Source organism: Gordonia sp. 34D (assembly GCF_056682775.1).
This window is the reverse complement of the sequence record NZ_CM155293.1, coordinates 1851662-1908507: the sequence shown is the minus strand read 5'-3', so window position 1 is coordinate 1908507 and position 56846 is coordinate 1851662. Positions and strand designations below refer to the sequence as shown.

The window sequence follows — 56846 nt, the reverse complement described above, 5'->3', positions numbered from 1 at the left end:
CGTTTGGTTCCAGATCGACGACGCCACCGGCTTCTACGTGACCGTCGAGGAATTCCTCGCCGTCGCACGCTCGCAGATGGCCGTCGCCTAGGCGATTCGCAGTAGCGGAATCGCCGGGCTTACCTGCCAGGGCTAGCAGGGGTTCGGTTCACCGATCTTTACCGCGGACAACACGGCCTCGGCCTCGCCGACGGGACTGCCCGCACTCGGGGTCTGGCTGACCACGATCCAGTTCCGGTCAAGCACTTGGCTGCGGCCCCGACCGGTCGCGTCGTCGCTGCGAGAAAAGAACACCCCGGCATCCTGAATCGCATCCTGGGCCGCCTGGAGGTTCATGCACACGACGTTCGGCATGACCGCCGCCGCGGCCGATACCGGTGGTGCGACTGGCGTCGTTTCCGTGGTCTCCGGGGTATTGGTCGTTTCCCCGGTCTCAGTCGTTTCGGTGGTCGCGGTCGTTTCACCAGTCTCCGGTGCGGTCGTGATCGCCGTCGTGCGAGCGGGACTGGACTCGGCAGTTGAAGACTGCTCGCTTGAGCATCCGGACAGCACGGCCAGTGCTGCGGCTGCGGCGACTATGAGATTGATCGACCGGCGCAAAGGGGACCCCTTTCAATGGGTGGTGCCAACCTAACGCGTGATGCCCGTCGCGCTGGTCCCTGGCGCGGAGAATCACCCGAAGGAGTGAAGCGCGTGTCGGCATTCAGCCTCGAATGCTGGGCCTGAAGCGGTGGCGTCCGGACTAGTGGAACAATAGGTAACCGTGACGGCGATTCGACTGGACGGCAAACTTACCCGCGACGAGATCTTTGTTGATCTCACTGCCCGAGTGGCACGACTCAAAGAGGCTGGCATCACGCCGGGCCTCGGTACCGTGCTGGTGGGCGACGACCCCGGCTCGCGCTCGTACGTGAAGGGCAAGCACTCCGACTGTGCCAAGGTGGGCATTGCGTCGATCCGCAAGGACCTGCCTGCCGATGCGACCACCGAGCAACTCAACGCCGCGATCGACGAACTGAACGCCGACCCCGCCTGCACCGGCTACATCGTGCAGTTGCCGCTGCCGAAGCACCTTGACGAGAACGCGGCACTGGAGCGGATCGCACCCGAGAAGGATGCCGACGGTCTGCACCCCATCAACCTGGGACGCCTGGTCCTCGGCAAGGAAGCAACCTTGCCGTGCACGCCGCGCGGCGTTATCCACCTGCTGCGCCGCTACGACATTCCGATCGACGGCGCACACGTGACTGTCGTCGGACGTGGCGTCACCATTGGGCGTCCGATCGGCCTGATGCTGACACGCCGCAGCGAAAACGCGACCGTCACGTTGTGCCACACCGGCACCCGCGACCTCGCCGCCGAGGTTCGACGCGCTGACATCGTGGTTGGTGCTGCCGGTGTACCGCATCTCATCACGCCCGACATGGTGAAGCCCGGCGCTGCGGTCATCGACGTGGGCGTGAGCCGCACGGATGCTGGCCTGACCGGCGATGTGCACCCGGACGTATGGGAAGTAGCCGGTGCGGTGTCGCCGAACCCGGGCGGCGTTGGCCCCCTGACTCGCGCTTTCCTGCTGGCAAACGTCGTTGAGCGCGCCGAACTCGAACTGGCACAGTCGCAGGGCAACTGATGGTCGAGCATGTCGGCCCCGCACCGGACCGCGACCCGAACTCGTCGACGCCTGTCGATGAGGATCGGGTCGAATCCATCCGCAAAGCTCGGCAGCTCTACGGCGTTTTCGTCAATATCCCGTACTACCTGGTCCTTCTGGTGATCGCTGCTGCGGCCGTCCTCATCCTGATCGATCGGTGGCGGCGCGGGGCGTTTGTGTTTGGCTCGGCGATGCTGCTGGGCGCGGCGTTCCGCGCCTTCCTGCCGGCCCACCGCATCGGCCTATTGCAGATCCGCAGCCGTGCTTTCGACATCAGCGCCATGCTGGCGCTCGGCGCCGTCGTCCTATGGCTAGCAACATCAATCGACTCCCTCGGCACCGCGTAACCCCCCGACCCGCAGCCGTCGTCCGGGGCTGCGCCCCTACCTTCTCGCATGATGCGTCGATTCCCGCACCACGTCAGACGTGGTGCGGGAATCGACGCATCATGCGAGAACGGGCTAGGCGGTTGGCGATTCGACATTAATCGGTACGGTGTCGTCCCAGGGCTGACGATCGACGAGGTCGGAGACGTTGACGTAGCCGTGCTCAAATTCGCCGATCGCGGGATCGATGAGTCGGTATTGCTGGGTTTGATGCTGGATCGGCTGTGCGTCGAGCAAGACGATCCGGACCTCGCCCGGCTCAAACTGGCAGCGGCGCTGCAATGAGGCGATGAGTTGCTCGTTGGAGAGGTGACCGTCACCGAAGTTCCACCCCATCGCCATGGCGCAGATTCGCTCGCCGTCGGTGAGCATGTAGTCGGCCTCGTCGTAGCCGGCCATTGCGCGGTGGGCAAGGGTGAACAGCGCCCGGCCGTGGCTGTTAAATGCGCGGAACGCATAACCCATGTACAACGCAACTTGCGCACCTTCGGGACTGCCGTAAAACCGTTGGAGTTGGGCGGCTGGCATGGCCGCGACGGAGACGATACCCTCCTGGAGTTTCGCGGACGCTGATGGTTTCATGCACCAAAGCGTGGTGTCCCAGTTGCCCGCGTAGTACCGCATACCGGGCAGGAACGAGACCTTTCGCGGCATCAGATTGCCAATCACAATGGTGGCCGCAGACACCGCAAAGAGTAGGACCGGCCACGGTGTCTGGAGGTCGGTGAGTCCGATATCGGAGTGACCGACGAATAGCGTCAGCACGCCAAACATCATGAAGACGTTCCATTCCAACGGCACCCCCATCGGGATCGCCGACAGGATGCCGAAGTGGAAACACAGCATGATGATGGCGGCGATGGCGGTCGGCCAGCCACCGTGGGTGAAAAACAGAACCAGCGGAACAAGGCCCTCGACGGCCGTCGAGAAGTGGGCGATCACGCGGGCTGGACGTCCGGGACGCAGGTCGTCAGGGAAGTCGGCGAAGAACATCCGCTTGAGTCGGGGCGACTTGAGGATCGGGTTGTTCGACATCATCGTCGCAATGACGAAGGGGAAGTGGCGGTTGAGCTTTGAGGTTGCGGCACCCAACCAAATGCACAGAAAGACGAGTTTGGCACCGAGGATCATGTCGGTCCCGACGAACAGGAACGTCACCGTGAGCGCGCCGTACACCTCGCCACGGGCAGCGAGAAAGACCGTCTTATCCCGCAACCCCAACACCGCGAGAAGCACCAGGATAGTGACGACCGACCAGGTGGGTAACCCGCCAACGGTCGAACCGACGGAAGCATCCGGGCCGGTCCCGCCGAGGAACAGCGTGACGACCGTTACCACCAGGAGTGCTGCGTAGAGCAATACGTCGATTGGCGTGCGGGTATCGCCGGCGGTCAGTGGAATCCCCGCCCACGGAGGCTGCCGGATGGTGCCGGGGCGCAGCCAATAGAGAATCGATCCCATCGGCGGGAAGTACCGGTTGTTGAGCGGGCCGAAGCCGCAGCCAAGGCCAATCACTTCGAAGAGCATCGTGAACAGGACGATCTTCTGAAAGACGATGGGCTCGGTATACCAGGACGTAACGTCGAAAAAGCCATCGATGCCCGGCGTCGAGATAACGATGGCCCAACCGATGAGAATGTAGGCGAGGATCTTCACCACATAGAACAGGTGCATCGCCACCGGGGTACCGAAACCCACCTCGGCCCAATGTCGTGCCATCGGTTTGATCTTCTCTGAGCGGGACCCCTGGCTCCAGGTGGGAAAGTCGACTTCAGGGGTGTTTTGCTTCAGGAAGCTCATACATCGAAGCTACAACCAAGCGCTTGTTCGGTTGGCTGCTTTAGGGGGAATCCGTCACGTAATCACGGACCGCACGACTATCGCTGAATGTTGGTGCGCGCCAATTGAACCGTCTCGACGAGCAGGTCGCGGATCGGCTCAAATTCGGTGAGAAATCCGTCGTGACCGGCATCGGAATGCACCACGCGGAGGCCACCGACGACGTTGCCGAGTTCGCGTGCCAATTCCTCTTGCTGATACAGCGGGTACAGGCGATCGGAATCGATACCCCCGACGATCGTCGGAACGGTGCATGCGTTCAGCGCGGCCTGTACGCCGCCGCGATCGCGTCCGACATCGTGGTTGTTCAGCACGTCCGACAATACGACGTAGCTACCGGGGTCGAAGCGCCGTTTGAGCTTGTTTGCCTGGTGCTCCAGGTAGCTGGCGATGGAGTAACGTCCGTCGACGAGCGGGTTCTCATCACCCTGCGGGCGATTCTGGAAACGATCGTCGAGTTCGCGGTCGTTGCGGTAACTCAGGTGCGCGATCCGGCGGGCGATGCCCATGCCTGTGCTTGGTGAGTGGTCGGTGTCGTAGTAGTCGCCGCCCTGCCATGCCGGGTCCATCCGGATCGCTTCGATCTGGGTGGTCTGAGTGCCGATCTGATCGGCACTCGCACGAGCACCCACCGCAAGGACCAGTGACGTGCCGACGCGTCCAGGGTAGGTAACGGCCCATTCCAGTGCTCGTGCGCCACCCATGGAGCCGCCAGCGACGGCGGCGATCTTGGTAATCCCGAGTTGTTCGAACGCAATCGCCTCCGACCGCACGAGGTCGCGGATCGTCAGCCGCGGAAAGCGGGAGCCCCACGCCTTGCCGTCGGGTGCCGTCGAACCGGGGCCGGTGGAGCCGTAGCAGCCGCCAATCGCGTTGGGTGCCAAAACGCACCATTCGTCGGTGTCGATGGCCAGGCCCGGTCCAATGAGGCCATCCCACCAACCAGTCATGGTGAAACGCTCATTGGCCGGACCTGTGACGTGCGAATTTCCGGTCAACGCGTGCAGCGCGACGATGATGTTGTCGCGTGCAGCGTTGGGGGTTCCCCACTTCTGGAAGGTGACGGTGACATCGGCGAGGACAGCACCCGAATCGAGCCGCAGATCGCCGATCGAGACAGCAGTCTGCGTCCCGTCGGGTCCGCTAGCCCAGTTGGGGTCGCTCACCGGCGCTGAAGTCGTCGTGGCCGGGTCGATACCTACCGACACCGAGCTCCCTTCCATGGGCGTATCAATTTCCTCTGCGTTGCCGTCTACTTGACGCCTGCAGCAGCAGTGAAACCGGTTTCGAGGTCGGCCAGAATATCGTCGATGCCTTCGATGCCGACCGCGAGACGCACCAGGCCCGGGGTGACGCCCGCACTGAGCAGCTCGTCTTCCGACAGCTGGCTGTGCGTGGTCGAAGCCGGGTGAATCACGAGGGAGCGCACGTCGCCGATATTGGCCACATGGCTGTGCAGGGACAGACCGTTCACGAACGCCTTGCCAGCTTCGATGCCGCCTTCGATCTCAAAGCCGATGATCGCGCCAGCGCCCTTGGGGAGCAATTCCTGTGCGAGGTCGTAGTACGGCGACGACTTCAGTCCGGCGTAGGAGACCGAGGTGACCTGCGGGTGTGCTTCCAGGAACTCGGCGACCTTCTGCGCATTCGCCACGTGGCGCTCCACGCGCAGACTCAGGGTTTCGATGCCCTGCGCCAACAGGAAGGCATTGAACGGCGAGATCGCTGCACCGGTGTCACGCAGCAATTGCGTGCGTGCCTTCAATGCATATGCCGGGGCGCCGAGGTCGGCGAAGACGACGCCGTTGTAACTGGGGTCGGGAGTGGTGAAGCCGGGGAACAGGTCTTGGCCGTCGCGCTGGACGCGCCAATCGAAGGTGCCGCCGTCGATGATGACGCCGCCGATAGCGGTGCCGTGGCCACCGATGTACTTGGTTGCCGAATGAACGACGATGTCGGCACCGTGGGCAATCGGGTTGAGCAGGTAAGGGGTTGCCACCGTGTTGTCGACGATCAGCGGGAGGCTGGCGTCGTGCGCAACCTTGGCCAAGCCAGCGATGTCGAGGATCTGGTTGTGCGGGTTCGAGATGGTCTCGGCGAAGACGGCGCGCGTGTTGGGCTGGATCGCGGCGCGCCATGATTCGAGATCGTCGGGATCGTCGACGAAGGTGACGTCGATGCCGAACTTCGGCAGCGTGTAGTGGAACAGGTTGAACGTTCCGCCGTACACGCGCGGGCTCGAAACGACGTGGCCGCCATTCTCCACGATGTTCTGAATCGCGTAGGTGGTTGCGGCCATGCCGGACGCCACGAGGAGCGCTGCGACGCCGCCGCCGAGGGCTGCGAGGCGCTGCTCGACGGTGTCTTGCGTCGGATTCATGATGCGGGTGTAGATGTTGCCCGGCTCGGCCAGCGCGAACAGGTTCGCGGCGTGGTCAGTGTCGTCGAAGACGAACGAGGTGGTCTGGTAGATCGGGAGCGCACGAGCCTTGGCGGTCGCGTCAACAACCTGCCCGGCATGCACCTGGGTGGTTTCAAAACTCCAATTAGCGGCGTCAGACATGGACGTCATCACTTTCTTCGGTCGGTAGCCTTCAGGCCCGGTTGTTGGGTCCGACCATCGGACCCGCGCTTGCTGCGGCGACTGGTGTCGCAGCCAGGTCATCACCCGGAGCACCCCACCGCGGTTGGAGGGTTGCCGGTCAGCTAGCCGGGGCTGTGTGCTGACACTCATGACCTGATGCTGAGGATATCGCAAGCGGATCGGGCGATTGAAACGGATGAGTCGTCGTCGGTTAAATCCTGGCTTTCAGCGCCGCTCGGTGCTATGCGAAAAGTGCTTTCACGCCCGTGTTGTCAGGGCTGCGAAGCATGGGCTTCGGATGAACGCAGCGTTAAAACGGTGGCCGGAAAAGTTAATGAAAACCCTGTTGGGTTTCGCCTTGGTGAAATGTTGAGTCAAATCCACGTTCTGGCTGTTAGCCAGCGACTTTCTAACTGCATGATCTATCGGTGACCACAACCTCCCTGACGCTGGCCTTCCCCGCGGCTAACAAAGTCCGACAGTCCCTTCTCGCCTTCGCGGTTCCCCTTGCCACCGCAGCGATAGCCGGTAGCACAGCGATAGCCGGTAGCACCTTGGCGGCCGCGCCCGCTGCGGCTGCTTCCTGCGGTGCCGGCGGTGCCGTGGTGGTTGCCGGAACCAATGCACCCCGAAATTCGCATGGGGTGCCGACCGGTGGCGTCACGGGCGTTGGCGATCGCTACGCGTCGGATGGCTACAAAGTGACCTATGTGGACTACCCGACCTCGCTGTGGCCGCTCGGAATGATTCCGTACGACACCGATGTGGCAATCGGAAAGGCGGCGACGGAGCGTGCAGTCGCGCAATACCAGCGCCAGTGCCCTGGACACCCGGTGGTGATCGCCGGATATTCACAGGGCGCGCGCATTGCTGGCGACGTCCTGTCCGATGTCGGTAATGGTCGGTCGCAGAAAATTCTTAGCCGCGGCGTATCCGGCGAGTTGTACTCCGACCCGCGACGCGACGGCCGCAGCGGCACTCGGGGTGTAGAAAATTCTTTGACCGGGCTGATCCCGGGAATGACGATGTCGGGGCCGCGAGCTGGCGGATTTGGGCATCTGCCGGTGAAACAGGTTTGCAACGAAGGCGACGGAGTGTGCGATGTTTCCAGTCCCTTCGTCGATCCGATCGGCGCACTCGATGGGTTCCTCGGCTATTTCGTCAAGCACGGCTATTACCCGGCCCGCATGCACGCCGACCCCGGCAGCGACAGCCGTTGGGGTGCGATGACCTGCCAGCAGCAAGCGGGAGCCACCCAGGATTGCCTCGTCCACCAGGAACCGTCGGTGGTCATGGTGGCGCAGGACGTGGCGATCAACGCGGCGCGCGGTGTGGTGCAGGATGCAGCGATGCGGCCGCGGGTGCGCGGGCAGGTCGACATTGCACCGCTGGTGCCGGTCGTCTCCGAGATTTATGCCGACCGCGGCGAGCTCGGGTTCATGCCGAACGGTGCTCCCGCGCCGTTGGACCCAGCAGCGTTGAATGAGACCCCAGTGTCCGTCGGCGTCAGTGTGACCGTCGCGGGCATGGTGCAGGTAGATGCCACCCAGCAGTTCGGCGGATCCAACAACCTGACCCTCGGCGCAACCATCGGCTTGGGGATGGACCCCGACAACCGGCCGGGCACTTCGCTGATTCCGTCAATCGAGTTGGCTCGCGTTGAGAACACCGTGTCGATGACCAACCCAGCTGCGCTGCTCGACCCCGCGAACTTGGTGCCGAAGGTTTCGGGCGTGATTCCGGACGTCGTGAATGCGATCGGGCAGGCCGCCGTGCCGACCCCGGCACCCGCAATGCAACCGGCACCTGCCAAGCAACCGGCGATCGCGTCAGCGGCGCTCGCGAAGTAGGAGCGACGCGTCGGTCGGTGGTCGAGATCACCGGCCGACGCGGAATCCTTCTGTTGGGCGAGACTGTTGAACCCCGGGTGACTGTCGACGCGAAAACCGCACCCCGAGGCATCCGCCCGGCACCCAGCATCGGCTGGATTATCGGTGCCCTCGCCCTCGGCGGCTTCGGGATCGGGACCACCGAGTTCGTGGCGATGGGGTTGCTGCCCAATATTGCAACCGACCTTGGCATCACGGAACCGACCGCCGGGCACCTGATTTCCGCCTACGCACTCGGGGTCGTCGTGGGGGCACCGGTAATCGCCGTCCTTGCCGCACGACTATCGCGCCGGACGCTGTTGATCGGCCTCATGGTGGCCTTCACCGCAGGAAATGCCTTGAGTCTGGTGGCGCAGAACTTTCCGATGATGATGGCTGCGCGCTTCATCGCTGGCCTTCCGCACGGAGCCTACTTCGGTGTGGCGTCCCTCGTCGCAGCCCACCTCGCGGGTCCGGGACGACGGGCCCAAGCGGTCGGTCAGGTGATGATGGGCCTATCGGTGGCCAACGTCCTCGGCGTCCCGGCCGCCACATGGCTGGGACAGTCGTTGGGGTGGCGGTCGGCAATTGTGCTGGTCGTCATCATCGGCGTCGTCACCGTGGTTGCCCTGTGGCGTGTTGTGCCCGACCTCAGCGGCATGCGCAGCACCGATCCGCGTACCGAACTGCGGGGCCTGCGGAGTAAGCAAATCTGGTTGACGCTCGCGGTCGGCACCATCGGATTCGGCGGCTTCTTCGCCTTCTACACGTATCTGAACACCGCGCTCACCTCATTGGGCGGACTGTCGGAAGGCGCCGTCCCGATCGCACTCATGCTGTTCGGCGCGGGAATGGTCGCGGGCAATTATGTTGGTGGCCGCCTAGCCGACCGACTCGGCGATCGCGCCATCGCCATCTCCATGATCGGCACTGCGGTTGCGCTGGTTCTGTTTGTCCTTCTCGTTTCCACGGGATGGCCAGCGGTGGTCGTGACGTTCTTCGTTGGGATGTCCGGTTCGACGGCGATCCCCGGGTTGCAGACGCGCCTAATGGATGTGGCGCGCGACGCGCAAACTATCGCCGCAGCGCTCAACCATTCCGCCCTCAACGTCGCCAACGCGATCGGCGCATGGGTCGGTGGCACCGTGATTGCGCAGGGCTTTGGCTACCGCGCACCGTCGTTGGTGGGGGCGCTGCTCGCCATTTGCGGTTTGGTGGTCCTGGGCGCGGCGGTGATATCGGCGCGGCGCAGCGGGTGCACGCCCGTCGACCCCGAAACCCCGGTGGCGATCAGCTGATGACGGTCATCGTGGCAGTCGTTGCCGATCCACGAAACGGATACAGTGATGCCTCGTGACTACTCCTTTCTCTATCGCGACCGTCAACGTCAATGGCATTCGGGCGGCGGTGAAGCACCGCTCCGAGGAAAACCTCGGCATGCTCCCGTGGCTGGAGTCAATGGCACCCGACATCGTGCTGATGCAGGAAGTCCGGGCCACCGACGCCTTGGCGCGTAAAGCCCTTCAGCCTGCACTCGACGCCGGATGGCACCTCGCACACACAGAGTCTGAAGCGAAAGGGCGCGCCGGTGTCGGAATCCTGTCGCGGCAGGAGCCGACCGCGGTCCGGATCGGCTTCGGTAGCGATGAATTCGACGCTGCCGGTAGGTACATCGAAGCCGACTTCGATGTTGAGGGTGAGACGGTAACGGCAGCAAGCCTGTACCTGCCGACCGGAGCTGCGCTCGCCACCGACCCCGCAGCGACCGCGGAGAAAGACCGCGAGAAGTACGACGAAAAGATCCGCTTCCTGGAAGCATTCGGCCTGTACCTCGATAAACTCCTCGGTGCTGGTGGCCAGGCCGTTGTCGCTGGCGACTGGAATATCGCGCCCGACGAGCGGGACATCAAGAACTGGAAGGGCAACCGCAAAAACGCGGGCTTCCTTCCGCACGAACGCGAATGGGTCGCTGGCCTCTTGGAAGCCGGATGGGTCGACCTCGCTCGCGCTCATCACGGCGACGTCGATGGCCCGTACGCCTGGTGGTCGTGGCGAGGCAAGGCTTTCGACAACGACGCGGGCTGGCGTATCGACTACCACCTTGCGACCCCGGCCCTGGCCGCTCGCGCAGAGAAGACGTGGGTCGATCGTGCCGACGCCTACAACCTCCGGTGGTCGGACCACGCCCCGGTGACCGCCCAGTTCCGCTGACCGCCCAGTTCCGCTGACCCGAAGGCCAAACGACCGCCCGCTCTCGATCACGAGGGCGGGCGGTCGTTTTGGGCTGAGATTTGCTACCGGCTGCTTCCGGCACCAGCGAGGGCGCCGCTGACGATGCCTTCGACTACGTCGCTAATGATGTCTTGCGTCGAGCCGGAACTGGAGAGGTCGTCGCCGACACTGCCAATTGCCTCGCCCGGGGTCATGATGCGCGTGAGGTAGCAGGCGGTGAGGTCCGGCAACTTGTTGCTGACGCCGACCGTCCCAACGACCTCGATGCCGCCGCTGGTAACGGGGACGCCGGGGACACTGGCGAGCGGAAGGTCGTAGGTGAACGACGCGGTAACCGGGTTGCCGGAGGTAACCGACCAGCCGCCACTGCCAACCTTCCAGCCTTTACCTGCGGCCTCAACGGCGACGACTTCCTCCTTCAGCCCCTCGAGGAAATGATAGGCACGCACCTTGGCAGTCGGTTTCCCGAAGCCAGCCGGCGGTGTGTCGACAATCGTGTTGACGTACGGGTTGCCGCCGTTAGACGTGCCGACGTCGATCTTGTAGGTGACCTTGGCACCGGCGCCGGCCGTCATGGCTACTGACTTCGAATAGTTGTGGGTAATGCCGAGACCGGCGTCCTTGGTGGCTCTGTTTGCAGAATCACAACCGGCTGCGGTCGCGGTGCCGGCAGTCTGGGGAGCGACGAACGCGAGGCCTCCGCCGAGCAAGGCGGTGGTCGCAACCACTGCGACAGCGCGGGCGACTGGTCGGCGGACGGCAGATCGGGACATTTCGGGAGCACCTCAGCTATCGACGAGAATTCGGTCGGAAAAACGCGGTCGGGGATTGGTCGATCCCGATCGGCGGCGCAGTCCGCCTTCGGACGCACCGCACGCGAAGCTAACACCCAGCAACCTGCCCTTACTATTTGAGACGCCTCCATGTCACAAAAATTGTTCTGGGCACCGTCGCACGACCATCGCGAAGCGCAGACATAGCGATCTGAAACAATTGCAAACATGACCACGCCTGAACCGCGCCGCCGCGTCCTGTCCGGAATTCAGCCGACCAGTGACTCCTTCCACCTCGGGAACTACCTCGGCGCGGTCCGACAGTGGGTTCAGCTTCAAGATGAGTTCGACGCCTTCTATTTCATCCCCGATATGCACGCGATCACGGTGCAGCAGGATCCCAAGGTGTTGCGTGAGCGGACGCGTCGCAGTGTGGCGCAGTTGCTGGCCGTCGGTGTGGACCCCGAGCGCGCAACCATTTACGTGCAGTCGCACGTCCCGGAGATCGCCCAGCTCACATGGGTATTGAACTGCATTACCGGCTTCGGTGAAGCCAGTCGCATGACCCAGTTCAAAGATAAGTCGGCAAAGGGCGGAACGGACGCGGCAGGCGTCGGACTGTTCACCTACCCGATCCTGATGGCCGCCGACATTCTGGCGTTCCAAGTGGACCAGGTGCCGGTTGGTGAGGATCAGCGCCAGCATCTGGAACTGACTCGCGACCTCGCTCAGCGGTTCAACAAGCGCTACGGCAAGGCACTGACCGTGCCCAAGGCGTACATCGTCGAAGAGTTCGCCAAGATCTACGATCTGCAGAACCCGACCGCGAAGATGAGTAAGTCGGCCGACTCCGATTCCGGGCTGATCAACCTCCTCGACGAACCGAAGAGATCAGCTAAAAAGATTCGGTCGGCCGTCACCGACAACGACCGCGTCATCGCCTTCGACCGCGAGAACAAGGCGGGCGTATCTAACCTGCTGACCATCCAGGCCGCCCTCACCGGCCGCGGGATGGCCGAGATCGTCGAATCGTATGAGGGTAAGGGTTACGGTGACCTAAAGGTCGAAACCGCCGACATCCTGACCGAATTCGTGACACCGCTCCGCGGGCGAGTCGACGAAATCCTCGACGACGCAGCCTATTTGGATGGGATCCTGGCGGGCGGTGCCGCCCGAGCGCGAGAGATCGCCGCGGCTACCGTCGCCGACGTGTACGACAAGGTCGGCTTCCTGCTCCCGAAGTCGTAGGCGAAGCGGCGCGGGGAGAAACTGCCATCGGGACGCTGACGGAGGAAGGGGGACAGCATGGACCGCATCAAGGCCTTGATCGCCCGAGTTAAAGATTGGTTCGATGCGCTCGTCGGCCGATGGGGATTCCTCGGGCACATCATGGGCACCGTTGAGCGGTACAACCATCAGCGCGGCAACTCGTACGCGGCGGCGATCAGTTTCATCGGCATCCTGTCACTGGTGCCGATCCTTATGGTCTCGTTCGCGATCGCCGGTTTCGCTCTCGTTTGGTATCCCACCTTGCTCGATGACCTCACCAACCTGATCGTCGAGAACCTGCCGGGAGAGTTTGGCGACCAACTGAAGTCGGTCATCGACTCGGCGATCGACTCGCGTCAAGCCGTTGGTCTGATCGGTCTTGGAACCGCAGTGCTGACCGGTATCGGGTGGATGAGCCTGCTCCGCAATGGGATCACTGAAATGTGGGGCGGCCGCGTCAAACACAACCCGATCCTCGGCAAGCTTTATGACCTGATGATCTTCTTCATCCTTGGAATCTTGTTTATCGTCACGACGGGCATCACCATCATTTCGGCGGGCGGGTTGGGGCCTAAGATTCTGGACTGGCTGGGAATCACCTCGAACGACCTCACCGCGCTACTTCTCCGCGTGGCGTCGATCGTGATCAGCGTGCTGGGAATGTGGCTGCTGTTTATCGTGATTCTCGCTTGGCTACCGCGCAACGACGTCCCAGCCCGGGCCATTCTCTGGTCGGCACTCGCCACGGCGCTGGTTTTTGAGGTACTGAAATCGGTCGCGGGGATCTACCTGCAGTCGATCCTCGGCAGCCCCGCTGGCGCTGCTTTCGGCCCGATCATCGGCATCATGGTGTTCTCGTATCTGGCGGCACGGGTCATCTTGTACGCGGCCGCCTGGAGCGCCGCGGATCCCGCCAACGAGAAGTACCTGTTCGTCGACGAGGTCCCTCCGCCGAAACCGGGGGAGGCGAGGCAGGTCGTCTTGGCACCCGTCTACGAAGTTGAGCCGGAGAATCAGGCCCGCCGCCTCCTGGCCGCGGCTGGCGTCGGTGCCGTCGTCGCCAGCGCCGTCGGCTGGCTTAAACGAGGCAAACGGTAGCGACCAACTAGCGTTGCCTGCGACGAATTGTCGCCAGTACCAGCGCTCCGATCAGGCAGAGAGCTGCGAAGACCGCCAGCCCGACGACCAACCAGGTGCTCCACGCGGTCGCGACGTCGTTGCTGATCGCGAAATCGCGGTCGTCGTCGTAGGGGGAAGCCTGCCTGGACCCCGGGACGGCAAGACTTCCCACGGTGGCGTTCGACGGCGCCGCGAACCCGTACTCAAACATGCGGGCAGCCTGCTCACTGTATGAATTATCGGCCTCGTTGAGCCCATACATCTGCACGATTAGAACATTGCGACCATTGCGCTGCGCCGCACCGACGAAGGTCTTGAGGGCGTCGTCGGTGTAGCCGGTTTTGCCCCCGAGCATGCCGGGCCAATCATCGCGGAGCAGCGGGTTCGACGTGCCCATGGTCCACGCCGGATGGTCGACGTCGCCGGGAACGTCGACCCGCTTGGGATAGCCGGGGAAAGTGTAGGTCTTGAGCGCCATGATGTCGCGGAACGTCTCATTGCCCATCGCCTCGCGGAAGAAGAGCGCGAGATCGAAAGGCGACGTCGACATCCCGGCCGAGTCCAGGCCCGACGGGCTGGCCGCTCGCGTGTCGCGAGCACCCAACTTGGCGGCCGTGGCGTTCATCTTGGCGAGTGTCTCGTCGAGACCGCCAAGCTCGCGGGCGAGGGCATTGGCGCAGTCGTTGCCCGAGACCACCAACAGTCCAGTCAGCAGGTCCCGGACGGTGTACTTGCCACCCGGGCCCATACCGCAGGAGTCGCCTTCCATGGACCAGTCGTTGACGGTCGCTTCCACGGGCGTATCAAGATTTAGTTCGTCAAGGACGACCAATGCGAGAAGCACTTTGATGGTCGACGCCGGTCGATAGCGACCGTGCGGATCCTTCGCGGCGACAACGTTGCCGGTGTCGAGGTCGGCAATCAGCCAACCGGATGAGGTGAGACGCTCCGGCAGGGGGCCGACGGCCGGATCGGCGACGATGCCGCACGCACCGAGTTGGTTGCCACCGAGAGGCGGGTTGGGTACAGCGAGGGGAGTGGGCGTCGTCTCGCCTGCGGCAACAACCTCGGACTCATCAACTGCGGGGGTGGGCACCGACTTGTTGGGGCAATGATCGGTAACCGGAGTGGGGAGCGGTACACCCGTGGTTGAGATACCGGGGTCGGCAATTGCCTGCGGGGCTGAAAGCGTGGTGACTAGGCAGCAGGCGGCGATGACCGCGGCGGCGCGCTTAATGAAAATCGTCCTCATGACGACCGTCACCATACCCGTGCCGACCGCGTCGTCGCACATCCCGCATTCCCCCGCCGACCCGTTCTCGCATGATGCGTCGATTCCCGCACTATGTCAGACGTAGTGCGGGAATCGACGCATCATGCGAGAACGGGAAGCGAAGCGGCCCCCGGAAGAATCCGGGGGCCGCTTCGGGGCTGCAGAATGGTACTGCGGTGGAGGTCTACTCCTAGCGAGCGAACATCAGGGCGCGCTTGACTTCCTGAATCGCCTGCGTCACCTGGATGCCGCGGGGGCATGCGTCGGTGCAGTTGAAGGTGGTGCGGCAGCGCCACACGCCGTCAACGTCGTTGAGGATGTCCATCCGCTCGGAAGCGGCTTCGTCACGGCTGTCGAAAATGAAGCGGTGAGCATTCACAATCGCGGCCGGACCGAAGTACGAACCCTCATTCCAGAACACCGGGCAACTCGTGGTGCAGCACGCACACAGGATGCACTTGGTGGTGTCGTCGAAACGCGCGCGGTCTTCCTGCGACTGCAGGTTCTCGCGAGACGGCTCGTGGTTGGCACCGGTGATCAAGAACGGCTTGATCGCACGGTACGAATCGAAGAAGGGCTCCATGTCGACGATGAGGTCCTTCTCCACCGGGAGACCCTTGATGGGCTCGATGGTGATGGTGATCTCTTTCGATGAATCCTTCGGCAGCAGGTCCTTCATCAGGAGCTTGCACGCGAGTCGGTTGACGCCGTTGATGCGCATCGCGTCCGAACCACACACGCCATGTGCACAGCTGCGGCGGAACGTCAGCGAGCCGTCGAGGTAGCCCTTGGTGTAAAGGAGCAAGCTCAATAGGCGGTCCGACGGGAGCGCGGGCACACGGAAGCTTTCGAAGCCCTGTGCGTCCGGATCTTCCGGGTTGAAGCGGTAGATCTTCAACGTAACCATCGTGGCTTCCGGCGGAACCGGGGGAGCACCGTTGGCGTTGGTTTCGATGGTGGCAGTCATTAGTACTTCCGCTCCTTCGGCTCGTAACGAGTCAGAACGACGGGCTTGGTGTCGAGCTCGATATCCGAGATCAGACCCTTGCCCTTCTTGTAGGCCATGGTGTGGACCAGGTAGTTCTTGTCGTCGCGGTCCGGGTAGTCCTCGCGGGCGTGGCCGCCGCGGGTCTCCTTGCGGTTGAGGGCACCGACGACGGTCACCTCAGCCAGCTCCAACAGGAAGCCCAACTCGATGGCCTCGAGGAGGTCGGAGTTGAAGCGCTTACCCTTGTCCGACACGGTGACGTGGTCGTAGCGCTCCTTGAGAGCGCGGACGTCGACGAGTGCCTTGCTGAGGGTCTCCTCGGTACGGAACACTGCAGCGTTGTCGTTCATGGTCTGCTGCAGTTCGGTACGGATGGTCATGACGTTCTCATGGCCGTGATCGCTCAGCATCTGAGCAACCCAGGCCTGAACCATCGCATCGGGGTTCTCTTCGAGCTCAACAAACTCGCTTGCGTTGGCGTACTCGGCGGCGGCGATACCCGCACGGCGGCCGAAGACGTTGATGTCGAGGAGCGAGTTGGTGCCCAGACGGTTGGCACCGTGCACCGAGACGCAGGCACATTCGCCGGCCGCGAACAGGCCGTGGACAACCTGGTCGTTGTTGGCGAGCACCTGGCCGTTGATGTTGGTCGGGATTCCGCCCATCACGTAGTGGCAGGTGGGGTAGACGGGCACCAGTTCGGTCACCGGGTCCACACCCAAGTAGGTGCGCGAGAATTCCATGATGTCCGGCAACTTGGCCATCAGGGTCTCTTCCGGGATGTGTCGAACATCCAGGTGCACGTAGTCCTTGTTCGGTCCGGCACCGCGGCCTTCGAGGACCTCCAAGACCATCGAGCGGGCGACGATGTCGCGCGGTGCGAGGTCCTTAATGGTCGGCGCGTAACGCTCCATGAAGCGTTCGCCATCCGCGTTACGGAGGATGCCGCCCTCACCTCGAACACCCTCGGTAATGAGGATGCCCAGGCCTGCGAGGCCCGTCGGGTGGAACTGGTGGAACTCCATGTCTTCCAGCGGGAGACCCTTGCGGAAGATGATGCCCATGCCGTCACCGGTAAGGGTGTGCGCGTTGGAGGTCACCTTGTACATGCGGCCGCTGCCGCCGGTGGCGAAGATGATCGACTTCGCGTGGAAGACGTGAATCTCGCCGGTAGCCAGCTCGTAAGCAACGACGCCGTTGGCAACGGGCTCGCCGTTCTCGTCGGTCGTCATGTTGATGTCGAGGGCGTAGAACTCGTTGTAGAACTCGACGTTGTGCTTGACGCAGTTTTGGTACAGCGTCTGCAGAATCATGTGGCCGGTGCGGTCGGCTGCGTAGCAGGCGCGACGAACCGGAGCCTTGCCGTGGTCACGGGTGTGACCGCCGAATCGACGCTGGTCGATCTTGCCTTCCGGCGTGCGGTTGAACGGCAGACCCATCTTCTCCAGATCGAGCACCGCGTCGATGGCTTCTTTGGCCATCAGCTCGGCGGCGTCCTGGTCGACGATGTAGTCGCCACCCTTAACCGTGTCGTAGGTGTGCCATTCCCAGTTGTCCTCTTCGACGTTGGCGAGAGCGGCACACATGCCACCCTGAGCCGCGCCGGTGTGAGAGCGAGTCGGGTAAAGCTTGGTCAGGACTGCGGTACGGGCCCGCGGCGCAGCTTCAATGGCAGCGCGCATGCCGGCGCCGCCGGCGCCGACGATGACCACGTCATAGCGGTGTTCCTGCATTGGTTTCTAATTCTCCTTAGCTTGCGCTGCCGAAGGTGAGGATCGCGTAGGTACCCAGCACGAGGATCAGGATCATCGACAGGGCGAGCAGGGTGTTCAACCAGAAGCGCGTCGAATCCTTGCGGGAGTAGTCGCTGATGATGGTGCGGACGCCGTTACCGCCGTGCAGCTGGGCGAGCCAGAGCATGGTCAGGTCCCAGATCTGCCAGAAAGGCGACTTCCAGCGGTCTGCGACGAACGAAGCGTCGATGCGGTGAACGCCGCTGTCCCACATGAGCATGATGAACATGTGCCCGAAGGTGAGGACGATGAGGGCGAGGCCCGAGAAGCGCATGAACATCCATGCGTTCTTCTCAAAGTTGCCGCGGTTACGCGGGCGAGGTGCGTTCGGCGCGTCCAAGCTGGCGGGACGGTCGTAGGCGGTGCCGAGGGTTTTGACTTCAGACATTGATTCTCAGCTCCCTAAAGTGCGTGCGTGAACAGGAGCTGCAGCATACGAACTGCCGCAGCGATGAACACGATTGCGAAGACGGTGAGGATGGACCACAGCATCTGGCGCTGGTACTTGGCACCCTTCGACCAGAAGTCGATGAGGATGACGCGCAGGCCGTTGAGCGCGTGGTAGAGCACGCAGAAGACGAGGCCGATCTCCATGAGACCGATCAGCGGGGTCTTGTACGTCTCGATGATCTCCGTGTACGTGTTCTCGTTGACGCGGATGACCGCGGTATCGAGAACGTGCACGAAGAGGAAGAAGAAGATGGACACGCCGGTGATGCGATGCAGCACCCACGACCACATGCCCGGGTCACCTCTGTAGAGAGAGCGCTTACGCACCGGTGCCGGTGCAACCTCAGTGGGGGTGCTCATCGCGAACTTACGCCTCCATTGTCGTCGACTGGGGTGGGACCGCAAGCAGACTAAAGGTCGCCGCAAGACCCAATGCATCTGACTTTAAACCTAAGCTGAGTGCTGTCGTAATTTGACCGAACAATGTGACTAAACTCCACTTATTAAATTAGGTGTGCCTAACCTAGGGGTTTTTGTGGAAATGGTGGTTGAAATGAGTGACGGAATCGACTTTGAAGCTCTGCGAGACGCCGCAAAAGCCGTAATGAGCAGGGCATATGCACCATACTCCGGGTTTGCGGTCGGTGCGGCGGGAATCACACGGAGCGGCGATATTGTGGCCGGTACCAATGTGGAGAATGTCTCATACGGTTTAGGCGTCTGCGCAGAGGTCGCAATGGTGTGTTCGGGCATTTCGCTCGGAACATTGCAAGCGCCGCGCGCGCACAGCGCACCGGACCTCGCCGCGGTTTCCGTCTGCGACAGCGCGGGGGCCGTGATCACCCCTTGTGGTCGGTGCAGGCAAGTGCTCCTGGAGTTCGGGGGTGCGGGCTTACTCGTCGACTCGGCTTCCGGGCCGCGCCCGCTTGGCGAACTCCTGCCCGATGCCTTCGGCCCCGACCACTTGGATGTGCGTCGATGACCGAGGCATTTGATCCGGTCGGGGTAATCCTCGCTAAGAAGGACGGCGCGGTACTGCGTCCGCACCAGATACGTCAGATGGTGGCCGGGTACACCGCCGGGAGCGTCGCCCCGGAACAAATGTCGGCGCTCCTGATGGCGATCGTGCTGCGCGGCATGACGCGCGCGGAGATCGCTGAGTGGACCGCCGCGATGATCGACTCCGGTATTCGGATGGATTTCACCGACCTGCGACGCGGCGGCCACAAGCTAGCGACCGCCGACAAACACTCAACAGGTGGCGTCGGGGACAAAATTACCTTGCCGCTGACACCGCTGGTGGCGTCGTACGGCGTGGCGGTGCCGCAACTTTCCGGTCGAGGACTGGGACACACGGGCGGGACCCTGGACAAACTGGAGTCGATTCCGGGGTGGCGCGCCGACCTGACGGCCGAACAAATGCGCCGCCAACTCGAAGAGGTGGGTGCTGTGGTGTGTGCTGCCACCGCAGACCTCGCTCCGGCCGACCGCAAGCTCTACGCCCTGCGGGATGTGACCGGAACTGTGGCGTCGATCCCGTTGATCGCCAGCAGCATCATGAGCAAGAAGATCGCCGAGGGTACGGCATCACTGGTTCTGGACGTAAAGGTTGGTTCCGGTGCCTTCATGAAGACCGTCGACGACGCTCGCGAACTCGCCGAGACCATGGTTGATCTCGGGACCGACGCAGGTGTGGTCACCACGGCGCTCTTGACGGATATGTCGACGCCGCTGGGCCGCAGCGCGGGCAATGCGGTGGAGGTCCGGGAGTCACTTGAGATCCTCGCCGGTGGTGGACCCGCCGACGTCCGGGAACTGACCTTGGCGTTGGCGCGCGAAATGCTCACCGCTGCCGGCCTCCCCGATGTGGACCCGAGCGAACACCTGCGGTCGGGGGCGGCCATGGATTCCTGGCGCGCGATGATCGCCGCGCAGGGCGGCGACCCCGATGCGCCATTGCCGCGCCCGCGCCATACACACGAAGTTCTCGCAACGGCGGACGGCACAGTGACGGGGATGGACGCGCTCGCGGTGGGGCAGGCCGCCTGGCTCCTCGGCGCTGGCCGGACCCGTCCGGGGGAGGCGGTGTCGTCGACCGCGGGCGTCACGTGGCATGCCGATCGTGGCGATCGGGTGAGCGCCGGGCAACCCTTGTTCACCTTGCATACCGACGACGAGGCACGAATTTCCGGTGCCACCGCGGCGCTCGACGGTGCCGTCGAGCTGGGAGAGAGTGCGGTTCCCCCGGAAAGCCGGATTCTGGGACGGGTTAGCTAGCCGAGCGAAGGCCGGTTATCGGGGATACCTTGAGGGCATGGTCACCGCTACCACGATCACCGTCGGGGAAGCCCGTTTGGCTCCCAAAGTCCTCCTGCACGACCACCTTGACGGCGGACTACGTCCGTCCACCGTCCTCGACCTGGCCCGCGAACAGGGATATCGCGAGCTGCCCGCCGACAATGAGGCCGATCTGGCCCGGTGGTTCGCGACGGCAGCCAACAGCGGGACGCTCGAGCAGTATTTGGAGACGTTCGCCCACACCGTCGCTGTCATGCAGACGCCGAGCGCGTTGGAACGGGTCGCCCGCGAGTGCGTCGAAGACCTCCACGACGACGGCGTGGTCTACGCCGAAATTAGGTTCGCGCCCGAACTGCACCTCGACGGCGGGCTGTCGTTGGACGAGGTTGTGGAAGCGGTACTTCGCGGATTCGTGGCCGGTCAGGAGGCTGCCGACGCTAGTGGACGACCGATCGTGGTTCGATGCCTGCTAACCGCCATGCGGCACGCCGCCCGGTCGCTCGAAATCGCTGAACTTGCCGTGCAGTTCCGTGATCGCGGCGTCGTCGGATTCGATATCGCCGGTGCCGAGGCAGGCAACCCGCCCAGCAGGCATTTAAGTGCCTTCGACTACATGCGTGCCAACTGCGCGCGATTCACCATCCACGCTGGCGAAGCATTCGGACTGCCGTCCATCCACGAGGCCGTCGCTTTTTGCGGCACCGACCGCCTCGGGCACGGGGTCCGCGTCATCGACGACGTAGTGCTGCCGCCGGGCGCCACGCCCGGGGACGAGACCTTCGACGGTGCGCAACTCGGCCAAGTGGCGAACTATGTGCGCGACAAGCGGATCCCGCTGGAACTGTGCCCCAGTAGCAACGTGCAGACCGGGGCAGTCGCATCGATTGCCGAGCACCCGTTCAACATCCTCGCCAAATTGCAGTTCCGCGTCACCGTCAACACCGACAACCGGTTGATGAGCAATACGACGATGAGCCGGGAGTTTCTCGTTTTGCACGAGCAATTCGGCTACGGCTGGGCCGATTTCGAACGCTTTACCGTCAATGCCATGAAGTCTGCGTTCATCCCGTTCGATCAACGACTCCGCCTCATCGACGACGTCATCAAACCGGGTTTTGCGGTCCTGCTGGGCTGATACCGGGTGACGAGACGCATTCGCTCCCCTCGCTGACGTTCGCTCCCGCCGGGCGGGAGCGAAGACTAACGGGGGGAGCGAATGTCAGACGATAGGGATTTAGCCGCGGCGGGTCAGCCGATCCTCGAAGTCGTGGACCAGTGCGCGCCAGACCTCGGCTTCGTTGTCGAACGGGCCCGACGGTGCTAGACGCTTGGGGTCGGGATGGACCGTGTAGTCGACGAACCAACCGAGTGGCGTCGTGGTGGCGAGGGCCTCGTTGACCGTGTTGATCCCGGCGTAATCCGCGGCATCTGTCAGCAACTCCACGGCTAGGTCGAGTTGACGCTGTTCCACCCGACGCGGGCCGTCCAAGATGTCTTCGCCGATGCCCTGCAGGGCATAGACGTTCTCGGGGAGGACGTCGTACTCAAGTTCGTTGGTGTCTGCGGCGGCTTGGACTTCGTTAAACGTCGACAGCTTCGCGAGGTCGTGATCGCTGTTGTCGGCGAGGAAACGAGTCAGCGCGCGCTCGGAGCCGAACCCGTAGATGGTGCCTTTGCGACCCAGGAACAGCGGGTCGTCACCCAGGTAGCAGCGCAACGTGAGGAACTCGCCGCCGTCGGTGTAGATACGGATCGGGTCGATACCGACCCCCACCCAGAAATCGTCGTCGTCAACGTCATCGGCGTCGTCGACAAGGGCGGCGGACGCATCATCTTCATCGTCGTCGTTTTCGAACAGTGGGTCGACGGCCGAGTACTCGGGCTCGTCCTCGTCCTCGGCGGACGCGGCGGCGGCCAACTCGACGGTGGCGACCTCGACCGCAGCGGCGTCGACCTTCGGCGTCGTCACGACCTCGTCGAGGGCGTCAATGACGTCGTCCCAGTTCTTCGAAATCAGCCGGCCGATGCGGACCCACAAGTCGACGCCTTCACGGCCGACGAAGTTGTTGGTGCCGACAGTGACAGCACCCAGAATGGGGTTGCCGTTGAAGAACTTGGTGACCGGCGTCAGTTCGCAGACTTCACCGATGATGCGCACAATTTCGAGGGCATCCTCGAGCTCGGCGAGAACCTCCGGCTTGGGGTCTTCGGCGGCCAGTTCGGGGACGCCGACGAGGTCGTAGCTGTACCGATCTTCCGGGACTAGCTCGTTGGCTTGCACCTGCTTGATGGTGTCCCAAGCTGGGTGGTCGACGAGGTCATTGTCGTCGTCAGTGCGGACGAAAGCGACCAACTCGGCAACGCTGGGAAGAGCATAGAGGTCATCTTCGAGACCCAAGAATGCTTCCCACTCGTCATCACCCTCGCGCCACCGTGGAGCCCACAGGGTGAAGAGGTTGCCTTCGGTTAGTCCGAGTTCGATGGGAACGATGTCACCGGCCATGGTCACAGAGCCTAATCAAGTTCTTTCGAGCATGCTGCACGGGGCTGGTCGAGAGGGGAAATCCATGCCGATCGCCAGGTGCCCAGATATGCGAAAAAGTGGCTCTACCGGGGGCGATAGAAACCTTCGAAGGTTTGTCCCGCGTTCGTGGTGCGAAGGGGGCTGACGCCGACCGGGTCGCCTCCGGTCTCGACGAGTTGTCCATTGCCGATGTACATGGCGACGTGACCGGACCAGACGGCGAGATCGCCGGGCTGCAGGTCGGCTTGTGAAACTTGGAAGCCCGCAGTGTCTTGGTCTTGCGCCAGGCGCGGCAATTCCAGGCCCGCCTGACGGTAAGCCCACTGCGTGAATCCGCTGCAGTCGAAGCCATCGGTCGAGGTGCCACCCCAGACGTATGGCGTCCCCTGCCTACTGAGGGCAGCCCGGACGGCGGTCGCTGCGCGTTCGTTCGGTGCGTACGCGATGGAGCCGTCGGGGAGCGTGATGGGGACCTTGCCCTTGCTGTGGCTGGCCGACTGCGGCATGGCGGAGGAGTAGGCGGCGACCGCAGCCTCGTGGCGACCCAAGTTCGCAGCATCGCTGGCGAGTTGGCCCTGCGCGCGGTTCACGACGGCGACCCCGCGAGCCAAGTGGTCCAGGGCCAAGGGGACCAAGGCGGCGAGGCCAGCGGGCGTCGTGATTGCGGGGACAGTGGCTGCCGCCGCGGCGAAAGACTCCACGAGAGCATTCAATTCGTTGTTCGCCGTTTCCACATGGCCCGCGGCGATCTGAACGATCCCGCTGATGTCAGCGCCTGCGGTGGCGACCGTGTCGTCGACGAGGGACAGGTGGCGCGTGGCGTTGGCGGCTTGGTCGCCGCCCGCGCCGCGCCAAGCGGTTTGGGTGGTCGCGGCACCCTTCTGCGACTGTGCCGCTGCATCGCTCAGTACCGCTTGCGTGTGAGCGTAGGTGGTGGTGACCTCGGGTGGGAGGACGCCGGTCCCGAGCGTGGCGACGAGGGCCTTGAGCGGGGCGATCAGCAATGCCGCAGTCATGCAGACACCTCACGCAGGTGTGAGGCGTTGGTGGCCTCGCAGCAATCGTATGAGGCCTGCGCGCGCACTGCCGATTCGCCCGTGCGGCCATGTTGGGCGGCGAGGCCGTCGAGGGTGCGCGTGCGCGCACTTTGTACGCGCGACAGCGCGGCCAGGAATGACGCGCCGATGAGCCCAAACGTGGGTGCCAGGCGGCCGGTGTCGAGTCGTTCGGCAAGCGCGCGGGCCGCGACAGTGGAAGCGGCACTGCCCTGCGTGGTTGCGACGGTGGTCGTGGCGGCGGGGTCGACGACGGTGGGTGAGCCAGCAGCGACGGGAGAATTCGTTTTGGCGTTCATACCTAGTTGGACGCAGCGGAAGGCAATTCGGTTCCACAACGTGCGCATCGGCGTGTCGCACAATCGTCGATTGGACCCCAGCCGGTTTGTCCGTCGTCCCCACTAAGCTGAGCGCATGAGCGAAGCAGACGCGCCAGGCCTGTCGATCAACGTCGTTGACCATCCCCTGACGAGAGCGTGGCTGGCGGTGCTCCGGGACGAGGCCACCACCAATGCGGCTTTCCGTGAATCCCTGGCGAGGCTCGCCCAGATGCTGGTCTACGAGGCCTTTGCCGATGCGCCCGAACATCCGGTCAAGGTGCGCACGCCGGTCGCGGTCGCCGATTGTTCCACGCTGACCAACGCTCCCGTGTTTGTCCCGGTTTTGCGGGCTGGCCTCGGGATGCTCGACGCCGCGCTGGCCTCGGTGCCCGATGCCGGCATCGGCTTTGTCGGTGTGGCGCGCGACGAGGAGACCGCCACACCGGTCGAGTACCTGGCGTCGTTACCCGAAGATCTCTCCGATCGGTCGGTGTGTGTCCTTGATCCCATGCTGGCGACGGGCGGTTCCCTGATCCACACCCTTGAGCTCCTCAAGGCCCGCGGCGCGCGTGACCTGACGGCGATTTGTGTGGTCGGCGCGCCCGAAGGCATCGCGGCCCTGCGTGACTGGGGCGGCGACCTGCGCCTGGTGATCGGCGCGATTGACGACCGCCTCAATGAGGCGAACTTCATCGTGCCGGGGCTCGGTGATGCTGGCGACCGCCAGTTCGGTCCACGCTGACACCATGGTGATGAGCATCGAATCGAACGAATGGGGTGATCGCCGGTGAGCATGGAATCGGTGGCCTGGGATGTCATGCACAAGTCGATGCAGGCAACTGACTCGAAGGTCGCGCGAGCCGACCGCCGGGTCACTTTGCGGCGGATTGGCGGGTTCGCCAGGCCGCATCGCAAGCGGATCGTGATCTTCCTGGTCTTGTCGGTCATCACGGCGGTGCTCACAGTGGTCACTCCGCTGTTGGCTGGCCGGGTCATCAACCTGATCAACGCCAACAGTCCGACCGCCGACCGGGAAATTGTCGTCCTGGCATTGCTCATCGCGGGTATCGCGGTGGCCGAGGCAGGCGCGTCAATCGGTACGCGATGGCTGTCGTCAAATATCGGCGAAGGGCTGATCTTCGACTTGCGCCGCGCCGTATTCGACCACGTGCAGAAGATGCCGGTCGCGTTCTTCACCCGAACGCGAACCGGCGCGCTGGTGAGCCGATTGAACAACGACGTCATCGGTGCGCAGCGTGCCTTCAGCGACACGCTGTCGGGGGTCGTGTCGAATATTGTCACTTTGGTTCTCACCGTTGGCGTGATGATTGCGCTGAGTTGGCAGATTACGTTGCTGTCGCTGATCCTGTTGCCGGTCTTTGTGATTCCGGCACGGCGGATGGGGCACCGAATGGCTGGCTTGGCCCGCCAGGGTGCCGACCACAATGCCCGCATGTCGACTCAGATGACCGAACGATTCTCGGCACCCGGCGCGACACTGGTGAAACTCTTCGGCCGTCCGGAGGCGGAGTCGAAAGAGTTCGCTGATCGTGCTGACGCCGTCCGCGATATCGGTGTTCGTCAGGCCATGCTGCAGAGCTATTTCTTTACGGCTCTGATGCTGGTGTCGGCACTCGCCTTGGCCCTCGTCTACGGGCTCGGTGGCTGGCTGGCCGTTCACCAGCACCTGTCGGCCGGTGCCGTCGTATCGCTGGCCCTGCTGCTAACTCGGATGTACGCGCCGCTGACGGCCCTCGCCAATGCACGCGTTGAAGTAATGAGCGCGCTCGTCAGCTTTGAGCGTGTTTTCGAAGTCCTCGATCTACCGCCACTCATCGTCGATCGTCCCCATGCTCGTCCGGTTCCCGACACGGCTCATGGCGTCAGCATGCGATTTGCCGATGTGAGTTTTGCCTACCCGTCGGCTGACAAAGTCTCCCTCGCGTCACTGGAGGAAGTTGCGCAGCTCGACTCCCGCGGGGGCGATACCGTGCTGCACGACGTCGACCTTGATGTGCCTGCGGGCACGATGGTTGCCCTCGTCGGTAGTTCCGGTGCAGGTAAGTCGACCATTGCGTCGCTGGCCACACGCCTGTACGACGTCGACGAGGGGGCGGTGCTGCTCAATGGGGTCGACGTTCGCGACCTCACCGCAGAGTCGGTACACCGCACCGTCGGCTTGGTGACACAGGACGGTCATCTGTTCCACGACACTGTCGGTGCCAACCTCAGGATCGCGAATCCACAGGCAACCGAGGATGAGATCTGGTCGGCGCTGCGCCGTGCGCGGCTTGACGAACTGATCCGATCAATGCCCGCTGGCCTCGATACGGTTGTCGGCGAACGCGGCTACCGACTCTCGGGTGGTGAACGGCAGCGGTTGACGATTGCTCGGTTGCTCCTCGCGAAACCCGCCTTCGTGATTCTTGACGAGGCGACCGCGCATCTGGACTCAACGTCGGAGGCCGCGGTGTCCGAAGCGCTTACCGAAGCACTTCACGGGCGAACGTCGCTGGTGATTGCTCACCGGTTGTCGACGGTTCGGGCAGCCGACGAGATCGTGGTGCTCGAGGCCGGACGCGTCGTGGAACGGGGAACACATGCGGAACTGCTCGCGTTGGGCGGACGATATGCCGAGCTGTATCAGACGCAGTTTGCCGCTAAGTAGGACTGCTTGGGTCAGTTGACCCAACTGTCGATCATCGGCTCGGTGGCGAGCACCGAACCGTTTTGCCGGATCACGAGGGCCGACGGCGAGACAACGTAATCGGTTGCCCCGTTCGTGGCGACGAACGTGTTGCCACTGCGCGTGGGATAGCCGACCTCGGTGCTGTTTCCGTCGGCGTAGCCCTTGTAGTAATTGCGTCCCACCTGGTTGCCGACCTGGCAGATCACCACCTGCGAGCGACTGGTGTAACCGACGAAGACGGCGTTGTCCTCGGGGACGTTGCACCGGGGGCCGCCCAGAAAGCCCTGCCGATCAGCACCGGCGACGGTCACCGCCGGTCCCGGCTGTGGTGCCGTCTGGGTGGGCGGCGCGGTTTCGATCACGGTGTGCGTGGTAGTTGGCGGTGCCTGTTGCGTCTGCGTGACCGTTTCGGGTGATGGCGGGGCGCTCGAAGTCGCGGGGGCAGCGTCAGTGGACTTGTTGGAAGCGTAGAAGACGGCCGCGCCCACACCGCCAGCGAGGAGGAGGAGTCCGGCGATAATCGCGATGAGGACCGGGGGCGACGACCACGGCGACTGATTCTTCGGTGCCTGGCCTCCGGGATAGCCGTCGCCCGGGTATCCCGGGTACCCCGGATATGGCCCTGAGTTGCCTTGGAATGTCATTTGCCGCGGTCCTCCACCTTTGCCGTGCGCTGTCGATCGTTGCGAAAACTATTGCACGGGTGGCAGTTCCGCCATGGCGGCCGCCAGCAATTCGCTCAATGTTTGTCGTGTCGCGCACTCGCGTGTCAACCCGACGGTACCCGTGCCAGGTGGCGCGCTGATCTGCCCGTAGTACTTCAGTTTAGGTTCGGTCCCGCTGGGTCGGGCAAAGATTCGCAGGGCCACTCCGTCGTCGCGACGGCCCAGCAATTCGACGCCGTCCGTGCGCAGATTGTCGGTGCGTGCGGCGTAGTCGGTCATCGAGACGGGGATGCCGGCGAGTGTGGTGGGCGGTGCCGCCCGCAACTGGTCCATGAGTGCGGCAATGTCTGCGGGGTCCTGCAACCGCAACGACCGCGGCTGCGTCAGATGGATTCCGTTCTCGTCTTCCAGGGCGCTGAGGGCCGCGATGAGGCCACCGCGGTCGACCCACGACGACGCGAGGATGGCCGAAGCGACGGCGGCGCTAATGCCGTCCTTGTCGCGGACATTGTCCGGGTCGACGCAGTGGCCGAGCGCTTCCTCGTAGGCGTAGGCCAGCGGGTCGCCAGCACGGACCAGCCATTTGAAGCCGGTGAGGGTGCGGCGCGCGTCGGCACCCCGACGCTGCGCGGCCGTGTGAAGCAAGGTGCCAGACACGATAGAACTGGCAACCACCGGCGGCGGACCTCCGGCAGGTCGGTGATCGAGCACCCAGGTTCCGAGCAGCACCCCGGTCTCGTCGCCGGTCAGCATCCGCCAGGTGTCACCGTCGCGGGCCCCGACGGCGCACCGGTCGGCGTCCGGATCGAGGGCGATTGCCAGGTCGGCGTCGACCTCGGCAGCCAACGACAGCAGCAGGTCGGTGGCACCGGGTTCTTCCGGGTTGGGGAAGGCCACGGTGGGGAAGTCCGGATCGGGAGCAAACTGGCTCGGGACCACATGAACGTCGGGAAAGCCGTTGCGCCGCAGGGCTTCGACCGCGAGGTCGCCGCCCACCCCGTGCATGGCCGTCACGACAATGCGCAGCGGTGACCGAGGTAGGGCGCTGAACCGTTCGGTCAGCGCGTCGAGGTAGTCGTCGCGGACGGTTGCGGCTCGCGCATCGCTGGTCACCGGTTGTCGTGCGACGGTGGCCGCCGGACCGATCGCGGTGATGGCCGCTTCGATTTCTCGATCGGCGGGGCTCACCAACTGGGCACCGCCAGCGTCGCGGAGGTACACCTTGTAGCCGTTGTCTTGCGGCGGATTGTGCGAGGCCGTGATCATCACCCCAGCGGCCGCGCGGAGGTGCCGCGTGGCGAATGCAACGAGCGGCGTCGGACCGGGTTGGGGCAAGGCGATTATGTCGAAGCCCGCAGCGGCGAAAACTTCGGCGGTGGCGGCGGCGAAAGCCTCGGATCCGTGGCGGGCATCGCGCCCCACGACCACCGGTTCGCCCGCCAAGCCCTGCTCGGCGAGCCACGCCGCCAGGCCAGCCGTTGCCCGGGTGACGGTCTCCACGTTCATACCGTCGGGACCCTCTTGGACGGGGCCGCGGAGTCCGGCGGTACCGAAAGTCAGCACGCGGCTACCGGTCCGCGAGCGCGGTGATGACGTTGCGCAGCAGGCCACCCATCCGTTCCGCGGAGTCGCGTCCAACGGCGAGGACTTCGGCATGGTCGAGCGGTTCGCCGGTGATGCCTGCGGCCAGGTTCGTCACCAGCGACAGTCCCAGCACGTCAAGTCCGACCGCACGCGCGGCGATGGTCTCGTGGACCGTCGACATCCCGACCAGGTCGGCACCCATCACTCCGAGCATCCGGATTTCGGCGGGCGTCTCGTAGTGGGGACCGGGAAGGCCCGCGTAAACACCTTCGGTGAGCGTCGGATCGACGCCGCGTGCCGCCTCGCGCAGGGCCGGGCTGTAGGCGTCGACCATGTTGACGAACTGCGCGCCGTCGAGCGGGGACCGTCCGGTCAGGTTGAGTTGGTCAGAAATCAATACCGGTTCACCAACACTGAGACCGGGCCGGATTCCGCCCGCAGCATTGGTCAAGACCACCGTGCCAACACCGGCCGCGGCGGCAGTCCGGACCGGGTGCACCACGCGGGCCAACGAATGACCCTCATACGCGTGGATGCGTCCAAGCAGAATCAGGACTCGGGTGTTGCCGATACGGACCGACTGCACGGTCCCGGCGTGTCCCTGGGCCGACGGCGCGCCGAACCCGGGGATCGAGGTCATCGACAGTTCGGCGGTCGGATCACCGAGTGCTGCGGCGGCCGGGGCCCAGCCCGATCCGAGGACAACGGCCACATCGTGCTGATCGCAGCCGGTTTCGGCGGCAATCGTGGCGGCTGCGGCGGTGGCTGCTGAGTTTGGGTCGACAGTCGGATCCATACCGGCCAGCCTAAAGCCGCAACCCCTGATGTGCAGTGAGGGGAGACCTTGTCTGCCGCAACCGGGGGCTCCGGCGATAAGGTTTCTGCCATGCCTTACTTGACGATGACCGATACCGCTGCCGAACTGTTCCTCGGGACGCAGGGTGTGGAGCTGGACGAGACCAACCCGGAGAACCGGTTCAACCGCGCGTGGATGGCCCAGGTTAGCGATCTGATCGACGAGGCCGTCGCCGCGAAGAAGCCGCTGATTGTGAGCGCGACCGGCAAGTTCTTCACGAACGGACTGGACACCGACTACATCTTCTCCGGTGCCGAGCCGCTGCCGACGTACCTGGATGCCGTGCATGCGCTCTACGCGAAGCTGGTGTCGGCGGCTGTTCCGACGATCGCCGCAGTGAACGGCCACGCTTTCGGTGCCGGCGCAATGCTGGCGTTGTGCGCCGATTACCGCATCATGCGGTCCGACCGCGGCTTCTGGTCGTTGCCGGAAGCGGCGCTGAACATGCCGTTCCCGCGTGGCATGGCTGGCCTGCTGCGCACGCGGCTGTCGGACGCGACCGTCACCGAAGCCATGCTGACTTCGCGTCGCTACGGCGGTGCGGATGCGGTTGCCGCCGGGATCGTCGAAGAAGCCGTCGACGCCGAGCAGTTGCTGGTTCGCGCCCGCGAGGTGGCTGCCGAGCGCGCCCAGTTCGCCGGTGACAACCTCGGCATGATCAAACGCGCCCTGCGACTCCCGCTGCTGGAGGATCTGACCGCGCCGACCCCGGCCACACTGCTGTGAGTTCGCCGGTGATTGACGCTTGGCTGGCCGCCAACCTTGGTCGCGTCGTCGGATGGCGTCGCGCGATCCACGCCGAGCCCGAACTGTCGATGGCGGAGTTCGAGACCACCGCGACCGTGGTGCGGATCCTTACCGAGGCCGGGTTGGCACCCAAGGTGCTGCCGAAGGGCACCGGCGTGGTGTGCGATATCGGTCCGGCGGATAAGCCGCGGATCGGTCTGCGCGCCGATTTGGATGGCTTGCCGATCCCCGAACAGACCGGCCTGCCATTCACGTCGCGGGTGGAGGGTGTTTCGCATTCGTGCGGGCACGACGCCCACGCCGCGATTTTGATGGGCGTCGGTCACCTGCTCGCCGAGTACCTGGAGGCGGGGAACGAGCTGCCCTTCAGTGTGCGACTGCTGTTCCAGGCCGCAGAGGAAGTAATGCCGGGCGGCGCGCTCGACGCAATCGATGCCGGTGCGACCGACGGCTTGAGCCGAATCTTTGCCTTGCATTGCGATCCGCACTTGGCTGCGGGCACCGTCGGACTGCGTGCCGGGCCGCTCACGTCGGCTGCCGACCGTATCGAAGTACATCTTCGCGGACCCGGCGGGCACACGTCGCGTCCGCATCTGACGGCGGACTTGATTTACGCGATGGGCTCCATCATCACCGGGCTGCCGGGCATTTTGTCGCGGCGCGTGGACCCGCGGTCGGGCACCATCATGGCGTGGGGTGCCGCCCATTCGGGTGATGCACCGAATGCGATTCCGCAGGAGGGTCGTTTGCGTGGCACCGTCCGCACCGGTGACCGCGAAGTCTGGAAAGACCTGGAACCGTTGGTGCGCAGCATCATTGGCGAACTGGTGGCCCCGCTGGGCATTACCTACGACCTCACCTACGTGCGTGGTGTGCCGCCCGTCGTCAACGAAGAAAGTAGCGTCGCGATGCTGCACGCTGCTGTCGATCTCATCGGTCCCACCGCGGCCGTGGACACCCCGCAGTCGCCCGGCGGCGAAGACTTCGCCTGGTATTTGGAGACCGTTCCCGGCGCGATGGCCCGTCTCGGTGTTTGGAGCGGCGTGGGCCCGCAGTGCGACCTGCACCAGCCGAACTTCGACATCGACGAGCGCGCCCTCGGCATCGGCATCGCCACCCTCGCCGGCGTCATCCTTGGTGGGGAATTGGCGTAGGGAGCGGACCGCATTTCCCCTTTTCTTTCACCAAACGACCAGACCGTCACCGATCACAGGTTTTGGTGACGGATAGGTAGACGGAGGACGACGTCTCGTGACAGAAAAGCGGAAATCGAACTCTCCCTTTTCTGTCACATCCGACGGCCGTCGTCCGACCAGAGTGTCACCGATCAGCACGATCGGTGACACTCTGGTCGTTTGGTGACAGAAAAGGGGGATTTTGCGGGCGGGCACCCGGGCGCAGCGCGGGGGAAGGGCGGCAAGGAGCGAGGGCGCAGCCTTAGCTGCGGTTGTCCATTGGCTCGTCCGGGCCGGGGCCGACGTTGCGGGCCTCGTGGAGGCGCAGGCGTTCGACGTAATCGGCGGGAGCGCCGGCCACTTCGGCGGCGTCGGCCATCACGCCCAGGTAGCGGGCCGACGGCAAGCCGCCCTCGTAGCCGTCAATCACGTACAGCCACGCCAAGACCGGGCCGGCGGGCGTCTGCACGCGCACTCGAATCTTGCGGTGAACGCCGAGTTCGGTGCCCTCCCAACGATCCAGGTTCAACTCATCTTCGGCGGTCACGTCGTACAGCACAACGAAGACCTTCGACTCGGGGTGCTGGCGGTCCTCAGTGACCGTCGCGAGCGAACCCTCCCAGCCGATATCGTCGCCGGCAAACGTCAACCGCCAACCGTGCAGCCAGCCGGTAGACGACATGGGGGAGTGAGGTGCCCGTTCCAACATCTGGGCGGGGTCCATGTTCGACGCATAGGCGGCATAGATCGGCACGCCGCCCAGCCTATTGCCTTCGGCCACTTTGCGGAACACCGGTCCGGCTAGGAGGCATGGCGAGCGCAGAAAGGGATAGGTTTGTTCTGGACGATTTAACCGGGGCAAAAGGAGTGTGCGCAGTGGCAAAGATCGTGATCATCGGTGGCGGACCCGCAGGCTATGAAGCGGCGCTCGCCGGTGTTGCCTACGGTGCGGACATCACGATCATCGATTCCGACGGAATCGGCGGTGCGTGCGTGCTGTGGGACTGCGTCCCGTCGAAGACCTTCATCGCCTCCACCGGTATCCGCACCGATGTGCGACGCGCAGCCGGGCTCGGCGTCAACATCTCCGTCGACCAAGCGATGGTGACGTTGCCGGACGTCCACCAACGGGTGAAGGACCTGGCCTTCGCGCAATCGGCCGATATTCGATCACGCCTGTTCAGCGAGGGTGTAAAGATCGTCAGCGGCACCGCACGACTCGGCGATTCGAGTCCCGGAATCGGCTCCCACCAAGTGGTCGCCACTCTCGCCGACGGCAGTGAGCAAACCTTCGAAAGCGACGTCGTCCTGATCGCTACGGGTGCGTCGCCGCGCATCCTCGATACTGCTCAGCCCGATGGTGAACGGATCCTCAACTGGCGCCAGCTGTACGACCTGGCTGAACTTCCCGAACACCTCGTGATCGTCGGATCGGGTGTTACCGGTGCCGAATTTGCCCACGCCTACACCGAACTGGGCGTCAAGGTGACGCTTGTGTCGAGCCGCGACCGCGTTCTGCCGCACGAGGACGAAGACGCCGCCCGGGTGCTGGAAGAGGCCTTCGCCGAGCGCGGTGTGACGCTAATCAAGTACGCGCGCGCCGACCGTGTGACGCGCGACGAGACCTCCGCTACCGTCCACCTAGTCGACGGAAAGCAAGTGACTGGCACGCACGTGCTGATGACCGTCGGATCGGTCCCCAACACCGACTCCCTGAACTTGGCAGGCGCGGGCGTCGAGGTTGACCGCTCCGGATTCATTACCGTCGACCGCGTCTCGCGCACCTCCGTTCCCGGCGTCTACGCGGCAGGCGACTGCACCGGTGTGCTGCCCTTAGCCTCGGTCGCGGCCATGCAGGGCCGCCTCGCGATCTACCACGCACTCGGCGAAGGCGTCAGCCCCATCCGACTCAAGACAGTCGCCTCCGCGATCTTCACCCGGCCCGAGATCGCTAACGTTGGCGTCTCACAGAAGGCGATCGACGGCGGCGAATACCCGGCACGCACCGTGATGCTGCCGCTGTCGACCAACCCCCGCGCCAAGATGAGCGGCCTGCGTCGAGGTTTCGTGAAAATCTTCTGCCGCCCGGCAACCGGCGTCGTGATCGGCGGCGTCGTGGTGGCACCCAACGCGTCCGAGTTGATCCTGCCGCTGGCGATCGCCGTGGAGAACAAGCTGCAGGTGTCGGAGATCGCAAACACCTTCTCCGTGTACCCGTCGCTGTCCGGATCGATCACCGAAGCCGCGCGCCAACTCGTCCGACACGACGACCTGGACTGAGAATGACCGCCCCGAGGACGTCACTACGACGCCCTCGGCTTGGCTGTGTTCGGTGGAGATGAATCTGTGAGTACGTGGCGGGAACTGTTGGGCCGCCAACATCGCGCGTCGATGGTGGTGATGGCCGGTGGCGTGGCACTATTTGCGATCAACGTCTATCTGACGACGTCACTGCTGCCGAGCGCGGTCGCCGACATCGGAGGCGAAGATCTTTACGCCTGGACCATGACCGTGTTCCTGGTGGTCTCGGTGATTTCCTCGATGCTGGTGAGCCGGTGGCTGTCGAAAATCGGAGCGCGCACGTCGTATGTGATTGCCCTGTCGTTGTTCGCGGCGGGCACGGTGGTTGCGGGCGCATCCCCGACGATGACAGTGATGCTCGTCGGCCGGGCGCTCCAAGGATTCGGTGCCGGACTGCTTGGCGGCCTTGGCTTTTCCGTGGTGCGACTCGTTCTGCCACCGCACCTGTGGCAGCGGTCGATCGCGCTGATGTCGGCCATGTGGGGTGTCGGTAACTTCGTTGGACCCGTCGTCGGTGGATTCTTTGCGCAGATCCATTTTTGGCGCGGCGCATTCGTGTTGCTTGCCGCATTCGCATTCGGCTTGATCGCGTTGACGCTGCGCGCCTTGCCCGCCGACGGTTTGCGGATCGACGGTGACGGTCGTTCCGTGCCGTGGGCATCCCTTGCCCTGCTGACCGCTGCCGTCGGGGCGATCAGTGTCGCGTCGCTGCTGGACGGCACGACGATGTGGATTTTGGTGGCCGCGGCGGTCCTGCTGGGTGCGGTCTTCCTCGGGTGGGAACGTCGCGCTTCGTCGACCATCTTGCCTTCGATGACGTACCGCGGCGCATCGCCTTTGCGGTGGATCTACCTGGCGATCGTGGTGCTTGCGGCGGTTTCGACCGTCGAAACTTTCTTACCGCTGTTCGGCCAACAACTCGGTGGCCTTGGCCCGCTAGCCGCCGGCTTCCTCGGTGCGGCGATCTCCTGGGGTTGGACGGTGTCGTCGATCGCGTCGAGTGGGATCGAGAGTGATTGGGGACGACGCGCAGTTCGTCTCGGCGGGCCGATCGTGCTTGGTGGCGGCCTCGTCGTTTATGGCTTCCTACAGATGAACAACCCGTCGATCGGCGTGATCGTGGCCTGGTACGGGGTGCTGTTCGTCAGCGGCTGCGGCATCGGTATGGCTATGGCTCACTGGTTTACCGCGGGTCTGCGCGTGACCGACGACCCGGCCGAGGCTGCCCAGGCATCCGCCGGGCTCAACACAACTCAGCTCATTGCTAATGCGTGTGGTTCGGCGTTGGCAGGCCTGCTGGTTGCAGTGGGCGGCCCAGACATGGTCGGTTCGGCCAAAACCCTCAGCTTCGGCTTCGCCGCCCTCGCCTTCGTCGGCATCGCGATCGCGCTACGCGAGTTTGCCGTCGATCGGCGCAGGCAGGCAACGATCTGACGAAGGGCTGCGTTAGGTGTCGCTCAATCGCGTTGGGTGTCGGCTTCAATCGACACCCAACGCGATGCGGTGACACCTAGCGCGATGAATCTGGCTAGGCGGCGAGCAGTGCGTCGATCTGGTTGATGGCTCCCGAGGCACCCTCGATAACGCCCATGTCGAGGACCTTCTGGAGATCGTCGGCGGAGGCGAAGGTCGATTGGTAGACCGTGCGCGTGCCAGTGTCGGTTGCGGTGAAGGTGTAGTGATTCGTCGATACCGGCATGTTGTCCACCGGCTGCAGATCGTCGTCGGCGAAGCCGTCGGTAAACGAGAACGACGAGGTGGGGTCGATGCTGTCGAACTGCCACCAGCCGCCGAACTTCTGACCGTCGGGCGCCGTCATGTAGTAGCTGGCACGACCGCCGGGCTGGAAGTCGTGCTCAACAAAGGTGGCCGGGTAGTCCGGGGGTCCCCACACCTTTTCGAGTTGGCGTGGATTGGCGTAAACGTCCCACACGCGGTCGACTGGCGCGGCGAATTCGGCGGTGATGGTCAGGGTTAGTGCTGCGGTGTCCGATTGGACGTCGATGACAGGCATGATGGTTCCTTCGGTGGGGCCGCCAAGAGCTGGCGTGCGGGAATGTTGGTTTAGTCGTCTGCGTGGGGCGAGGCGAGGAGCTCGTCTACACGAGCGATATGGCCCCGCCAGATCTGTTCAATATCCGCCAGCATGGCGGACACCGATCGCACAGCTTGCACATCTCCGGACGCCAGTTGCTGTCGACCAACTCGCCGTTTGACGAGAAGACCCGCCCGTTCCAGGACGGCGACGTGCTTCTGTACTGCGGCGAAGCTCATGTCGTAGTTCTCCGCCAACGCTGTGACCGAGTGCTCCCCGGCGAGTACCCGACGCAGAATGTCGCGTCGGGTGCGGTCGGAGAGTGCGTGAAACAGGGCGTCTGCCCGATCCTCGTCGTTCTCGCTCACACCTCAAACATACAACCAAATGGTTGTATGTCAAGGGTCTTGGGCGGATTTTCTCGACGGCTAGGCCAGGTCGAAGCTGTGTGTCACCGCGCGGTTCCAGCCCTCGTACAGCCGGTCCCGGTCGCCGTCGCTCATCTGCGGTTCCCACTGGCCGCCACGGGCCCAGTTGTCGCGGATCTCGTCGGTGCTGCTCCAGTACCCGACGGCCAAACCCGCCGCGTACGCCGCACCGAGGGCAGTGGTTTCGTTGACGACCGGTCGCACCACCGGCACATCGAGGATGTCGGACTGAAACTGCATCAAAAGTTCGTTCACCACCATGCCGCCGTCGACCTTTAGCGTCGCCAGCTTGACACCCGAGTCGGCTTCCATTGCCTCGATGACTTCCCGCGTCTGATAGGCACTGGCCTCCAGCGCGGCGCGGGCAATGTGGTGCCGGTTGGCGAATCGGGTCAGTCCGACGATCACGCCGCGCGCATCCGGTCGCCAACGCGGAGCGAAAAGTCCGGAGAATGCGGGGACCAGGTATACGCCGCCGTTGTCATCGACGGCGCGGGCCAAATCCTCCACCTGTGGCGAGGAGTCGATGATGCCGAGATTGTCGCGCAGCCATTGGACCAGCGAACCGGTGACGGCGATCGATCCTTCCAAGGCGTATCGGGCTGGCTGGTCGCCCAATTGGTAACAGACCGTCGTCAGGAGGCCGTGCTTGCTTAACACCGGCTCCGTCCCCGTGTTGAGAAGCAGGAAGTTGCCGGTCCCGTACGTGTTCTTTGCCTCCCCGGGCTCAAGGCAGGCCTGGCCAAACATCGCTGCCTGCTGGTCGCCGAGGATGCCGCCCAGCGGGACATCGGGAAGCGAGCCTGCGGTGCGCAACTGGGCGATGACGTCCGAACTGGCATGGATTTCCGGAAGCATCGATTCGGGGATACCGAAGTCGGCGCAGATCTCCAGATCCCATTGGAGCGTGCGCAAATCCATCAGCATGGTCCGCGAGGCATTAGTGACGTCCGTGACGTGCACGCCACCGTCGATACCGCCCGTCATATTCCACGCCAGCCAGGTGTCCATCGTTCCGAACAGCAGGTCGCCAGCCTCGGCGCGGGCGCGGGCACCGTCGACATTGTCGAGGATCCATCGGATCTTGGGGCCGGAGAAGTAGGTCGACAGGGGCAACCCGGTGCGCTCGCGATAGCGATCCACGCCAATTTCGCCTGCCAATTCCTCGCACAATTCTGCGGTGCGCGTGTCTTGCCACACGATGGCGTTGTACACGGGCTCGCCGGTGTGTCGATCCCAGACGACGGTCGTTTCGCGTTGGTTGGTGATCCCGCAGGCGGCGACCCGATCGGGGTGCACTTGGGCGGACGCCAACGCGGCCGCGGCGACGCGTCGAGTGTTCCGCCAGATCTCCATGGGGTCATGTTCCACCCACCCCGCGCGCGGGAAGATCTGCTGGTGCTCGAGCTGTTCGCTGCCGATCACGCTGCCACTGCGGTCAAAGAGCATCGCCCTGGTTGAGGTGGTTCCCTGGTCGATTGCGGCGACATACTGAGCATCCAGATTCACGGGTCTTAGTCTCGCATGAGACCTCGTTACTCTCGGGTAGTCTTGGCATTTATGGACAGCGAGTTCAATCCCGATCGGCCCGCAGACCTCAGTCCGGCCTACCACGCCGAGGCGTGGCGTCGACTGGGGAGTGAACAGTTCGACATCGTCGTCATCGGCGGCGGAGTAGTCGGAGTGGGTGCCGCACTCGACGCCGCGACCCGCGGCCTTCGGGTGGCGCTGGTTGAAGCTCGCGACATTGCCTCGGGCACGTCGTCGCGTTCGTCGAAGATGTTCCACGGCGGCCTGCGTTACCTGGAACAATTTGAGTTCGGGTTGGTGCGCGAAGCTCTCCGTGAACGTGAACTGTCGCTACGCCTGCTGGCCCCGCACCTGGTTCGACCACTGCCGTTTCTCGCGCCGCTGACGCGCCGGTTCTGGGAACGTCCGTACATGGCGGCAGGTTTGTTCCTGTACGACCGAATGGGCGGGGCTAAGTCGGTTCCGGGGCAGCGTCACGTGTCGCGGTCCGGTGCCCTCCGTGTGGCGCCGAGCTTGAAGCGCGACTCGCTCATCGGTGGAATCCGCTACTACGACACCGTTGTCGACGACGCGCGCCACAGCATGACCCTCGCTCGCACCGCGTCGCAGTACGGTGCCGTGATTCGCACATCCACGCAGGCAGTCGGCTTTATCAAGGAAGCCGATCGGGTCATGGGTGTGAAGCTTCGCGACTCCGAAACCGGTGAGACAACCGAGGTTCGCGGACACTGCGTCATCAACGCGGCGGGCGTTTGGACTGACGAAGTCCAGGCGCTATCCAAGCAGCGTGGCCACTTCAAGGTGCGTGCCTCCAAGGGCGTACACATCGTGGTCCCTCGCGATCGAATCGTCTCTGAAACCGCCATTATTCTGCGGACCTCGAGCAGCGTGCTGTTCGTCATTCCGTGGGAAACCCACTGGATCATCGGGACCACCGACACCGACTGGAACCTCGATCTGGCGCACCCTGCCGCCACACGCAAAGACATCGACTACATCCTCGACCGCGTCAACCAGGAACTGGTGACCAAGCTGACGCACGACGACATCGAAGGCGTGTACGCGGGCCTACGCCCACTGCTTGCGGGGGAAGACGATCAGACGTCAAAGCTTTCGCGTGAACACGCCGTGGCGGTTGTTGCCCCCGGTCTTGTTTCGATTGCTGGCGGCAAGTACACGACGTATCGAGTGATGGGTGCCGACGCCGTCGAGGCCTGCAACGATTACATTCCGACACGCGTAGCGCCGTCGATCACCGAACGAGTGCCGCTGGTCGGGGCCGACGGCTACTTCGCACTGATCAACCAGTGCGAGCACCTCGGTGAACGATTTGGGTTACACCCGTACCGGATCCGACGACTTCTGAATCGATACGGTTCCCTGCTCGACGATGTCCTCTACTACGCCGATGCGGACGAATCGTTGCTTGAGCCACTGACTGCCGCACCCCAGTACCTGCGTGCCGAGGTGGTGTACGCGGTATGGGCTGAGGGCGCGCTGCACCTCGAAGACGTCCTTGCTCGGCGCACTCGTATCGCGATCGAGTACAGCCACCGCGGGGTGGATTGCGCGCAGGAAGTGGCCGACCTCATGGCACCGATTCTGGGCTGGTCGGACGACACGATCGCGTGGGAGGTTTCGAACTACATCGCTCGCGTGGAAGCCGAGATTGCGTCGCAGCGGCAGCCCGACGACGAGTCGGCTGACGCACTTCGGGCTGCGGCCCCCGAATCCCGCCGAGAGATCCTGGAACCGGTACCGGTCCCGACCGATTAAGCTGGAACCCACTCGTTCGTCGAGCCAACGGCGGGGAATAGTCGGACACCTCACAGACCAATTGCCCTGTGCAGAAGGGGCTTTGTCAGCAAGGATGGAAGCATGAGTGCGCAGCCGGTTGAGAACCTTAGTCCTGAACAAGCTTGGGAGCTTCTGGGAGGAAGCGTTATTGCTCGGTTGGCGGTGAGCGTCGACAACTACCCAGACATCTTCCCGCTCAACATCTACGCTGCAGACGGCAAAATTCTGTTCTGGACCGCCGAGGGCACCAAGCTGTCCGAACTCGCCGTCAACAGTCGCGTTGCTGTGGAAACCGATGCCTTCACCTCTCGCATCGGGTGGAGCGTCGTCGCCAAGGGCCACGCACGGATCCTGACCACGTCCGCTGAGATCGAAGCTGCGAGTAAGACGCCGTTGGACCCGTGGATTCCGTTGCCACGCACCACCTATGTCGAGATCGATGTCGACGAGATCACCGGCCGCCGTTTCGTTTTCGGCGATGACGGCGACCGAGAAATCCGCTAGTCAGGTTCGGTGACGGTGGCCGCGGGATCCAGCGGCCGCGTCATCGACCACGTTTCGGTCGAGACGGAACGCGACATTTTCCATTCGCCATCTTCAATGACGTAGTCGTCGTCGTATTCAATATTGGCGATGGTCTCCGTCTGCATCAGCAAATTCACCTGACGGAAGCGGAGCGTCCACCGGCCAGTAGCGGTGGCCTCCCCGGTCAAGGTGATATCCGGGTGCATGCCGTGGTGCATGTCGAAGATGACGTGCTTTCCGTCGACGGTATAGAGCGCGACCTTGGCGAAAATGTCGACCATTGGGGCGACGTCGTCGAAGGCACCCATTCGGCCGTAGTCGATCCGGGCACCCTTGGCGATGAAGCAGTCGCGGAACCCTTCCGGATCTTTGCCGTCGCACGCGCGCCAATAGCGGTACTTGAGCGCCTTGATGGCCTCGACGTTCTCGATGGCGGTGATGCGTGCGGCCAGATCCATGGGTTCTCCTGTGATTGTGCGGGCGAGGTTAGCGGGGCAGGTAGTTCAAGCGCAGGCCGCGGGGTGTGGTGGCAAATCCGGCGGCCACGAGGTGCTCACCAAAAGCGGTTCGACGCACCGGGTCCGAGTCGACGTGATCGATGTGGATGCGGCCGATCGCCCCGTTTACGACTGCTTGGTGCAATCGAACTGCCGCAGACGCGAGCGTTTCCGGATCGTCGGTAAAAGTCAGGACCGTTTTGCCGCCCCGTTCCACAAAGACGCTCGCGAAACCGCCGACCAGGATCACCACGGCACCCGGCTTTCGGCCCGGGCGATGCCCAGACTCGGAGGTGCGATCGGGCCAGGGCAAGGCGGCACCGTACGGATTGGCGGGGTCGGTAGCGGCCAACAACACAGCGTCGCTCCGCTGGTCCCGCGACGGTAGAGCGTACTCGCGAAGCACGTCGACGGTATGCCCGGCGGCAAACTGCGCACCACCGAGACCGTCGATGTAATAGCCTCGTCGCACCTGGCCGCCGTCCTCAAAGACAGACAGCGCCTTGTAAATGCGTGCGAATCCGCCCTCGGTGCCCTCGGTCGTTACCGATCCCTTGGTCACGACGCCATAGCGATCCAAGAGGATCTCACAGGTCGCGGCCGCTCCCGTCGTGGCATCGATTTCGGCGCGCTGAATCCGTGACCATCGGCCACCAACGTTGGCTGGCGTCGCCGTGGGACTGCCCGCACCGGAAAGATAGTGCGACGAAAGTCGTGCCGCGCGTAGTCGTGGGGCGCGGCCTCGCGACCGGTGTGCAGAGGTCGCTGTCGTCTTGGTGGTGCGCGGCGGATTCATGGCCGCTCTCACCACGGAGAAGGAATCGTTGGTGATTAACCCGGCCCAAACCAGGTCCCACAGGAGGTCGGGGAGATCTGATTCGGTGACGGGATGGTTGGCGGCGACCGCGTCGAGCAGTTCTCGGTAGCGAAGCGCACCGCTGTCGCCGAGCGCCGCCAGAATTTCGATGTGTGCGGGCGTCAATTCGAAGTCGTCTGGCGCGGTGAGGGTGAGCGGCGCGGCGTCGGCAACATGAAGGGCCACCCAGCCGTCAGCACCGCCGATGGCGCCATGTCCCGACCATAGGACTTCGCCAGATGAGAGCAGTTCGTCGAGCATCGACGGCTGGTAGTTCTCGACCCGCGCCGGCAGAACAAGTGACTCCCACGCCGATGCCGGAATAGGCTGCCCGGCAAGCTGTTCGACAGCACTGACAACTCCGCCGACGCCCTTGAGTCGGTGCGGCCCGGTGACTTGCTGCCAGCCGAGAAGAAAACGCGCATAGGTATCCGCCGACACCGGTTCGACCTCCGCGCGCCCCGCCGCCAGCGACCCGCGTCGCAACTGCGAGAGCACATCGGCATGGCACCACTGCGGTTCGTGTTCGGCGGTGTCAGTACGGACAAACTCGCCCTCGATGACAGTGCGCCGTCCGGCTAACTCGTCCAGGGCACGGACAACCACCGCCGGTGCCATCCCCAGTCGCTGCGCGACATCGACTGCGGTGAACGGACCGTGCGTGCGCGCGAAGCGGTGAACCAGGTCGGATACTGGATCGCCCGCCGAGGTCAAGTAGGCAGAGGGCACGCCGAGCGGGACTGGGAGACCGAGACCGTCGCGGAGGCGGGCGGCGTCGTCGACGGCGGCGAACGACGGCTGCCCGCGCACGCTGACCTCGATCACCTGGCCGACAGCAGTGAGTGAGGCGAGCAGGTCGAGGACTGGTTGATCCCCCCGATAGCGGTCGTTGATCTCGTCAGCGGTGCACGGACCCAACCAGCGCAACAGGTCGACGACGTCTTGGCCGTCGCGGGCCTGTCGTGACGGATCGGTGCGCTGCAATCGTGCGACGACATCGGCGATCACGACGGGATCGAGTAGTTCGCGCAGGTCCACACGACCCAAAAGTTGAGCAAGGAGTGCGGTGTCGAGCGACAGTGCAGTGGCACGACGTTCGGCGAGAGGCGCGTCGTCGTCGTAGATGAACGAACCCGCATAGCCGAGGAGCATCGACGCGGCGAACGGCGACGGCGCTGCCGTCTCTACCTCGGTGATCCGGATCTTGCGCTGGCCGATCCGCGTGAGGACGTCAGTCAGGGAGGGAAGGTCGTACACGTCCGCCAGGCATTCGCGAACCGTCTCGAGGATGATCGGGAAGTCTGGGAATCGGGAGGCGACCGCGAGTAGCTGGGCGCTGCGTTGCCGCTGTTGCCAGAGCGGTGCCCGTCGGCCGGGGTCGCGCCGCGGTAGTAGCAGTGCACGCCCGGCACATTCCCGGAAGCGCGACGCGAACAGTGACGAATTAGCCAGGGCCGCAGTCACTTCGGCTTCAATGTCGGCCGGGTCGACGACGAAAACCTCCGCGCCGGGCGGGACGTCGTCGGTATCGGGGAGGCGGACGATGATGCCATCGTCGGTGGCGGTGGTCGCACCGTCCAAGCCGAGGCGAGCCGACAGTGCGGCGGCAATCGCGCTACCCCACGGTGCATGAACCCGCAGACCGTAGGGGGAATGCAAGACAAGCCGCCAGTCGCCGAGTTCGTCGCGGAAGCGTTCCAACACGAGAGTTCGGTCCGTGGGTAGGACGCCGGTGGCTGCCTGCTGATCGGCGATCAGCGCAGCCAAGTTAGTTCGAGCGTTCTCACTAAGACCAAGATCGGTAGCTAGCGCATCGAGTTTGTCTCGATCGCCCGCTGCGCCGACAAACTTGCCGATCGCCGCACCCAATTCGGCGGGCCGTCCCACACTGTCGCCGATCCAGAACGGCAGGCGACCGGGAACGCCAAAGGCAGGGGACACGAGGACTCGATCATGGGTGATCTCCTCGATGCGCCAACTCGATGCGCCGAGGGCAAAGATATCCCCGACGCGCGACTCGTAGACCATCTCTTCGTCGAGTTCGCCAACCCGGCGCGGCTGTCCCTTTGCTTCGGTGGTGCCGTCGCCCGAACCCGAACCGACGAGAAAGACGCCGAACAGGCCGCGGTCGGGAATCGTGCCGCCGGACGTGACTGCCAACCGCAGGGTGCCACGACGTGCAATTAGGGTCTTGGCAGCGCGGTCGTAGTCGACGCGTGGTCGTAGTTCGGCGAACTCGTCGGATGGGTAGCGCCCGGAAATGAGGTCGAGGACGGCGTCGTACACGTCGCGGGTGAGCGTCCGGTACGGCATGGCACGCCGGACTGTCGCATACCAGTCGTCGACGTTCAGGTCGGCGACGGCCGTGGCGGCGATGGTTTGTTGGGCAAGGATGTCGAGCGGATTGGTGGGGATCGACAGCGCCTCAATCTTGCCGGCCAGCATGCGCTGAGCGGTCACCGTGCAGTGCAGGAGATCGGTGCGGTGTTTTGGGAACAGGATTCCTTGGCTGACTTCGCCGACTTGGTGGCCGGCACGACCGACGCGCTGCAATCCGGCCGCCACAGACGGCGGCGCCTCAACCTGGATCACGAGGTCAACCGCGCCCATGTCGATGCCGAGTTCCAGTGAGCTGGTCGCCACCACGCAGCGTAGGCGGCCGGACTTGAGAGCGTCCTCAATGTCGGCACGTTGATCCTTGCTGACGGAACCATGATGTGCCCGCGCCAAGACGGGCGGCGCTCCGCCGGTATTGCCACTGCCACCGACGTACGAGGGCATGCCGCCGGGAACCTGCGGGTTGGGGGCGGCGTCGGCCGTGACGCCTGCGCGTTCGGCGGCAATTTCGTTGAGGCGCGCCGTTAACCGTTCTGCGAGGCGACGGGAATTGGCGAACACGATGGTGGCGCGGTTGGCTTCGATTTGGTCAACGATTGCCGTTTCCACATGCGGCCACAGGGAACCAGCGGTGGGGGAGAAGGCGTCGTCCAGCCCATCGACACCGGTATCCGGGGGCGGGATGTTGACCATGTCGGGGACTGGAACGTCAACGCTCAGGTTGAACGTTTTGGTCGCGGGGGGCTTCACAACGGTGCAGCCCGCGCTGCCCGATAGGAACTCAGCGACTAACTCCTCCGGACGGACCGTTGCCGAGAGGCCAATGCGTTGGGCGGGCGCGTCGAGTAATTCGTCGAGGCGCTCAAGAGACAGCGCCAAGTGTGTACCGCGTTTGGTTGCCGCGACGGCGTGCACTTCGTCGACGATGACCGTGGTGACGGTGGTGAGGGTCTCACGGACTGCCGAGGTCAGCATCAGATATAGCGACTCGGGAGTGGTGATGAGGATATCGGGAGGGTGCGTCTGCAGGCGACGACGCTGGGCCGGAGAGGTGTCGCCGGACCGGACGCCGACAGTAATCGATGGCGCGTCAAGGCCGAGGTTGGCGGCGGCATGCGCGATCCCCACCAGTGGTGCCGAAAGGTTGCGTTCTACGTCGACCGCTAGTGCCTTCAGTGGCGATACGTACAGAATCCGAACGCCTTTGGTGAGCGGGGCGGTTTCGGGACCGGGGTCCGTGAGACGTTCACGATGGAGTGAGTCGATAGCCCAGAGAAATGCAGCAAGGGTCTTGCCGGAGCCAGTGGGGGCGACGACGAGGGTGTTGCTGCCGCGGGCGATGGACGTCCACGCGCCTGACTGTGCTCGAGTTGGCTTCCCGAACACATCGGCGAACCAGCGTTGGGTAGCCGGGTGCATGCTCTTGAGAATCGACGAACCCTGTGCCACGGGTCCATTCAAGCGCATACCCCCGACATTCGGCTCGTGTCGATCAACGCGAGACGGTATCGGGGGTATGCGGTCGCACAACTAGCGAGCGTGCGTTGCTAGGACGAGGCGCCCTTGCCGTTCCACTCAATGACGGTCCAACCCTTGGTCGGGGTGCCCTTGACGACGATGATGCCGGTGTTGCGGATCGGGTCGGTGCCGAGTTTGCTCATGTCGACGCCCTTGGCAGACATGATGACCCAAGCCATCATGGTGCCGCCGTGCGAGAAGATCACGGGGCGCTTGCTGCCGCGGTTCTTAACGTCCTGGAGGGACTTGTCGAAGCGAGCCTTGAACTCGTGGCCGTTGATCGAGCCGGGAATGCGGGCATCGAGGTCGCCCTGCATCCAGCGCAGCGGTGAACTGAAGTAGCCGCGCTGTGCTTCGCTTTCCTTCTGGCCTTCGTAATCGCCAGCTTCGATCTCGTGGAAGCCGGGTTCAACGATGACGGGCAGATTGCGGAGCGCGGCGAGCGGCTGCGCAGTCTGCTGGGTGCGGATCATCTTGGAGGCGTAGATGCCGTCGAACTTGCGGTTGGCGAGCAGCGAGGCAACGGCTGCAGCCTCGGCCTGACCCTTGGCAGTCAAGCCTGGGCCGGGGGTGGATGTGTCGATCAGTCCGGATGCGTTGCCTGCTGACTCGGCATGGCGGACAAGGGTGACGAACATTTCGCCGGTCTGCGGTGCCGCGACAACGGTACCGGTGCCAGCGAACAGCATGGCGATTGCCGCGAAGATCGCGGTGATCACTGCCGAGAGGCGAGTGGATTTCTAGTGCATGGCGTTCCATTCAGAAAGGGGACTGTCCACACATCGGGGAGGTGATGTGCTTGTAGTCACAATAGGCAAACTGTCTACCGGCACGCGAACTTTCGAACTTTTGAACTGGAAAAATGGGACACCACTGTCGAATTCTGGCGCGGTGGGGCCAAGAATTGTCAGAGGCCGGTGCCATTATCTGCGCATGAACCACCGGGACGATTCGTATAGGGACGCTCACCTGGTTATCCCGGTCGACGCCGCGCGTTGGTGTGCCAGTCAACCTTATGCGATTGCGGTCCTTGACGATGTCGTCGAAGTCGACCTTGATTGGTGGAACCAAAGGCTCGCAGCATCGCGAATCCCTGCACGCCTTACGGGGCGAGGCCCTGATGGCCAGCAGGTGCGGGAGGGGATGGCGTATATCCGAAGGGGAGATCTCGAACCCGGCGTTCCCGGGCTACCTCTCGGCGATGAGCCCGAACTCGACCGCCTCTATATGTGTGCGGCGTGGTTGGCCGATCACCCGCGCCGAAGGAGCGTCCGTCGATTCGTAGATATCAACGACCCAAGCGATCCCGGCCGGCCCTTCGTCGCGATCGAACGGGCGCTAGTGGCCTGTCGGAGTGCGCCAGCGTTGTTTGCCGCGGCGGCTTATCGCGATTGGTCGGGATGGCCCACCGCGCCGGGAGTGGGGCACGCGCTGATGTCGTTGTACTGCTGGGCTATTCACGACGGCGACGTCGACCGTCCGCAACTGCTCGACGCCGATGCCGCGGGGAGCCTCACCTGGCACGGTTGGATGGTCAACGGCTCGGTATCCGGGTTCTCGGTTCACAAGTACGCCCGGTACAGCGCGCTACTCCATCGATGGGCGGGGCAGGCGTCCGTGCGGCCGGAGCTGGTCGAAATGTGGCTGAATCGCGAATGGCACGGACGCCTGGCCAAGGCGTCGCTGCGCCGTGACGGGTCGGCTTTGTGAACTAGGCGACTGCAGTGCTTTCACGACGACTGCGATACCGTCAACGCTAAGTGAAACGTGTTCCAGTTTGGGAGGCTTAATGTTCGAGTGGTCTGAAGAGGATCTAATGATTCGCGACGCGATTCGCGGATTCATCGACAAGGAGGTGCGACCGAACCTCGAAGGGCTCGAATCCGGCGAGCTTCCGCCGTTCGGGATTCTCCGCAAAATGATGGCGACCTTCGGCATCGATGCGATGAATGCCGAAAGCCTCCAGAAGGAACTGGCCGCGGAAGAAGCCGGTGAAGAAAAGAAGGCGGGCGGGTCCAATAACCTCGCCAACTCCATGTTCTTGATCATGAACATGGAGATGGCTGGCGTTAGCCTCGGCCTGATTGCCTCGATGGGTGTCTCGGTGGGCCTGACCGTGTCGACAATCAAGTCTCGCGGCACCCTCGAGCAGAAGAAGCGCTGGCTACCCGAACTGGTCACCATGGACAAGGTTGGCGCATGGGCCATCACTGAACCCGACAGCGGCTCCGATGCCTTGGGCGGCATGAAGACCACGGTTCGTCGTGACGGCGACGATTACATCCTCAAGGGCAACAAGACCTTCATTACTAACGGTCCCAACGCTGACACCATCGTCGTTTTCGCCAAGCTCGACGAGGGCGACGGTACCCCGATGCGCGAGCGCAAGGTGCTGACCTTCGTTCTTGATTCGGGAATGGAAGGCCTCACGCAGGGCAAGGCCTTCAAGAAGATGGGCATGATGAGTTCGCCGACCGGTGAGCTCTTCTTCGACAACGTCCGCGTCTCGAAGGACCGTCTGCTCGGTGAGACCGAAGACCTCGGCTCGGACAAACGTGGCGGGGACAGCGCCAAGGCCGGTTTCACGGCCGAGCGCATCGGGATTGCGGCACTGTCGCTGGGCATCATCAACGAATGCCAGCGTCTGTCGATCGACTACGCCAAGACCCGCACCCTGTGGGGCCAGGAAATTGGCAAGTTCCAGCTCATCCAGCTGAAGCTGGCTGAGATGGAAATCGCTCGCCTGAACGTGCAGAACATGCTGTTCGTCGCGATGGAGGCATCGAAGGCTGGCAAGCCGCCGACGCTCGCGCAGGCGTCTGCCATGAAGCTGTACTCTTCGCGGGCAGCCACGGAGGTCGCGATGGAAGCCGTGCAGTTGTTCGGTGGTAATGGCTACATGGCCGAGTACCGCGTCGAGCAACTTGCGCGGGATGCCAAGTCGCTGATGATCTACGCCGGGTCTAACGAGATCCAGGTGACACATGTTGCCAAGGGTTTGCTGGCCTGACTCACCTGTCGTTCCTGTGAAGGGTGCCCACCGATTTTTCGGTGGGCACCCTTTCTTTTTGCTCTGCTCGACGTTCGGTAAGGCGATGAGCGATTTGCGCTAATTGGGGCAATATCTGCAGGTAGGAGTTATGTGAGGTGATGTCGTGTCGGTTTGTGCGACGTGATTGTCGACTGAACAGACCAAAGCTGCATGCATTTGTGTATCGAGCGAGGTTTTCGTGACGTCCAGCAAATCTGAACATGGCATTGCGTAGCCGGTGTCCATAGATTGACGCGGAAGGTCAAGCGCGACGCAGATCACTTTCACTGGCGAATTGCCGACGTCGCAACAACGAGGAGGATGCGTGAACCCCACCAATGCGCTGCGACGATTCGCAGCAGGAGCGGCGATCGTCGCAGTTGGCGCGACGACGGCTCTTTCCGGTGCCGGTGCGGCAAGCGCCGACACCGTCGGTCCGGCGACCGGCAGCAGTGATGCGGTCAACTTCAGTCGCACGGTCAGCGGAGCGAAGGTCGTTGGTGGTGCGATTCCTAACGGCGAGGTCATCACCGTCACGAACACGTTGAACCGTAAATTGGGCTGGCTGATCTACTACGTCAAGGACACACATCCGACGTGCATGCAGGCGGTTCCCAACACTGCGGTGTGGACGGTAAGTGGGAAGACGTACACGAACAATCCGAATCACCCAGGCATCCAGAAGTCCGGTGAGTTTAGTGATGGTCCGGGCTGGGCCCAGATCAAGCCCGCGGCAGTGAACTCGTGGGAAAGCATTAAATGGTCGCAGGACTACTTCTTGAACTGCTCGGTGGGCACCCTGAACACCGGCGGCGTCGAGTACGACACCACGTGGGTTGGCGACAAAGGTAACCATCCGAACGTTGGCCCCAACCTCACTCTGACCCCGGGCATTCCCGGAATCGTGGCGGCTCCGCAAGATGCATCCGTCGCCAACGAAGTGATGATCACCGTCAAGAATCCCGACGGCAAAGCCGGCGACCGCGTTGCCCTGACGTCCAACGGCAAGACTCTCGACGGCTGCGGAAACCTTGAATTGACGGCCAATCGCATGGTCACGTGCACCTGGGTGCCGAAGAAGTCTGGCAACTACCCGCTGAAGGCCGTGATCTCGAGTGACCCGGCGGTAACCGTGACCGGCTCGATCTACGTCTCTGACAGCGGTGCCGGCAGCCTCGGCGGAGGAAGTTCCGACACCGGAAGCCTTAACGGGATCCTCTTTACCGGCAGCGTCAGCTGACGTTTCCGCGCAAGGCAGCTTTCGGCTGACCAATTCAACCAATGACTCTAAGGAGGGGTGTCGCATGACGACATTTCGACGCTCGGCTGCGGTTATCGCAGCGGGAACAGCAGCACTAGCTTTCGCCGGAGTGACGGCGGGGTCGGCTAGCGCCGAGACCGTCGGACCGGTATCAGGCGAGAACGACACCATGAAGTTTCAGCGGTCGGTATCTGGAGATGCAATCCAAGGCACCACCGTGCATGTCGGTGACACGATCACGGTGACCAATCGTATTGATCGGAAACTCGCTTGGATGCTGTACAGCGTTAAGGACGTACATCCGACCTGTATGGAAGCAGTGCCCGAGACGTCGGTGTGGACTGTCTCGGGAAAGACCTATCGCAATGTCCCGGGCGGTCCGAACTACAAAAGTGAGATTACTTCTGGTCCGGGCTGGGTGAAGGTTACCGGTGGTACTGCTTGGAAACCTCCTCTCGTATGGAGTCAGGACTACATCGTGAACTGCGACCCGGGAGACTTGAACACCGGTGGCGTGGAGTGGAAGTCGACTAATGAATTTGAGAAGAACCGTGCCCATCCAGACGCAGGTCCAAGTCTCACGGTGGTAAAGCGCTCAAATCCTGGCGGCGGCAATAACGGTGGGGGAGATAACGGAGGCGGCGGAAACGGCGGCGGCTCGGGCAGCCTCGACACCGGCAGCCTCAGCAGCCTTTTCGGCTAATCTTCACTAAGGACGAACACATGAACCTCAAGAAGAACCTCATCGCTGCGGCCGGTGTTGTCGGTGCGGCAGCCATTGCGATCCCACTCAGCGGCGTTGTTGCAGCGCCGGCAATGGGTGCGCCAGATTCCGTCTCGTGGTCGGATGGCAATTCCAGTTTCGAGCGATCGGTCAGCGATTCGACTCCGGCTGTCGGTGACACGATCACCGTAACCACACGGTTCCAGCGCAAGGCTTCAGATGAGTACATCTACAACTACAAGGACCTTACGAATTCCTGCCTCAACTATGTCGCTGGTTCGGCCAAGTGGGAGGGCGGCAGTATTGCATCCGTGAATTCCTCGGTGGCTGGCGAGGTTCGCGTGGAAGCGCCGAACGTTACGTCGTGGCGCGTCCCGTTGGGTGGTACGAAGCGTTCTATCAGCGTGCAGTACACCGTGACAGGAGACTGTGCCACCGGCGACGGCATGCTCACCACCATGCATTACGGCGGATCGCTCGGAAGCGGCATTTACAACAACCCCAAGCGGGGTCCGGTGATCACCGTCGCCAAGATCAACAAGACTAACTCGTCGACCTCAGTCTCGGTGAATCCGTCGCCGCGGGCCACCGTCGCTTCCACGGTCACCGCGCGCATCAGCGCTACCGGCAAGACTCCGACCGGCTCCGTTGACTTCTTCAACAACGGCACCAAGATCGGTACTGGCGCTGTTTCCAACGGCACGGCGTCGACGACTTGGACTCCGAATGCCGCTGGCGCCTACTCGATTAAGGCTGTGTACTCGGGCGACGCCTACCTCAACGCCTCCACCTCAGAGATCGACTCGGGCACCGTCGCTGCGGCACCTGGTGCCGAAGATCCGGCGAACGCGACCGATCTTGATCTGTCGACCAGTGCAACCGTTGCACCCGGCACCAAGGTGACCGTGACCGGTAAAGCTGGCGCACGCACCACAAAGGTCGCCATCAAGGTCGGCGGCGTCGATCAGCCCTGCTCGCCGGTTACAGTCACGGCAGGTGGCACGTTCTCATGCGAGTTCACCACCACTTCGGCGATGGACGGTAAGACGGTCACCGTGACCCCGTACAACGGCATGAATGCTGGTGCCACGCAGACTGCCGGTCGCCTGTCCGTCGAGACTGGCGACAACCCCGGCGACGGCGAAAACCCGGGTGACGGCGAAAACCCGGGTGACGGTGGTGACAACACCGGCGGCAGCCTTGGCGGAATCCTCGGCGGTGCCTTCGGCAGCCTTGGCTAGAGATCTGCGGTAGCTGACTGAAGAGTCACCTGCCTAGCACGACAAAAGAGCCTCGGACCTCCCGGTCCGGGGCTCTTTTTCGTTCGTCTTTCAGCGCTTTTCTGTCACATCCACGGGCTGGGAACCGACCAGACCGTCACCGATCGGGGTGATTGGTGACGGTCTGGTCGAATCGTGACAGAAAAGCGGAGGTTGGCCGCTAGGCGTCGACGGGGACGGGGGCCTTCGTGTATGCGAGGAAGCGGTCGTCGACCGGGCCCTTGCGGAGTTGCTTCACGTCGGACGAGACGGCCATCGTCATGGTCCACGGTGAGACGGTGCCTTGCTTGGGTAGGCCGTCGAGCGCGCGCTGGACGTAGCCGGCACCGAAGTCGAGGAGCGGGCGCGTCGGCATCCCGGGGTCGGGGATTGGCTCGACCGAGGTGTAACCACCCTCGTCCATGTGCGTGAGAACCCGGCACATGTACTCACACAGCATGCCGATCTTCAAGGTCCACGACGAGTTGGTGTAGCCGATGGCCAAGGTCCAGTTCGGGACTCCCGACAGCATTGCGCCGCGGTAGGCGATCGTGTTGGAGAGGTCGATCGGGTCACCGTTGCGGCTCAACGACATACCGCCGAACATCTGCAGGTTGAGCCCGGTGGCGGTGACGATGATGTCGGCCTCCAGGACTCGTCCGTCCTCGAGTTCGATCCCGTTCCCAACGAATCGCTTGATCCGCCCGGTCTCGATCGAGGCGGTGCCCTTCGTGATTGCTTTGAAAAGGTCGCCGTCGGGAACCACGCAAAGTCGCTGGTCCCACGGGTTGTAGGGCGGGTTGAAGTGGGTGTCTAGGTCGTAGTCGCGCGGTAAGAGTGAGGCGTTGGTCGCGCGGATTACCTTGCGTGCCGTCTTTGGAAAGCGTTGGCACAGTTGGAAAACAACCCTCTGCTGCATGATGTTCTTTTTGCGGCTCAGGGCAAATCCGCGCTTGGCGCCGAGAGTCTTCTTCATCGCATTGGCGATCGCATCCTCGCGAGGCAAGGGGATCACATAGGTGGGGGTGCGCTGCAGCATCGTGACGTGCCCGGCTTCGCCAGCCATCGACGGCACCAGCGTTACCGCGGTGGCACCGGAGCCGATAACCACGACCTTCTTATCCGCGTAGTCGAGGCTTTCGGGCCAATGCTGCGGGTGCACGATCTGACCCTTGAAATCGTCCCGACCGGCGAACTCTGGGGTGAACCCCTCTTCGTAGTTGTAGTAGCCGGTACCGGCGAAGATCCAGCGCGCCTTGACCACCGACGTCTCGCCGGTGTCGTTGTGTCGCACGGTCAGCGTCCACAACTGTTCGCTGTCCGACCAGTCTGCGGAGACCGCGCGACGGTTGAAGGCGATTCGCGACTCGATGTTGTCGTCGGCGACGGCTTCGCGGAGGTAGTCGACGATGCGCGGTGCGTCGGCGATGGCCTGCGGGTCCGTCCACGGCTTGAATTCGTAACCGAAAGTGTGGAGATCGGAATCCGAGCGGATACCCGGGTAGCGGAACAGGTCCCAGGTTCCGCCGATGCTGTCGCGGGATTCCAGAATCGCATAACGCTTACCGGGGTGCTCGACGGTCAGGTAGTGGGCGGCACCGATGCCGGAGATGCCCGCGCCGAGGATGGCGACGTCGAGGGGACTCCCGCCCAGGATTTGGTCGGGGGTGGGGTTTGCGGTCATGTCGAGATCCGTTCGTCCGAGTTGGTGTCATCCAGCTTCGTTATCAATGATCGTTGGTAACGCCACCGCATGCAAGATCATGATGCACCATATCGGGGGTAAAAATGATGCAGAATCGACTACATGGAATCTGAAGGTGGAGACTTCCCTCGTCCGACCGAGGCTGTGGCTGAGCTCATCAAGGCCGGGGCGAGCTTTGTGCTGACAGCACCGCCCGAATCGATTGCGGAAGTGAATCGGGCGGTGATGCATCCAATCGGGATGGAAGATGTCGTCGGCGACCCAGACTTGCTTGCGATGGCATTACGGATGAATGAAGGCAACCTGCACCACTGGGCCGCAAGTAACGTAGCTAGGCCTGGTGCTCGCGTCCCGGTCAACGTAACTGACGAAGCAATTGCCTTTGTCCGCGACGTGGTCCGCCGCGGATTCGATGCCGGTGCACTTGACTCGTTTCGGACCGCACAGAATGCGTCGTGGCGCCTGTGGATGCAGATTTGCTTTGAGCTGACCGACGATCCCGCTGCCCTCCGTGAATTGCTGGAACTCACATCGCTGTCGATCGCCACCTTCATCGACGACACGGTCAAAGAACTTGCTGATCAGATCAATGTGGCGCGTGCCGAGCTGGCGGGGGATACGCACGCTCAGCGGCGTGCTGCGGTCGCGCTGATCTTGGAGGGTGCCCCTGTCTCGCCGGCTCGCGCCGAGGCGCAGCTGCGGTATTCATTGCAGGGGCCGCAACAAGCACTGGTCATCTATGGCGAGGCAGGCGTTGCTCCGGACAATCTCGAGGAAATCTGCGAGGCGATCATGGAGGCTTCGGGTGTGACCCGCCGCCTGACCGTCCTCGCGGGCGCGGCAGAACTGTGGGTGTGGCTACCGACAGAGAAGCTCATTCTCTCCGAGGTACTCGCAGCCAACCCGACGGTGCGAGTTGCAGCAGGCTCTTTGGGGCACGACCGGGAAGGCTTTCGCCGCAGTCACTTTCAGGCACTTGAGGCTCGTCAGATGGTGACCAGGCTTGGGTCTGAGCTCAGCTTCGTTGCCTACGACGATCTTGCCCTGATGTCCGCGATGACCGACGATCTGGCTAAGCTCGACGGATTTGTCGCGCATACGCTGGGTGCGCTGACGACTGCGGACACCGCGATCGTGGAGTCGGTGCGTACGTGGTTTGCCTCCGAATGCAACGCCAGTGCTGCGGCCGCACGCTTGTACACCCACCGCAATACCGTGGTTCGGCACCTGGCACGCGCCCAAGAACTGCTGCCGCGACCGCTGGAGGCGAATGCCACAGCGGTCGCGGCAGCGTTGGAAGTACTGCGCTGGCGAAGGGCCGATTAGACCTCGGCCAACTGTTCGGGCTTGGGTTCGGAGTATGGGGCCTTCGACCGGCTCAGCTCCACCGCACGAGTGAATTCGGCGTCGATATCGGCGTTCGGTTTGTACGTCACAAGGCTGACGAGCACGATCACCACCGCGCTGGCGATGAAGCCGGGAACGATCTCGTAGAGGTCGTCGCTGAGCCACGACTGTCCCCAGACGTAGGCGACTGCCGCACCGACAATGACTCCGGCCAGCACGCTCGCGGTGCTCACGCGACGCCAGTACAGGCACAGGATGATCGCCGGGCCGAAGGCCGCACCGAAGCCCGCCCACGCAAAGGCGACAAGTTCCAAGATGCTGTTGGACGGTGACAGTGCGAGCAACGCGGCAATGATCGCGATCATGAGAACACCGCAGCGTCCCAACAGCACGTAAGTCTTGTCAGCGAGAACGCGTCCGTTCCCGGTCTTCTCGGCGATCAGCTTGTAGAGGTCCTCGACGAGGGCCGAGGAGCACACGATGAGTTGCGACGAGATAGTCGACATGATGGCGGCGAGGACCGCGGCCAGCACGAGCCCGGCGACGAACGGGTGGAACAGGACCTGCGAGAGGACAAGGAAGATCGTCTCCTTGTCGTCGGGAGCCTGCTCCGCGAACTTGGCGAAGTAGGCGATGCCGACCAGTGCCGTACCGACGGCGCCCAGGGCGCACAGGAACATCCAGCCAATGCCGATGCGGCGGGCAACCTTGGCTTCCGATGGCACGCGCAGGGCCATGAAGCGCACGATGATGTGGCGCTGACCGAAGTATCCGAGGCCCCACGCGGCCGATGAGATGATGCCGATGGCGGTGGTGCCCGCGAAGAAGCTGAGGCCGTGCTCCTTGGCGGCATTGACACCGTCGATGGTGGCCCCGACGCCGCCAAGTTCGATGATGCCGATGATCGGCACGGCCAGTAGTGCGACGACGACCAGTAGGCCCTGCGCAACGTCGGTCAGCGAAGCACCGAGAAAGCCGCCGAAGAGCGTGTACAGCATCGTGATGCCCGCGACGATGAGCAGGCCGACGGTGTAGTTGACGCCGAACGAACTGTCGAAGAACTTGCCGGAGGCGACCATGCCGCTCGACACATAGAACGTGAAGAAAACCAGGATGATGGCGCCGCACGCAATGCGGAGGATGTGCGAGTTGTCGCGGAGTCGAGTTTCAAAGAAACTCGGGATCGTGATCGAGTCGCCCGCGACCTCGGTGTAGGCGCGCAGGCGCGGTGCCACCGTCTTCCAGTTGGTCCACGCGCCGATCAGGAGGCCAATCATGATCCAGGACTCCGAGAGACCGGCGGCGTACATGGCACCGGGCAAGCCCATGAGCAACCAACCCGACATGTCCGAAGCGCCAGCCGACAACGCGGCAACCCACGGCTTCAGACCTCGTCCGGCGAGCATGTAGCCGTCGAGGTCGTTACGGGTCCGTCGATACGCGTACCAGCCGATGCCGAGCATGCCGGCGAAGTAAAGCGCAACGGCGACCAACTGGATGGTCTTTTCGTCTGGCGCGACGGTCATCTATTCATCTCCTCGGAAGGTCAATCTCACT

51 protein-coding genes and 1 riboswitch (1 of these 52 cut by a window edge) are annotated in these 56846 nt (G+C 63.4%); of the genes, 26 read left to right on the top strand and 25 right to left on the bottom strand.

All coding sequences use genetic code 11. The features are described from left to right. On the top strand, nucleotides 1-91 hold the 3' portion of the coding sequence (locus AC1L34_RS08805; protein WP_424294198.1) for a hypothetical protein. Its footprint begins 83 nt before the window's first position; 91 of the gene's 174 nt are visible here — the last part of the coding sequence; its start codon lies off the left edge, out of view; the stop codon is at nucleotides 89-91. Nucleotides 92-132: 41 nt separating this feature from the next. Here the strand turns inward: AC1L34_RS08805 and AC1L34_RS08800 are convergent, their stop codons facing one another. Continuing rightward, nucleotides 133-336 (bottom strand): calcium-binding protein, encoded by a 204-nt coding sequence (locus AC1L34_RS08800; RefSeq protein ID WP_424294197.1) that lies wholly within the window; start codon nucleotides 334-336, stop codon nucleotides 133-135. Here AC1L34_RS08800 and AC1L34_RS08795 point away from each other — a divergent pair. The 3 genes from AC1L34_RS08795 (at nucleotide 335) to AC1L34_RS08785 (ending at nucleotide 1998) form a co-directional block, all read left to right on the top strand. Beyond that, a complete protein-coding gene (locus tag AC1L34_RS08795; RefSeq protein WP_424294196.1) occupies nucleotides 335-634 on the top strand; it encodes a hypothetical protein in 300 nt (99 codons plus the stop codon). The genes AC1L34_RS08800 and AC1L34_RS08795 overlap by 2 nt on opposite strands. 129 nt (nucleotides 635-763) lie before the next feature. Further along, entirely contained in the window at nucleotides 764-1630 is an 867-nt protein-coding gene (locus AC1L34_RS08790) for a bifunctional methylenetetrahydrofolate dehydrogenase/methenyltetrahydrofolate cyclohydrolase (protein WP_424294195.1), read from the top strand. Further along, the gene (locus tag AC1L34_RS08785) at nucleotides 1630-1998 is read left to right on the top strand and encodes a DUF3017 domain-containing protein (protein ID WP_424294194.1); all 369 of its coding nucleotides are present in this window, start codon (nucleotides 1630-1632) and stop codon (nucleotides 1996-1998) included. Before AC1L34_RS08790 ends, AC1L34_RS08785 begins: the two co-directional genes overlap by 1 nt. 114 nt (nucleotides 1999-2112) lie before the next feature. Here the strand turns inward: AC1L34_RS08785 and AC1L34_RS08780 are convergent, their stop codons facing one another. The 3 genes from AC1L34_RS08780 to AC1L34_RS08770 form a co-directional block, all read right to left on the bottom strand. Next, on the bottom strand, nucleotides 2113-3837 hold the full coding sequence (locus tag AC1L34_RS08780) for a DUF3556 domain-containing protein (protein ID WP_424322282.1): 1725 nt from the start codon (nucleotides 3835-3837) through the stop codon (nucleotides 2113-2115). Between the two features lie 77 nt (nucleotides 3838-3914). After that, nucleotides 3915-5084: a homoserine O-acetyltransferase MetX gene (metX, locus tag AC1L34_RS08775; RefSeq protein WP_424293171.1), complete on the bottom strand. Its 1170-nt coding sequence runs from the start codon at nucleotides 5082-5084 to the stop codon at nucleotides 3915-3917. Nucleotides 5085-5128: 44 nt separating this feature from the next. Beyond that, nucleotides 5129-6439 carry a bifunctional o-acetylhomoserine/o-acetylserine sulfhydrylase gene (locus AC1L34_RS08770; protein WP_424293170.1) on the bottom strand — a complete coding sequence of 437 codons (1311 nt, stop codon included), beginning with the start codon at nucleotides 6437-6439 and terminating at the stop codon, nucleotides 5129-5131. Between the two features lie 60 nt (nucleotides 6440-6499). Beyond that, nucleotides 6500-6614, bottom strand: a riboswitch (SAM riboswitch). Nucleotides 6615-6888: 274 nt separating this feature from the next. Here AC1L34_RS08770 and AC1L34_RS08765 point away from each other — a divergent pair. The 3 genes from AC1L34_RS08765 to AC1L34_RS08755 all read left to right on the top strand — a co-directional run bounded on the left by AC1L34_RS08765 (nucleotide 6889) and on the right by AC1L34_RS08755 (nucleotide 10539). Next, on the top strand, nucleotides 6889-8310 hold the full coding sequence (locus AC1L34_RS08765; protein ID WP_424322281.1) for a cutinase family protein: 1422 nt from the start codon (nucleotides 6889-6891) through the stop codon (nucleotides 8308-8310). Between the two features lie 110 nt (nucleotides 8311-8420). Continuing rightward, nucleotides 8421-9626: an MFS transporter gene (locus tag AC1L34_RS08760; RefSeq protein ID WP_424293173.1), complete on the top strand. Its 1206-nt coding sequence runs from the start codon at nucleotides 8421-8423 to the stop codon at nucleotides 9624-9626. Between the two features lie 55 nt (nucleotides 9627-9681). Beyond that, entirely contained in the window at nucleotides 9682-10539 is an 858-nt protein-coding gene (locus AC1L34_RS08755; RefSeq protein ID WP_424293168.1) for an exodeoxyribonuclease III, read from the top strand. An 83-nt stretch (nucleotides 10540-10622) separates the two neighbouring features. Here AC1L34_RS08755 and AC1L34_RS08750 read toward each other — a convergent pair whose 3' ends face one another. After that, entirely contained in the window at nucleotides 10623-11333 is a 711-nt protein-coding gene (locus tag AC1L34_RS08750) for a hypothetical protein (protein ID WP_424293167.1), read from the bottom strand. 228 nt (nucleotides 11334-11561) lie between these two features. On the opposite strand from AC1L34_RS08750, the gene trpS reads away from it, so the two are divergent. After that, nucleotides 11562-12581 carry a tryptophan--tRNA ligase gene (gene trpS, locus AC1L34_RS08745; protein ID WP_424322280.1) on the top strand — a complete coding sequence of 340 codons (1020 nt, stop codon included), beginning with the start codon at nucleotides 11562-11564 and terminating at the stop codon, nucleotides 12579-12581. 57 nt (nucleotides 12582-12638) lie between these two features. Next, nucleotides 12639-13700, top strand: a complete 1062-nt coding sequence (locus tag AC1L34_RS08740; RefSeq protein ID WP_424296795.1) for a YhjD/YihY/BrkB family envelope integrity protein — start codon at nucleotides 12639-12641, stop codon at nucleotides 13698-13700. Nucleotides 13701-13707: 7 nt separating this feature from the next. Here AC1L34_RS08740 and AC1L34_RS08735 read toward each other — a convergent pair whose 3' ends face one another. The 5 genes from AC1L34_RS08735 to sdhC all read right to left on the bottom strand — a co-directional run bounded on the left by AC1L34_RS08735 (nucleotide 13708) and on the right by sdhC (nucleotide 18585). Continuing rightward, nucleotides 13708-14973: a D-alanyl-D-alanine carboxypeptidase family protein gene (locus tag AC1L34_RS08735; protein ID WP_424296797.1), complete on the bottom strand. Its 1266-nt coding sequence runs from the start codon at nucleotides 14971-14973 to the stop codon at nucleotides 13708-13710. 211 nt (nucleotides 14974-15184) lie between these two features. Next, nucleotides 15185-15961, bottom strand: a complete 777-nt coding sequence (locus tag AC1L34_RS08730) for a succinate dehydrogenase iron-sulfur subunit (protein ID WP_424297267.1) — start codon at nucleotides 15959-15961, stop codon at nucleotides 15185-15187. Beyond that, complete coding sequence (sdhA, locus tag AC1L34_RS08725) at nucleotides 15961-17715, bottom strand: succinate dehydrogenase flavoprotein subunit (protein WP_424297265.1); 1755 nt, start codon at nucleotides 17713-17715, stop codon at nucleotides 15961-15963. Before sdhA ends, AC1L34_RS08730 begins: the two co-directional genes overlap by 1 nt. A 16-nt stretch (nucleotides 17716-17731) precedes the next feature. After that, nucleotides 17732-18163 carry a succinate dehydrogenase hydrophobic membrane anchor subunit gene (locus AC1L34_RS08720; RefSeq protein WP_424297263.1) on the bottom strand — a complete coding sequence of 144 codons (432 nt, stop codon included), beginning with the start codon at nucleotides 18161-18163 and terminating at the stop codon, nucleotides 17732-17734. 14 nt (nucleotides 18164-18177) lie between these two features. Then, complete coding sequence (gene sdhC, locus AC1L34_RS08715; RefSeq protein WP_424297261.1) at nucleotides 18178-18585, bottom strand: succinate dehydrogenase, cytochrome b556 subunit; 408 nt, start codon at nucleotides 18583-18585, stop codon at nucleotides 18178-18180. A gap of 193 nt (nucleotides 18586-18778) precedes the next feature. On the opposite strand from sdhC, the gene AC1L34_RS08710 reads away from it, so the two are divergent. Genes AC1L34_RS08710 through AC1L34_RS08700 form a run of 3 tightly spaced genes read left to right on the top strand, consistent with a single transcriptional unit; the run spans nucleotide 18779 to nucleotide 21658 of the window. Then, nucleotides 18779-19207 carry a cytidine deaminase gene (locus tag AC1L34_RS08710; RefSeq protein ID WP_424297259.1) on the top strand — a complete coding sequence of 143 codons (429 nt, stop codon included), beginning with the start codon at nucleotides 18779-18781 and terminating at the stop codon, nucleotides 19205-19207. Continuing rightward, the gene (locus tag AC1L34_RS08705; protein WP_424323093.1) at nucleotides 19204-20502 is read left to right on the top strand and encodes a thymidine phosphorylase; all 1299 of its coding nucleotides are present in this window, start codon (nucleotides 19204-19206) and stop codon (nucleotides 20500-20502) included. Before AC1L34_RS08710 ends, AC1L34_RS08705 begins: the two co-directional genes overlap by 4 nt. A 37-nt stretch (nucleotides 20503-20539) precedes the next feature. After that, complete coding sequence (locus tag AC1L34_RS08700) at nucleotides 20540-21658, top strand: adenosine deaminase (RefSeq protein ID WP_424323092.1); 1119 nt, start codon at nucleotides 20540-20542, stop codon at nucleotides 21656-21658. A gap of 99 nt (nucleotides 21659-21757) precedes the next feature. On the opposite strand, the gene AC1L34_RS08695 is transcribed toward AC1L34_RS08700, so the two are convergent. The 3 genes from AC1L34_RS08695 to AC1L34_RS08685 form a co-directional block, all read right to left on the bottom strand. Continuing rightward, on the bottom strand, nucleotides 21758-23026 hold the full coding sequence (locus tag AC1L34_RS08695) for a primosomal protein (protein WP_480035281.1): 1269 nt from the start codon (nucleotides 23024-23026) through the stop codon (nucleotides 21758-21760). A 104-nt stretch (nucleotides 23027-23130) separates the two neighbouring features. Beyond that, nucleotides 23131-24063, bottom strand: a complete 933-nt coding sequence (locus AC1L34_RS08690) for a C40 family peptidase (RefSeq protein WP_424323327.1) — start codon at nucleotides 24061-24063, stop codon at nucleotides 23131-23133. After that, on the bottom strand, nucleotides 24060-24401 hold the full coding sequence (locus AC1L34_RS08685) for a type VII secretion target (protein WP_424293992.1): 342 nt from the start codon (nucleotides 24399-24401) through the stop codon (nucleotides 24060-24062). Before AC1L34_RS08685 ends, AC1L34_RS08690 begins: the two co-directional genes overlap by 4 nt. Before the next feature lie 115 nt (nucleotides 24402-24516). On the opposite strand from AC1L34_RS08685, the gene upp reads away from it, so the two are divergent. Continuing rightward, nucleotides 24517-25164: a uracil phosphoribosyltransferase gene (gene upp, locus AC1L34_RS08680; RefSeq protein ID WP_424293991.1), complete on the top strand. Its 648-nt coding sequence runs from the start codon at nucleotides 24517-24519 to the stop codon at nucleotides 25162-25164. A 51-nt stretch (nucleotides 25165-25215) separates the two neighbouring features. After that, nucleotides 25216-27090, top strand: a complete 1875-nt coding sequence (locus AC1L34_RS08675; protein WP_424323095.1) for an ABC transporter ATP-binding protein — start codon at nucleotides 25216-25218, stop codon at nucleotides 27088-27090. An 11-nt stretch (nucleotides 27091-27101) separates the two neighbouring features. Here AC1L34_RS08675 and AC1L34_RS08670 read toward each other — a convergent pair whose 3' ends face one another. The 3 genes from AC1L34_RS08670 to AC1L34_RS08660 are packed head-to-tail and all read right to left on the bottom strand — an operon-like array spanning nucleotide 27102 to nucleotide 30156. Further along, nucleotides 27102-27755: a hypothetical protein gene (locus tag AC1L34_RS08670; RefSeq protein ID WP_424293990.1), complete on the bottom strand. Its 654-nt coding sequence runs from the start codon at nucleotides 27753-27755 to the stop codon at nucleotides 27102-27104. 48 nt (nucleotides 27756-27803) lie between these two features. Further along, nucleotides 27804-29339, bottom strand: coding sequence for a phospho-sugar mutase (locus AC1L34_RS08665; RefSeq protein ID WP_424323091.1), 1536 nt, complete (start codon nucleotides 29337-29339; stop codon nucleotides 27804-27806). A 4-nt stretch (nucleotides 29340-29343) separates the two neighbouring features. Next, entirely contained in the window at nucleotides 29344-30156 is an 813-nt protein-coding gene (locus tag AC1L34_RS08660) for a purine-nucleoside phosphorylase (protein WP_424323090.1), read from the bottom strand. A gap of 90 nt (nucleotides 30157-30246) precedes the next feature. Here AC1L34_RS08660 and AC1L34_RS08655 point away from each other — a divergent pair, with 90 nt between their 5' ends. Both AC1L34_RS08655 and AC1L34_RS08650 read left to right on the top strand, forming a co-directional pair. After that, nucleotides 30247-30942 carry an enoyl-CoA hydratase/isomerase family protein gene (locus AC1L34_RS08655; RefSeq protein ID WP_424323324.1) on the top strand — a complete coding sequence of 232 codons (696 nt, stop codon included), beginning with the start codon at nucleotides 30247-30249 and terminating at the stop codon, nucleotides 30940-30942. A gap of 8 nt (nucleotides 30943-30950) precedes the next feature. Further along, complete coding sequence (locus AC1L34_RS08650) at nucleotides 30951-32117, top strand: amidohydrolase (RefSeq protein ID WP_424323089.1); 1167 nt, start codon at nucleotides 30951-30953, stop codon at nucleotides 32115-32117. 283 nt (nucleotides 32118-32400) lie between these two features. Here the strand turns inward: AC1L34_RS08650 and AC1L34_RS08645 are convergent, their stop codons facing one another. After that, complete coding sequence (locus AC1L34_RS08645; protein ID WP_424324308.1) at nucleotides 32401-32892, bottom strand: gamma-glutamylcyclotransferase family protein; 492 nt, start codon at nucleotides 32890-32892, stop codon at nucleotides 32401-32403. A gap of 122 nt (nucleotides 32893-33014) precedes the next feature. On the opposite strand from AC1L34_RS08645, the gene AC1L34_RS08640 reads away from it, so the two are divergent. Next, nucleotides 33015-34418, top strand: a complete 1404-nt coding sequence (locus AC1L34_RS08640) for an NAD(P)H-quinone dehydrogenase (RefSeq protein ID WP_424323088.1) — start codon at nucleotides 33015-33017, stop codon at nucleotides 34416-34418. A 66-nt stretch (nucleotides 34419-34484) separates the two neighbouring features. Then, a complete protein-coding gene (locus AC1L34_RS08635; protein WP_424323087.1) occupies nucleotides 34485-35873 on the top strand; it encodes an MFS transporter in 1389 nt (462 codons plus the stop codon). 94 nt (nucleotides 35874-35967) lie between these two features. Here AC1L34_RS08635 and AC1L34_RS08630 read toward each other — a convergent pair whose 3' ends face one another. From AC1L34_RS08630 to glpK, 3 genes are read right to left on the bottom strand one after another with little or no spacing between them, the layout of a single operon-like run. Beyond that, nucleotides 35968-36453 carry an SRPBCC family protein gene (locus tag AC1L34_RS08630; protein ID WP_424323086.1) on the bottom strand — a complete coding sequence of 162 codons (486 nt, stop codon included), beginning with the start codon at nucleotides 36451-36453 and terminating at the stop codon, nucleotides 35968-35970. A gap of 50 nt (nucleotides 36454-36503) precedes the next feature. After that, the gene (locus AC1L34_RS08625; RefSeq protein ID WP_424323085.1) at nucleotides 36504-36842 is read right to left on the bottom strand and encodes an ArsR/SmtB family transcription factor; all 339 of its coding nucleotides are present in this window, start codon (nucleotides 36840-36842) and stop codon (nucleotides 36504-36506) included. Nucleotides 36843-36902: 60 nt separating this feature from the next. Further along, nucleotides 36903-38351 carry a glycerol kinase GlpK gene (gene glpK / locus AC1L34_RS08620; RefSeq protein WP_480035327.1) on the bottom strand — a complete coding sequence of 483 codons (1449 nt, stop codon included), beginning with the start codon at nucleotides 38349-38351 and terminating at the stop codon, nucleotides 36903-36905. 111 nt (nucleotides 38352-38462) lie between these two features. Between glpK and glpD the strand changes: the two genes are divergently transcribed. Next, nucleotides 38463-40208 carry a glycerol-3-phosphate dehydrogenase gene (glpD, locus tag AC1L34_RS08615; protein ID WP_424295239.1) on the top strand — a complete coding sequence of 582 codons (1746 nt, stop codon included), beginning with the start codon at nucleotides 38463-38465 and terminating at the stop codon, nucleotides 40206-40208. A gap of 102 nt (nucleotides 40209-40310) precedes the next feature. Continuing rightward, complete coding sequence (locus AC1L34_RS08610) at nucleotides 40311-40733, top strand: pyridoxamine 5'-phosphate oxidase family protein (protein WP_424295237.1); 423 nt, start codon at nucleotides 40311-40313, stop codon at nucleotides 40731-40733. Here AC1L34_RS08610 and AC1L34_RS08605 read toward each other — a convergent pair. From AC1L34_RS08605 to AC1L34_RS08595, 3 genes are all read right to left on the bottom strand, one after another. Continuing rightward, entirely contained in the window at nucleotides 40730-41212 is a 483-nt protein-coding gene (locus tag AC1L34_RS08605; protein WP_424324307.1) for a nuclear transport factor 2 family protein, read from the bottom strand. The genes AC1L34_RS08610 and AC1L34_RS08605 overlap by 4 nt on opposite strands. 28 nt (nucleotides 41213-41240) lie before the next feature. Beyond that, nucleotides 41241-45911 carry an ATP-dependent helicase gene (locus AC1L34_RS08600; protein ID WP_424325631.1) on the bottom strand — a complete coding sequence of 1557 codons (4671 nt, stop codon included), beginning with the start codon at nucleotides 45909-45911 and terminating at the stop codon, nucleotides 41241-41243. A gap of 80 nt (nucleotides 45912-45991) precedes the next feature. Beyond that, on the bottom strand, nucleotides 45992-46681 hold the full coding sequence (locus AC1L34_RS08595) for a histidine phosphatase family protein (RefSeq protein ID WP_424293965.1): 690 nt from the start codon (nucleotides 46679-46681) through the stop codon (nucleotides 45992-45994). 28 nt (nucleotides 46682-46709) lie between these two features. Between AC1L34_RS08595 and AC1L34_RS08590 the strand changes: the two genes are divergently transcribed. From AC1L34_RS08590 to AC1L34_RS08570, 5 genes are all read left to right on the top strand, one after another. Then, complete coding sequence (locus tag AC1L34_RS08590; protein ID WP_424323081.1) at nucleotides 46710-47672, top strand: 8-oxoguanine DNA glycosylase OGG fold protein; 963 nt, start codon at nucleotides 46710-46712, stop codon at nucleotides 47670-47672. A gap of 79 nt (nucleotides 47673-47751) precedes the next feature. Beyond that, nucleotides 47752-48972, top strand: a complete 1221-nt coding sequence (locus AC1L34_RS08585; protein ID WP_424293967.1) for an acyl-CoA dehydrogenase family protein — start codon at nucleotides 47752-47754, stop codon at nucleotides 48970-48972. Nucleotides 48973-49318: 346 nt separating this feature from the next. Next, on the top strand, nucleotides 49319-50233 hold the full coding sequence (locus AC1L34_RS08580) for a hypothetical protein (RefSeq protein WP_424323080.1): 915 nt from the start codon (nucleotides 49319-49321) through the stop codon (nucleotides 50231-50233). Between the two features lie 64 nt (nucleotides 50234-50297). Beyond that, nucleotides 50298-50957, top strand: a complete 660-nt coding sequence (locus tag AC1L34_RS08575) for a hypothetical protein (RefSeq protein ID WP_480035280.1) — start codon at nucleotides 50298-50300, stop codon at nucleotides 50955-50957. Between the two features lie 20 nt (nucleotides 50958-50977). Continuing rightward, complete coding sequence (locus tag AC1L34_RS08570) at nucleotides 50978-52219, top strand: Ig-like domain-containing protein (protein WP_424323078.1); 1242 nt, start codon at nucleotides 50978-50980, stop codon at nucleotides 52217-52219. 199 nt (nucleotides 52220-52418) lie between these two features. Here AC1L34_RS08570 and AC1L34_RS08565 read toward each other — a convergent pair whose 3' ends face one another. Next, entirely contained in the window at nucleotides 52419-53921 is a 1503-nt protein-coding gene (locus AC1L34_RS08565; protein WP_480035279.1) for a flavin-containing monooxygenase, read from the bottom strand. 123 nt (nucleotides 53922-54044) lie between these two features. Between AC1L34_RS08565 and AC1L34_RS08560 the strand changes: the two genes are divergently transcribed. Then, nucleotides 54045-55268, top strand: a complete 1224-nt coding sequence (locus AC1L34_RS08560; protein WP_424323076.1) for a PucR family transcriptional regulator — start codon at nucleotides 54045-54047, stop codon at nucleotides 55266-55268. Here the strand turns inward: AC1L34_RS08560 and putP are convergent. Continuing rightward, nucleotides 55265-56815 (bottom strand): sodium/proline symporter PutP, encoded by a 1551-nt coding sequence (gene putP, locus AC1L34_RS08555; protein WP_424323075.1) that lies wholly within the window; start codon nucleotides 56813-56815, stop codon nucleotides 55265-55267. The two genes, AC1L34_RS08560 and putP, sit on opposite strands and share 4 nt — an antisense overlap. Between the last annotated feature and the right edge of the window lie 31 nt (nucleotides 56816-56846).

What these genes read in the sequence shown, in the direction of transcription:
- AC1L34_RS08795 (WP_424294196.1), top strand. Translation starts at nt 335, where the DNA reads ATGCACACGACGTTCGGCATGACCGCCGCCGCGGCCGATACCGGTGGT.
- AC1L34_RS08800 (WP_424294197.1), bottom strand. Translation starts at nt 336, where the DNA reads ATGAACCTCCAGGCGGCCCAGGATGCGATTCAGGATGCCGGGGTGTTC.
- AC1L34_RS08785 (WP_424294194.1), top strand. Translation starts at nt 1,630, where the DNA reads ATGGTCGAGCATGTCGGCCCCGCACCGGACCGCGACCCGAACTCGTCG.
- AC1L34_RS08780 (WP_424322282.1), bottom strand. Translation starts at nt 3,837, where the DNA reads ATGAGCTTCCTGAAGCAAAACACCCCTGAAGTCGACTTTCCCACCTGG.
- AC1L34_RS08770 (WP_424293170.1), bottom strand. Translation starts at nt 6,439, where the DNA reads ATGTCTGACGCCGCTAATTGGAGTTTTGAAACCACCCAGGTGCATGCC.
- AC1L34_RS08750 (WP_424293167.1), bottom strand. Translation starts at nt 11,333, where the DNA reads ATGTCCCGATCTGCCGTCCGCCGACCAGTCGCCCGCGCTGTCGCAGTG.
- trpS (WP_424322280.1), top strand. Translation starts at nt 11,562, where the DNA reads ATGACCACGCCTGAACCGCGCCGCCGCGTCCTGTCCGGAATTCAGCCG.
- AC1L34_RS08740 (WP_424296795.1), top strand. Translation starts at nt 12,639, where the DNA reads ATGGACCGCATCAAGGCCTTGATCGCCCGAGTTAAAGATTGGTTCGAT.
- AC1L34_RS08735 (WP_424296797.1), bottom strand. Translation starts at nt 14,973, where the DNA reads ATGAGGACGATTTTCATTAAGCGCGCCGCCGCGGTCATCGCCGCCTGC.
- AC1L34_RS08730 (WP_424297267.1), bottom strand. Translation starts at nt 15,961, where the DNA reads ATGACTGCCACCATCGAAACCAACGCCAACGGTGCTCCCCCGGTTCCG.
- sdhA (WP_424297265.1), bottom strand. Translation starts at nt 17,715, where the DNA reads ATGCAGGAACACCGCTATGACGTGGTCATCGTCGGCGCCGGCGGCGCC.
- AC1L34_RS08720 (WP_424297263.1), bottom strand. Translation starts at nt 18,163, where the DNA reads ATGTCTGAAGTCAAAACCCTCGGCACCGCCTACGACCGTCCCGCCAGC.
- sdhC (WP_424297261.1), bottom strand. Translation starts at nt 18,585, where the DNA reads ATGAGCACCCCCACTGAGGTTGCACCGGCACCGGTGCGTAAGCGCTCT.
- AC1L34_RS08710 (WP_424297259.1), top strand. Translation starts at nt 18,779, where the DNA reads ATGAGTGACGGAATCGACTTTGAAGCTCTGCGAGACGCCGCAAAAGCC.
- AC1L34_RS08705 (WP_424323093.1), top strand. Translation starts at nt 19,204, where the DNA reads ATGACCGAGGCATTTGATCCGGTCGGGGTAATCCTCGCTAAGAAGGAC.
- AC1L34_RS08700 (WP_424323092.1), top strand. Translation starts at nt 20,540, where the DNA reads ATGGTCACCGCTACCACGATCACCGTCGGGGAAGCCCGTTTGGCTCCC.
- AC1L34_RS08695 (WP_480035281.1), bottom strand. Translation starts at nt 23,026, where the DNA reads ATGGCCGGTGACATCGTTCCCATCGAACTCGGACTAACCGAAGGCAAC.
- AC1L34_RS08690 (WP_424323327.1), bottom strand. Translation starts at nt 24,063, where the DNA reads ATGACTGCGGCATTGCTGATCGCCCCGCTCAAGGCCCTCGTCGCCACG.
- AC1L34_RS08685 (WP_424293992.1), bottom strand. Translation starts at nt 24,401, where the DNA reads ATGAACGCCAAAACGAATTCTCCCGTCGCTGCTGGCTCACCCACCGTC.
- upp (WP_424293991.1), top strand. Translation starts at nt 24,517, where the DNA reads ATGAGCGAAGCAGACGCGCCAGGCCTGTCGATCAACGTCGTTGACCAT.
- AC1L34_RS08675 (WP_424323095.1), top strand. Translation starts at nt 25,216, where the DNA reads ATGGAATCGGTGGCCTGGGATGTCATGCACAAGTCGATGCAGGCAACT.
- AC1L34_RS08670 (WP_424293990.1), bottom strand. Translation starts at nt 27,755, where the DNA reads ATGACATTCCAAGGCAACTCAGGGCCATATCCGGGGTACCCGGGATAC.
- AC1L34_RS08660 (WP_424323090.1), bottom strand. Translation starts at nt 30,156, where the DNA reads ATGGATCCGACTGTCGACCCAAACTCAGCAGCCACCGCCGCAGCCGCC.
- AC1L34_RS08655 (WP_424323324.1), top strand. Translation starts at nt 30,247, where the DNA reads ATGCCTTACTTGACGATGACCGATACCGCTGCCGAACTGTTCCTCGGG.
- AC1L34_RS08630 (WP_424323086.1), bottom strand. Translation starts at nt 36,453, where the DNA reads ATGCCTGTCATCGACGTCCAATCGGACACCGCAGCACTAACCCTGACC.
- glpK (WP_480035327.1), bottom strand. Translation starts at nt 38,351, where the DNA reads ATGCTCTTTGACCGCAGTGGCAGCGTGATCGGCAGCGAACAGCTCGAG.
- glpD (WP_424295239.1), top strand. Translation starts at nt 38,463, where the DNA reads ATGGACAGCGAGTTCAATCCCGATCGGCCCGCAGACCTCAGTCCGGCC.
- AC1L34_RS08610 (WP_424295237.1), top strand. Translation starts at nt 40,311, where the DNA reads ATGAGTGCGCAGCCGGTTGAGAACCTTAGTCCTGAACAAGCTTGGGAG.
- AC1L34_RS08605 (WP_424324307.1), bottom strand. Translation starts at nt 41,212, where the DNA reads ATGGATCTGGCCGCACGCATCACCGCCATCGAGAACGTCGAGGCCATC.
- AC1L34_RS08600 (WP_424325631.1), bottom strand. Translation starts at nt 45,911, where the DNA reads ATGCGCTTGAATGGACCCGTGGCACAGGGTTCGTCGATTCTCAAGAGC.
- AC1L34_RS08590 (WP_424323081.1), top strand. Translation starts at nt 46,710, where the DNA reads ATGGCGTTCCATTCAGAAAGGGGACTGTCCACACATCGGGGAGGTGAT.
- AC1L34_RS08585 (WP_424293967.1), top strand. Translation starts at nt 47,752, where the DNA reads ATGTTCGAGTGGTCTGAAGAGGATCTAATGATTCGCGACGCGATTCGC.
- AC1L34_RS08575 (WP_480035280.1), top strand. Translation starts at nt 50,298, where the DNA reads ATGACGACATTTCGACGCTCGGCTGCGGTTATCGCAGCGGGAACAGCA.
- AC1L34_RS08570 (WP_424323078.1), top strand. Translation starts at nt 50,978, where the DNA reads ATGAACCTCAAGAAGAACCTCATCGCTGCGGCCGGTGTTGTCGGTGCG.
- AC1L34_RS08565 (WP_480035279.1), bottom strand. Translation starts at nt 53,921, where the DNA reads ATGACCGCAAACCCCACCCCCGACCAAATCCTGGGCGGGAGTCCCCTC.
- AC1L34_RS08560 (WP_424323076.1), top strand. Translation starts at nt 54,045, where the DNA reads ATGGAATCTGAAGGTGGAGACTTCCCTCGTCCGACCGAGGCTGTGGCT.
- putP (WP_424323075.1), bottom strand. Translation starts at nt 56,815, where the DNA reads ATGACCGTCGCGCCAGACGAAAAGACCATCCAGTTGGTCGCCGTTGCG.